The following is a 57,671-nucleotide window of genomic DNA, read 5'->3' as shown; positions in this document are numbered from 1 at the left end:
AAATTCGTTGCTTCTAATTGATGAGATCGTGCAGATTTTGCAAACTGAGGAATTGTGCCTGCAAATGTATAATTCAATTTTTTATAGAGTTCATTTGCCGATGATCCCTTTTCTGTATCAAGTACAAGTACTGTTATTCCTTTGGCAACAGCAGCTCTTTCTGCCTCCTTCAATAATTGCATTGCGTACCCGCGTCCTCGAAACTTTGGATGAACCATTACTTTTGCAATTTCCGCTCGGTGTCGACCATTCTCTTTCTCACTACAAACGAGTTGTACAGAGCCAACTAGCTTCTCTTGTTCCATTGCTACAAATACCATTAACGTATCTTTTATATCAACCGTATCCCAGTAAGCTTCTGCTTTTTCCATTGTTAGTGGCGCTAAAAAATTTATAGAAGCACCTTCGTTCACACATTCTGTTAACAACTGACTCAACTCTTTTTTATACGCTGTTAAATGATAAATTTGTTTGATCATAAGTAGGCTCCTTTTCTATGCATTCCACGTACCCGAAGCAAGCAGCACAGCCTGTCCACCAACATGTATGTCAAATGAATTGACTTTTTTCTCCCCTTTTAAATGAAGGGTGGAGGGCCTATTCATGAATACTCCTTGTTCAGATACAAGCGACAAACATGACACAGCTTCATGTTTCATTATAAAAGCTAAAATGGCACCATTTGAAGAACCTGTTGCCACGTCTTCTGGAATGCCATAGTATGGTGCAAAATCTCGAACAGAAAGATCTGATCGATCCCCTTCCATCGCAAAAACACAAATTCCTTTTGCTTCAATGCGGCTAATTAACGCTTCGTAAGCTGAATGGTTCAGTTTTGTTCGCTTCAGGACTTCTACAGATTTCACCGGTGCAACTACAACAGGAAGCCCTGTAGAAATTTCTTGAACAGGCCAAAACGGATGAAAATCAACCTCTTTTAAACCTAATACTTTAGCAGCTTCATAAGGTGGTATGACTTGGCTGAATTGAGGTGTTTGCTGAGTCATCCAATAAATCGAGGTCTGATTATCGATTAAAACAGGCACAAGACCACTTTTTGTTCGGAACACCACCTTATTTAAAGTACTCCCGTAGCGAGAATGCCATATAAAAGCAGCCCCTATTAGAGGGTGCCCTCCAAATGGAATCTCTTCTTCAGGTGTATGAATCCATGCATCAATTATGTGATTTTCCGTTAACTGAAGAAAAATCGTCTCTGAAAAATGAAGTTCTTTTGCCAGCTGTTGTCGAATAGAGACTTCAAGATTATCATCCAAAATAAAAACTGCGAGTTGATTGCCTGAAAATGCTTGATCAGTAAACACATCTACTATATAAAAGGGAATTTGCTTCATTTACTTAAACACCACATCTTTAGATAGGACCCGTTGAATGACATTTAAAAGTAGTGTTGTTCGTTCTTGTAATGAAGTGACTTGTAAATATTCTTCTTCACTGTGAAAGCCGCTACCAACTGGACCCATTCCATCTATTGTTGGAATATCGAGTGCTGATGTGTATGAAGCATCGGATCCTCCTCCTGAAGACGTTTCGCCCACTTCAATCCCTACTAAGCGGGCTTGCTCTCGCACAAGTTCATAAAGTTGAATCGTTTTATTCGATCGCATCATTGGCGGTCTCGTAATTCTTCCTTTAACAGTCGTTGATGTGCCTTTGATTCTCGTTTCATTCGCAATTGACTCGATAGCTGCTTCAAGTTCACTTGCTTGCTCCATTTTTGATAGACGAATGTCTATATCAGCTTCTGCGTAATCGGCAACCGTGTTAACCGCTGTGCCGCCTCTTATAACCCCAACGTTCACATGAATTCCTGCTGTTGCATCCGATAGCTGATGTAAAGCGATAATTTTGTAGGCTAGTTCTTCTACGGCGCTTGCTCCCTTTTCAGGATCATTCCCAGAATGGGCAGCAATCCCCTCAACACGCATCACATACCGTCCTCCACCACGGCGAAACGTTACAACCGATCCGTCTTTTCGTGCTGGCTCCATAACTAAAACAGCCTTTTTTCCTATTGCCTGTTCCTCAATAATGCTACGTCCAGATGGTGCACCAATTTCTTCATCGCTTGTGAACAATACGTCGATTTGGTTTAAAATCGTTGGATTGGTTTCATAAAGAGTTTTTAGCGCAAAGTAAGTTGTGACATGGCTTCCTTTCATATCTGCTACACCCGGCCCGTAAGCTTTGTCATCCTTCACCACAAAAGGGCGAACAGCCGACGTTCCCACTGGAAAGACAGTATCCATATGGAGCATGAGCAAGATAGAGGGTTGCTTATTTGTTTTCTTTTGCTTCAACAAGATATGGTTACCATACTCTTCTTGCTTCACTATCGTTTCGACAAACCCTAATTCATTAAAGGCATTAATTAAATAGGAACCAACGTTGTCTACCCCTGATTTGTCATAAGAACCACTATCCATCATGACTAATTCGCTTAACATATGTAGCATCTCTTCTTGTTTGCTCATTTATATCACTACTTTCATACATTCATATTTTTCTGACAGTCGTTGTAAGAGGAAGACCTACGAATACTCATAGGTCACGGTATCTACTAAAATAATAGCATGATACTAATGGCAATTGCGGCAAAAAGTAAAGCAAAAGGTAGGTTTATGATCATAATGCGATAAGGGTTTTGTTCAGTATGGCGCGCTGTCATCGTCACAATAATTCCGTACGGAGACATTGTGAATGTCGCCAAGGCACTGACAATGTACATCACCGTTAACGGTATTGGCATCGTCGGCATCAGAATGGGTCCAATGACTTCATGAACAAGCACCATAGAGGCTATAGGATGAATTCCAACCATTGCAAGTAAATAAAAGCTTAACGGAATGATTGCAAGTAATAGTACCGGCTTTTCACCTAATTGATAAAGTGGTTCTTGCACATAACCAAGCAGCTCTGTTTGATTAAGGATGCCTGTAAACCAACCGAGTGAAACGAATAATACGATGAAGGGATGGATGCCTATTTGTAGCTGTTTCCCTAAAGAAAGAAAACCTTTTCTAAGAAAAGCCCGCCCTTCTCCTAACAAGGACGTCCATCCTAAGGAGAAGAGTGGGATAAGCAAGACGACAGTTAAAATAAAGGAAAGCTCCAACCATTCTCCTAGAGCTAGAACAAGTACTAAGAAAATGATCACTGCGCTAATAAGAGACCACTTCGAGGGACCACCTTCCCCATGATACGCAATAGAGAGTCCCTCATTCTGCCCAATCGAACGTTTTCCTATCTCAACTAACGTCATTAATACCGACAAGAGAAGTAGATACGGTATAAGAGAAAAGTAACTCTCTCCTGTCAAACCAATTGCTGTTACAACCATAATTTCCATTGGCATCCAAACAAGTGCCAGTGCATACCCACGCAATGTCGTTTGGCTTATTAATACATCTCGCTCTTTTTTTTCAACGGTGGTGAGCGATTCCTTGAGCGTATGTTGTAACAAAGGCAGAACCGACAAGTTCATAAACGGAACAAATCCATATGTCGTTAAGAGGGCACGTGTATGTAATTTTCCTTTTGTTGTCGCACCTTTAAATAACCATGTCTGTACTTGCTTATCGTACTGAAGTGTTTCAATTGCAGCCTGCATAAGAGGCACAATGGCCACAAAGACAACAAGGGTTAAATTGTTTGAGAATAAAGGCGGAATGTCTTGTAAAGACACATTGCTATAAGGAAATAGCAACGCTCCACTTGTTAAAAAAGCCAATCCCATACCTTGAAATAAGCGATTGGAGTGAAAGAAAGAATAGACGAGCATCGGAAGCGTTAATAAACCGCCTATCCAAAGTAACAGGCTTGCTTGAAGGGCAAGCCCAATAAAAACAAGTATTAAAACCATTCCGTAGTAAAAGCGTTGCACAGTCATTCCTCCGATAATCAAGTAACTCTGTAATCGTACCTGAAATGATGCTGATTGACCAGAGTAAACGAATGGAGCCTTTTTTATTTTCTTATTTAACTGCACCCATATTATTTATTTGAAATTGAACGTCCACATCGATAGAAGTGAAAGGGTATTCTTCCTCCTTCCATTTCTCGCTGTCTATTCCTCGAACATGTTGCCTTACCACTTCAGTAATACCAATTGGATCGACTTTATTCTCTTGCAAAAACGAGATCATCTCTTCAAATGCTTCTTGGAAATGCTCTTTTGATTTTTCTTCAAGTTCACTCGTACTAAATTCTTCAATTCCAATTTCTTTTTTTTGTCTAAGAGTGCCTTCAATTTTTATATCCACGGAAATAGTTATTCGGTCATCTTCCATGACGTTTACTCGCCACTTTGGCTTAGACTTTAAGTAGCGGTAAACAATCCCTCTGTCTTCTCCTAAAGGAACATAGGCATTCCCTTGGGTGGTTTTTTCGAATAGCTTTCTGAAATAACTGCTTTGCTGCAAGTTTATTTCAGTATGATACTGATCCCCTTTAAAAAAAGCTAGCCCTATTACTTTTACACGATTACCAATGTGGTCAATGACAGGCAAGAAAGGATCAGTGCCTGACGCATAATAGCGGTATAAAAACTCATGCATGCTCGTTTTAGGTAGCTGTTCAATTTCATTTTTATCAATAAGATTAAGGATGTGTTGTTGAGCTGTTGATTGGAATGGAAATTCAGCATCAAAGAGTTCACTTGCATTCTTTCTACTAATGAGCAGCTTTAAGTTCTGTTCAATGGTAGGATTTCGTTGAATGGAATCCAACGTGCTAAATAGTCCTTCTTCTTTTGCAAATGTTTCGCTAAATATATGGAGTCTCGTTCGACTTGTATCAACGAGACGAGGGGTTTCAGCTTGTAAACCTTGAAACAACCCTGCTAAATGAGGATTGTTTATTTTTATTAATTCACTCTCAGGTAGCTTTTCATCTGCTGGCACAATAATTGTCGTAATTCCAGTCGTTTCCACATCCCCGTTGTCTTTCAAATCATGAGCCAGCGCTTGTAGATATTGAATATCTTCATTTAATTGCATATGGGGTGTGCACGAAGATAGAAGTAGTAAAGCTATAAAGACCGTACTAAGTACGCTTCTTTTTTTCATGACGTTTCATCCTTTTTTTAAAAATAAACGTTAGAACTGTGAGAAAGGGAACATATAAATAAAGTGTATAAAAGCCTAGAGTATTAATGATATGTTGCACCTCATCTAAACTAAAATAACGCCTTTCAAGTAAAGCACTCGTAAAAACAAGGATAACAAGTCCAATCAGCCAATGCTTTTGCTTCCATCCTACTGCTCGTTTGCCAAGATAACTTGCTGCCCATAAATACATACAAATATTTGGTAGCAAGATGAGAAGCCAAATGGAGATGCCTAGATATTCCATTCTCCAAACCGATAACGTTGGCCATATAATATTAATTAAATGATTTTCTGTAAAAACAAGGTAAGCGAGGATATACGTGAATAAATACACACATGTGCTCAGAATAACACCGACCTGTGCCCATTTAAGAGATTGCTTTGCATTTCTAATAAAAGGAAATGCTACTAACAACACTTCAAATCCCAGAAATTGGAACGTCATCTCTCTTGATGCCACCACTATATCACGTATGGAATGATTCCAAATAGGTGTAAGGTTATGCATTTGTAATAAGCCTTGAGGATAATTGGAGTACAGTAATAAAGGTACAGTCATAAAAATAGTTAATACACTTAAACCCATAATGGTTCGAAAGCCTGAGCGTGTGAACAGCAAGGCTAGTGCCAGCATAATAAAAATTAAAATGCCATGATACATGTCAGGAAATACCCAAATAATGACCATATCCACATAAATAACAACAATGGTAGAGGCAAATAAACAAAAATAGAGAATAAAGAAAACGTCGATTACCTTCCCAAGATATTTACCAAAGAAACGAGTATGAATGTCGGCAATTGTCATTCTTTCATCCAAGATGTAATAAATGAGACGAATAATCACCATAATGCTTGCCGCTGAAAACAGAATAGCGATCCATCCGTCATTTCCAACAATTTCTGCTATACTTTTTTGAAACGTAAAAATACCAACACCAATCTGCATAAAGAACACGAGAAAAAGCACAAAAAAAGAGGAAACTTGATGGTTCTTCATATTCATGGTGAATGCCCCTTTCCGATCTCACTTATCACTCTTCAATATCTTGCTTCGCTTTTACTTTTTTATGACGTGTGAATCGATCTTGTTTTTTTGTACGTAACGTCTCAGGTCGCTTTCCCTGAACCCAAATAGGCAGTCGAAAAAAAGAGTCTTTAAAATCCTTAATACGTAATGGATAAACAGGTGTTAAATAAGGATGACCAAAAGATTTCAACGTTAATAAATGATGAATACAAAGCAATAGACAGATAGCAATGCCGATAAACCCATAGATCTGCGCAAGCAAAATAAATGGAAAACGTAGAAGTCGAATCGTATTACCCATTTGATAAATCGGTGTGGTAAAAGATGCAAGGGCTGTTAACGCCACGATAATTAAAAGAACACTACTCGCTAACGATGCTTCTACAATGGCAGTCCCAATCACGATCCCCCCAACGATCCCAATTGTTTGACCGATTCTTTCAGGAAGTCTTGCTCCCGCTTCTCGTAACAATTCAATCGTCAGCTCTAAAATAAGCACTTCCACTATCGGTGGGTACGGAACCTCTATCCTCGTCGCTACCATCGTTATTAATAAATCATCTGGTATAAGTTCATGGTGAAATGTCGTTATTGCGATATAGAAAGAAGTGGCAATGACCGAAAAAATTACCGCACAAATTCTTAATAAGCGAATAAACATTCCTACTGGCCATTGATCATAGTAATCATCTGGTGACGAAAAGAACTCAATTAAATTCGTTGGGCCAATTAAAGCAAGTGGTGAGCCGTCTAATACTAGCACGACCTTTCCCTCTGTAACACTGGAAGCCACACGATCTGGTCGTTCTGTTTCTAATAACTGTGCAAAGGGAGAGTTAGGATTATCGGTTATAAACTGACTCACTTGTGTAATGTCAACGAACTCATCATAATCCATATCTGCTAATCGTTGCTTCACCGTTTGAAGAAGTTGGTCATCGACTATACCTTCTAGATAAATCATCGCCAATCTACTCTTACTTAACCTACCTACCGTCATCTCATCTACAATTAATTCAGGAACAGCAATTCGTTTCCGAATTAAGTTTAAATTTACATCAAGATCTTCAATGAAGCCTTCTTTCGGACCAGCAACTGTGTACTCATTTTCTGTAATCGTTACTTCACGACCGTCATGCTTTTTTAATGGTAGGGCGAGAAAAGAATCGTGCTTGTCTTGCTCTCCAATTAATAGAGCCCCGCGCATAATCTGAGTGATAAACTCTTCACCTGTATGCACAGACTCTACTCGCTCAATTGGCAAATGACCACTTAATTCTTTAATGGGAATATGTTTGTTCGTCTTTATGTATTCAATCACTTTGTGAAAGGAGTGTTTGTCTCTCATCAGAGAAGAGAGATAATAGTAACGCAATGACTGATGGGCATAAGTCTCGTCAACGACAAAGTCCGCTGACTTCGACAGAGTCGCTATCGTTGATTGTATATCCATTTTCCCCAAGCGAACCCCTCCCTCTTTTTTGTCCAAAATCATTTTGTCTACATTTAGGAATGCCACAAATAGGTTTTTTTATGTTTTATCAAAACAAAAAACCAAAACTGCCCATTCTTGAGGCAATCTTGGTCTTAATGTACTAGATGTGACATCTTATTTTGTTAATAAGGAGATAAAAGAAAAGACCAAGATAACCCATCCCCTGGCTATCTTGGTTTCGTGTTAAATGGACTGCAACGCTTTATGCGCAATATCTTTACGATAGAATAAACCTTCACTTGTAATTTGTTCACTTACTTGGTACGCATGTTGTTGTGCTGTTTCAATGGTTTCACCTGTACCTGCAACGAGTAAGACTCTCCCACCGCTTGTTTTCCACTTTGACGAAGATTGTTTCGTACCAGCATGGAAAACAAGCCCTTCCTTAGCGGCTTCTTCTATTCCTTCTATGACAACACCCTTTGCATAGCCCTGTGGATAGCCTACACTTGCATGCACAACCCCTACTACCGCTTCTTTTTTCCACTCTAGCTGAACCGGTTTTCCGTTTAGAACACGTAGCATCACGTCAATTAAGTCTGACTCTAACCGTGGCAGGACTACTTGTGTTTCAGGGTCACCAAAGCGTGCATTAAATTCAATCACTTTCGGACCATGAGCAGTCATCATTAAGCCAGCGTATAGAACCCCAGTAAAAGAACGTCCTTCCTTCACCATTGCGTTGGCTGTTGGTTGTAGAATCGTTCTTACAGCTTCTTCAACATCATGGTCAGAAAACTGAGGTACCGGGGAGTATGCACCCATGCCGCCTGTGTTTGGACCTTTGTCTCCATCATAGGCACGCTTGTGATCTTGCGCCGGGACCATTGGAACGACCGTTGTCCCATTAACGAATGCCATTAGTGATAGTTCTTCCCCATCAAGGTATTCTTCAATGACGACTTTGGCACCAGCTTCCCCAAACCCATGATCAACTAAAATATGATGAAGTGCACCGATAGCTTCTTCTTCTGTTAAGGCAACCGTTACACCTTTTCCCGCTGCAAGACCATCTGCTTTTATAACGATGGGTGCTCCTTCTGCTCTTACATAGCTTGCTGCAGCTTCAAACTCAGTAAATGTTTTTGATACTGCTGTGGGAATACTGTACTGATGCATTAATTCTTTTGCAAACGACTTAGACCCTTCAAGGATAGCCGCTTCTTTCCTTGGACCGAATACAGGTATCTCTTCAAGCTCAAATCGGTCTACCAACCCTTCTAATAAAGGAATTTCTGGTCCGACAATGACTAAGCCAATGTCACTTTGTATGGCAAACTGCACAAGTGCATCGTGATCGGTTGATTCAAGACCAAGGCAAACCCCAAGGCCAGCCATGCCATCATTACCTGGCGCTATATAGACCGTCTCAACAAGCGTGCTGTTTGATGCACTCCAAGCAATCGCATGCTCTCTTCCACCGTTTCCAATAATTAATACATTCATGAATCGTGTCCCCCTTAATGTTTAAAATGACGTAAGCCAGTAAACACCATCGCAATGCCATATTCATCTGCCTTTTGAATCGATTCATCATCTCGAACAGATCCTCCAGGTTGAATAATCGCTGTGACTCCTGCTTTCGCTGCTGTTTCTACTGTATCACCGTAAGGGAAAAACGCATCAGATGCAAGCACTGCCCCTTTTGCTCGTTCACCTGCTTGTTCTATCGCGATTGCCGCAGAACCAACACGATTCATTTGTCCTGCACCAACACCAACTGTCATCTCACCATTTGCTAGTACAATAGCATTTGATTTTACATGCTTGACGACTTTCCAACCTAAAGATAATGTTGTCCACTCTTCTTCAGTCGGTTCGCGCTTAGTCACAACACTGAGTTCCGCATCATCCAGTCCTAGGGAATCTTCTTCTTGCAACAGTAAGCCACCGTGAATGGACGTTAGCTTATCTTCTGTTTCGCCTTTATGGACTGCTACTTCTAGTAAGCGAATGTTCTTTTTCTTCATCAACATTTCTTTTGCTTCCGGACTAAATTGCGGAGCAAGAATAACTTCTAAGAAAATCTCGCTCATTTTTTGTGCGGTTTCTTTATCTACTTCACGGTTAAGAGCTACGATGCCACCGAATATTGATTTTGAATCGGCTTCATAGGCGCGATTAAAAGCGGTAGCGATTGTTTCGCCAGTTCCAACACCACATGGATTCATATGCTTAATGGCAACAGCAGCTGGTTCTGTGAATTCTTTAATGACTTCAAGTGCCGCATTGGCATCATTAATATTGTTGTAAGAAAGCTCTTTTCCGTGTAGCTGTTTCGCTTTTGCTATTGAAGAGGCTGATCCAGTACTTTTCTCGTAAAATGCCGCTTTTTGATGCGGGTTTTCACCATAACGTAATGCTTGCTTATGGGTATATGTAACAGTAAGTGATTCTGGATGACGCTCGTCCACCGCTTCTGTTAAATAAGAAGCAATAAGTGCATCGTAAGCAGCCGTATGACGAAATACTTTAGCAGCTAGCTTCTTACGAAGAGAACGTTGCTGCTCATCGCTTTGGTCTAAGCTAGCAAGGACTGTTTTGTAATCATCAGGATCCACAATAACTGTCACATCCGCATGGTTTTTCGCGGCAGAACGTAGCATACTTGGCCCACCAATATCAATGTTCTCAATTGCATCTTCAAAAGATGCATCCGGCTTTGCAACCGTCTCGGCAAATGGGTAGAGATTGACAATAACATAATCAATCGGTGTAATCGCTAGTTCCTTTATTTGTTCCATATGTTCTTCTTTATCACGTCTAGCGAGTAAACCACCATGAATGGACGGGTGTAATGTTTTCACTCGCCCATCTAATATTTCTGGAAATGCAGTGACGTCTGATACATTCTTTACTGGAATCCCGGCTTCTTCTAACGACCGTTTTGTTCCACCCGTTGAAAGAATTTCAATACCCTGTTCGACAAGTCCATTAACAAATGGAATTAGTCCATCTTTATTTGATACGCTTACGAGTGCACGTTTCTTCATTCGTTTTCTCCCCTAGTCTTTTCTGCCACAATCTGATTGACAACATGTGGGTAAAGTTGATGCTCGACTGCTTGAATTTTCTTTGTTAAAGATACATGGTCATCATCTAGCTCAATCGCTATTTTTTCTTGGGCGATCACCGGACCAGTATCCATGCCTGCATCGACGTAATGAATGGTCACACCTGTTTCTTTTGCTTTGGCTTCAAGTGCTTGTCCCACTGCATCAAGACCTGGAAAATGCGGTAACAATGACGGATGAATGTTTACAATTCTTCCTTCATACGCTTGCAAGAGCACAGGCCCAATGAGACGCATATAACCAGCTAGCAGGATAAATTCTACTTTAGCAGCGTTTAACCGTTCAATAAGGTATGTTTCATATGCTTGTTTATCTTCAAAGCTGCTCGGGATGACTTCCGCAGTTTCTACTCCTAGTTCACTTGCTTTTTTAAGAACAGGTGCCTGTCGTTTATCGCTAACAACGAGCACTACGTCTCCTTTAGCTAATCCTTTTTGCGTTTGTTGAATTAGATTCTCTGCATTTGTACCAGAGCCAGAAGCAAAGATTGCTAGCCTCATAGCTGAATACTCCCAATTGTAACACCTTCTTGACCAGTCACTCTGCCAATAATATAGGCTGTCTCTCCTGCGTCTTCTAGGCAACGAATGGCTTCATGGAGGCGTTCTTCTGTTACGGTTAGTACCATACCAATACCCATATTGAACGTTGAAAATAGATCCTGATCAGATAATGATCCTTGATCTTTTATAAATGTAAAAATTGCGGGAATTGGCCATGATCCGTAATCAATCTCTGCACCTAAACCTTCTGGCAACATTCTTGGGATGTTTTCGTAAAACCCACCGCCTGTAATATGTGCAGCCCCTTTTACAAGTTGCGAACGAACAGCTTCAAGTACAGGTTTAACGTAAATTTTAGTCGGCGTAAGCAGTTCTTCTACGAGGGGTTTTCCTAACTCTTTAGGAACACTTTGTAACGAAAGACCAGCTTCTTCAAGCAAGAGCTTACGGACAAGAGAAAAACCATTTGAATGAAGACCGCTCGAAGCTAAACCAATAAGTACATCTCCAGCTTCAATTGATTCTCCAGTAATCATTTGACTTTTCTCAACGGCACCGACAGAAAAACCAGCTAAATCATATTCTTCTTCACTGTACATTCCAGGCATTTCTGCTGTTTCTCCGCCTATGAGGGCACAGCCTGCTAATTCGCACCCGTCAGCAACACCCTTGACAATCGCTTCAATTTTAGCAGGATCTGCTTTTCCAAGAGCTAAGTAATCTAAAAAGAACAGTGGCTCTGCTCCTTGAACAACGATGTCATTCACACACATGGCAACGGCATCTTGACCGATCGTATCATGCTGATCCGCCATAAAGGCAAGTATTAGCTTCGTTCCCACACCGTCTGTCCCTGAGACAAGAACAGGCTCTTTCAACTCTAAATGGGATAAATCAAAATTCCCACCAAATCCGCCTAAAGCACCTAACACACCTTGACGTTTTGTCCGCTCAACATGGGCTTTCATTCGTTTTACAGCTTCGTAACCAGCTTCTATGTCAACGCCTGCTTGCTTATAAGCTTGTGACACAATTCATTCCTCCACTTCTTCTCTTAAAGTTTTGCATGTGGATGTAGCGTATCCGCATAAATTTCCGTTGGGTACTCTCCTGTAAAGCAAGCTAAACATTGTCCGCAGTTATGCATCGCTTCCGAGCGACCAATCCCTACTTTCAACCCATCCGTTGATAAAAACGCCAAGCTATCAGCACCCATCATTTCTCTCATCTCTTCAATGGAATGAGAAGAAGCAATGAGTTCTTCTGTTGTTGATGTATCAATGCCATAAAAGCATGGATTCTTTATCGGCGGTGACGAAATTCGTACATGAACCTCAACGGCACCGGCTTCTCGTAACATGTTGACAATTCGTCTACTCGTTGTCCCCCGTACAATCGAATCATCAATCATAACGACACGCTTTCCTTCTACTACACCACGAACGGGAGAGAGTTTCATTTTAACGCCTTGCTCTCTTAATTCTTGCGATGGTTGAATGAACGTCCGTCCAACATACCGATTCTTAATCATACCAAGCTCATAAGGAATGCCCGCTTGTTCTGCATAGCCAATGGCTGCGGAAATACTCGAATCTGGTACACCGGTCACCACGTCCGCTTCAATTGGGGACTCAATGGCTAGCTGCTTACCTAAACTTTTTCGAGCGGTATGAACGTTGATGTGATCCACGTTTGAATCAGGTCTTGCAAAGTACACGTATTCCATACTGCATATAGCCCGATTCCCTGGAGAAACAAAGCGCTCGCTTCGCATCCCAGTATCATCAATGATTAATAGTTCTCCCGGCAATACTTCACGCTCAAAGGTTGCACCAACAATATCAAACGCACACGTTTCAGACGCGACCACATAAGCATCACCTAACCGTCCAATTGATAGTGGACGCAAGCCATTTGGGTCTAGCGCAACCATTAATTGACGTTCATTTAATACGGCAAATGCGTAAGCACCTTTTAGAGAGGAAAGGGCATTTTTCATTTGATCTTCTAAACTGAAATAGCCGCTACGCTTTATTAAATGGGCAAGCACTTCCGTGTCAGACGTCGATTGAAAGATCGATCCTTGCGCTTCAAGCTGGTGCTTAAGATGATTCGCATTAACCAAATTTCCATTATGAGCGATAGCCAAGCCACCTTTTTGAGAGTTGAAAAACAGTGGCTGAACGTTCGCATAACCACCCCCACCTGCTGTTGCATAGCGAACATGACCAATCGCTGCTTTTCCGTGCAGACCTGCTAAAATATCTGGATTAAAGACATCATTTACGAGGCCAAGCCCTTTGTGAGCAGAGAGTTTTTCGCCGTCAGATACGACGATTCCAGCTCCCTCCTGCCCACGATGTTGTAGACTGTGCAAGCCGTAGTACGTTATTTGTGCAGCATCTTTATGACCAAAGACTGCAAACACACCACACTCTTCATTTAGTCCTTTGATTTCAGCAAACATGGGATAGCCCCTTTCCAAGCTGACTCAAGTTCTTTTACTTCCGCAGACAGTATGATCTCTCCATCTGTTGTGAATTGAAGTGTTTCCTCTGCAGTTACAGTTCCAATAGGCTTTGCATCGCGAACAATTTGTTCAAACTGCTGTTTGTTGGCTTCTTTTACCGTTACAACGAAGCGTGATTGACTTTCCGCAAACAAGTCGGCTACTTGATTCGTCCAAACCACTTGTGCGCCAAAAGATGTCCCAAAAAGCTTTTCTGCAATTGCGACAGCCATTCCACCCTCAGCCACATCGTGTGCAGAAGCAACGACGCCTGCTTGAATGGCAGCTAAAAGTTGCTGTTGGCGATTTTTTTCTACATTTAAATCAATGGCTGGTGCTTTTCCTGATAAAGTGCCTTGGCTTACTTTTTGAATCTCGCTTCCACTAAACTCTGGCTTTGTTTCTCCAATAACGTATAAAATGTCTCCAGCCTCTTTTACTGTTTGTGTCGTAATGTAAGACACATCTTCAATGAGACCAACCATTCCTATAACTGGCGTTGGGTAAACGGCTCCTCCAGAGCGTTCATTATAGAGCGAAACATTTCCCCCGATAACAGGAGTATTTAGCACTCGACACGCTTCACTCAATCCATCTGTTGATTTTTCCAGTTGCCAAAAAATCTCTGGTCTCTCTGGATTCCCATAGTTTAAGCAATCGGTTACTCCAAGTGGCGTCGCCCCTGAACAAACTAGATTTCTAGCTGCTTCAGCAATTGCAATTTTCCCACCGACTTCAGGATCTAAGTATAAGTAGCGTGAGTTACAATCGGTTGTCATGGCAAGGGCTTTCTTTGTTCCTCGTATTCTCACAACCGCAGCATCTGAACCAGGGGACACAACTGTATTCGTCTGTACCATATGATCATACTGTTGATAAACCCACTCTTTGCTTGCAATCGTTGGTTGTGCGAGTAAGTGCATAAGAGTTTCTTTCGCATCAGAAATGTCTGGTACGAATGGTGCTTCCGCTTGAAACGCTTCAAAATAAGCTGGGATCTGAGACGGTTTATGGTAAACTGGTGCATCTTCTGCAAGAGCATCTACAGGAACATCTGCCACTACTTCTCCATTATGAAGAAGTCTTAAACGACGATCATCCGTTACAATACCAACTTCAACAGCATGAAGATTCCAGCGTTCAAAAATGGCTTTGATTTCGTCTTCTCGCCCTTTCTCTACTACTAGTAGCATTCGTTCTTGTGATTCAGACAGCATCATTTCGTAAGGCGTCATTCCTGTTTCCCGTTGAGGAACAAGGTCCAAGTTCATTTCAATACCAGAGCCCGCTTTACTCGCCATTTCCGCTGACGATGATGTTAGTCCTGCTGCCCCCATATCTTGAATCCCAATTAATGCGTCACACTTTACAACTTCAAGGCATGCCTCAAGAAGCAGCTTCTCCATAAACGGATCACCTACTTGCACAGCTGGCCGCTTTTCATCAGATGAATCACTTAGTTCCTCTGAAGCAAACGTTGCGCCATGAATGCCATCTCTACCAGTACTTGCACCTACATACATAACCGTGTTGCCAATCCCTTTAGCCTGCCCTTTTTGAATATCCTTGTGATCTATTAAACCGACACACATCGCATTCACTAGGGGATTCGCTTCATAACAAGGATCAAACTGGACTTCTCCGCCAACAGTTGGCACACCAATACAGTTGCCATAACCGGCAATACCCGCTACTACTTCTTCAAACAAATACTTTACTTTTGGTGACTGTAGCTCTCCAAAACGCAGAGAATTTAACAAGGCAATTGGACGAGCCCCCATTGAAAACACATCACGTAAGATCCCACCAACGCCTGTTGCCGCACCTTGGTATGGTTCAATCGCTGATGGATGATTGTGACTTTCAATTTTGAAAACAACGGCTTGCTCGTCTTCAATATCAATAATACCAGCACCTTCACCTGGACCTTGCAGTACTTTCTCACCATCTATTGGGAATTTTTTTAATAAGACTTTTGAATTTTTATAGCTACAATGCTCCGACCACATAACGGAAAATAAACCCGTTTCCGTAAAGTTTAAAGGGCGACCAACAATGCTTTCCGCTAACGCAAATTCTTCATCCGTCAATCCCATTTCTTTATAAAGTTGTTTCTCTTTAATTGCTTCTGCACTTGGCTCAAGAAGTAGTGACATAAGATTCCCTCCAATTGGATAAAATCGATGTAAATAGCGCCAGACCTTGCTGATTTCCGAGTAGTGAGTCGACTGCCCGCTCAGGGTGTGGCATCATACCAAGCACATTCCCTCGTTCATTTACAATTCCGGCAATTTGCGCTTTTGAACCATTTACATGCTCGTTGTAACGAAAAACAATTTGCTTGTTTGCTAACATTTGCTCATATGTTTCATCATCACACTCATAATTCCCTTCACCATGAGCAACTGGAATAAGAATGGTTTCCCCCTGATTGTATGAAGATGTGAATACTGTCTCATTGTTTTCTACTAGAAGTTCAACGTTGCGACAAATAAATTTTAAATCAATGTTACGCTTCATCGCTCCTGGCAATAACCCTGATTCTAGTAGAATTTGAAAACCGTTACAAACCCCAAGCACCGGCTTTCCAGCATTCGCTGCCTCAATAACAGCTGGCATAATTGGAGCAAACCGAGCAATCGCACCAGAGCGCAAGTAGTCTCCATGAGAGAATCCACCTGGTAACAACACGGCATCATATCCATCTAATGATGTCTCTGTATGAAAAACATACTCTACCTCTTCACCTAATCCATCTTTTATGGCATGGTACATATCGGCATCACAGTTAGAACCGGGAAATACAATGACGGCAAACTTCATGATGGGACAACCTCCTCCACATCAAAGCGGTAATCTTCTATAACCGTATTCGCAAGTAACTTTTCACACATTTCTTTTACTCGCTCATCTACATTTGCCACATCTTCAAGTTGTAGCTCTAAATACTTCCCAATTCGAACATCTGCTACTTCTGCATAATCCATTGTGTGGAGTGCATCTTTTACAGCAACTCCTTGTGGATCTAGTACACTTTCACGCAATGTTACATACACCTTCACTTTATACATGTCGTTACCCCCGTTGGTCGTTTAGTTGATCATTCGCTTAGATAGAAGATCATCTCTACTTTAATTGGCAGACGCTTTCCCTAGGCACGATCTCCACCATTACGCATCATTTTCTTCCTTCATTGTTTCCAAAAGCGTGTTGTCCCTTGCAAGAGTCGTCGCCAATTTTATTAATTCTGTTTTCTAATGAAACGAGTCCAAACATACATTATGTCGTTATTAATCGATTTAAAATCTCTTGATAACCTTCTTGAAGATTACCAATATTACGTCGAAACAAATCTTTATCCAGTCGTTGGTTCGTATCTTTATCCCACAATCGACATGTATCAGGTGAGATTTCATCTGCTAAAAGGATGGTTCCTTCTTTTAAGCGTCCAAATTCAAGTTTGAAATCAATTAAACGAACGTTAATACCGTCAAATAATTCACTCAACTGTTCATTGACTGCTAATGCCATCTCTTTTAACGTTTCTACTTCATCTTGACTCGCTGCTTCTAAAAGACCGATATGGTCCTCAGTGATCAAAGGATCACCGAGGGCATCGTCTTTATAGTAAAATTCAACAATGGGTCTTGGAAGGGCTGTTCCTTCTTGTATTCCAAGACGTTTTGCCATACTGCCTGCTACCACATTACGGACAACCACTTCTAGGGGGATAATCGTTACTTGTTTGACAAGCTGTTCTGTGTCAGATAATCTCCGAATAAAGTGAGACGGAATCCCTTGCTCCGCAAGACGCATAAATAGATGCGAAGAAATCTCGTTATTCAGCTTTGCTTTGCCTAAAAGCGTATCTTTCTTTTCACCATTGAATGCAGTTGCTTCATCTTTATACTCCACCCAAAGCGTATCTGCCTCTTCTGTCCGATAAATGCGTTTAGCCTTACCTTCATAGAGCAAGTCTTGTTTTGTCACGTTGTCATCAGCCCTTCGTTAACGAATTTTACTCGCTTATTCCTAAACGATTAAAAATGGTATCCACGTGTTTCATATGGTGTTCATAATTAAAGCACTCATCTAATTCTTCATTGGAAAGCACGTCGGTGATTCTCGGCTCACTTTCAATGAGTTTGCGGAATTGTACGCCTTCTTCCCAAGCTTGAGTCGCTTTAGGCTGAACTAAATCATACGCTTCTTCACGTACCATTCCTTTATCAATTAAACTGAGTAATACACGCTGGGAATAAATTAATCCGTACGTACGTGTCATATTTCGCTTCATATTCTCAGGGAACACCGTTAAGTTCTTCACAATGTTTCCGAAACGATTTAACATGTAATTTAATGTAATCGTTGCATCTGGTAAAATAACACGCTCCGCTGACGAGTGAGAAATGTCACGCTCATGCCAGAGTACAACATTGTCATAAGCAGTATTCATATAGCCTCGAATAAGTCGAGCCAAGCCAGTCATATTTTCAGAGCCAATAGGATTTCTTTTATGTGGCATGGCTGATGAACCTTTTTGCCCTTTTGCAAAATACTCTTCTACTTCTCGAAGTTCGCTTTTTTGAAGTCCACGAATTTCAACAGCGAATTTTTCAATAGACGTAGCAATAAGAGCCAAACTTGCCATATATTCCGCGTGACGGTCACGCTGTAGTGTCTGTGTAGAAATTGGCGCTGGATTTAGTCCAAGTTTCTTACAAACGATTTCTTCTACACGTGGATCAATATTCGCATAGGTTCCGACAGCTCCAGATAGTTTTCCAAAACGAACACCCTCTGCTGCATGTTCAAAACGTTCAATATTACGCTTCATTTCTTCATACCATAAGGCAAGCTTTAGACCAAATGTCGTTGGTTCAGCATGCACACCATGAGTACGGCCCATCATAATAGTAAATTTATGTTCATTTGCTTTTTGTTTAATAATGTCTAAGAATCGATTTAAGTCAGCTGCAAGAATATCATTTGCTTGCTTCAACAAGTAGGATAACGCTGTATCAACAACATCTGTTGATGTAAGACCGTAGTGCACCCATTTGCGTTCTTCACCTAATGTTTCTGAAACGGCTCGAGTAAAGGCAACAACATCATGACGCGTTTCCTCTTCAATTTCTAAGATTCGATTTACATCGAAGCTCGCATTTTCACGAATTTTCTTCACATCTTCTTCCGGGATTTCTCCAAGCTCCGCCCACGCTTCACACGCTACAATTTCCACTTCTAGCCATGCTTGATAACGGTTTTCATCGGTCCAAATGGCACCCATTTCAGGACGAGTATAACGTTCAATCATTCTATTTCCTCCAAGACTTTCATTTTTTTCTCCCAAAATGCATCAAGGATTTGCAAACACCTGGTTGAATCTTCACCAAGCACTGTTAAATGCCCCATCTTCCGCTTCCATTTTGCTTCTTTCTTTCCATATAAATGGAGGGAAATGCGATTCAGTTCATTTAACCGTTCCATCAGTGGTGCCACATGCTCGCCGAGCAGATTTTCCATAACTGCAGGTGTGAGCAATGTTGTTTCACCAAGTGGTAATCCACAAATGGCACGGATATGCTGTTCAAATTGAGAGGTCTTACAAGCCTCTATTGTATAATGCCCAGAATTGTGCGGTCTAGGGGCAAGTTCATTAACGACTAGTTTGTTATCATCTGTCACAAACATTTCAACTGCTAATGTCCCAACTACTTCGAGTCCTTCAACAATCTGCATGGCAATTTGTTTTGCTTCTTTTTCCACTACTTCACTAACACGAGCCGGTGCAATTGTACGATGTAAAATACTGTCTTGGTGTTCGTTTTCAACTAGTGGAAAAACCGAAATCTCACCATTCCTTGATTTAGTCGCAATTACTGAAACTTCACAAGTAAAGGGAACAAAAGCCTCTATAACAAGCTCGCCATAGGTAAGGAGATGCTCAGCGGCATCTGTTAGTTCGTCCCATGTATGAACAACTTTTTGTCCTTTTCCATCGTATCCACCTCGGCACGTTTTCACTACTGCTGGAAAGTTCGTTATTGCAACGGCTTCTTCTAGATCGTGAAGGGATTGAATAGCCGCAAACGGTGCGACAGGTACGTGAAGGTGACGTAATGCTTGTTTTTCCTTTAATCGATGCTGAGTTGTCGCTAGCACTTTATATCCTTGTGGAAAATCACTAACTGCCAATAATTGTGCAGCTGCTTGTTCATCGATATTTTCAAATTCATACGTAATAACATCACTTATTGACGCCAATTCTTTACAAGCTTCATAATCATCATAAGAAGCTGTAATGACATGGTCTGCTACTTGAGCACAAGGTGCGTCAGGGGTTGGATCAAGCACTGCAATCCGATACCCCATTGCTTTTGCAGACAATGCCATCATCCTACCTAACTGACCCCCACCAATAATGCCAATCGTGCTTCCTGGTTTCACAATGGTCATTGTAATTCACCTCGATGATCCATCACCGTCTGTCTTATTCTTTCTCGTCTTGCTTGCAGACGTTCCTGTATACGTTTATCTTCTATCCCTAAGATTTGCGCTGCTAAAAGTCCTGCATTTGTTGCTCCTGCTTTACCAATTGCAACCGTAGCAACTGGAACCCCTCCAGGCATTTGTACAATCGAAAGAAGGGAGTCCAACCCATTCAATGCCTTCGATTGAACTGGCACACCTATAACAGGTACCGTCGTCTTAGCAGCTACCATTCCCGGTAAGTGAGCTGCGCCTCCTGCGCCAGCAATAATCACATTTAACCCTTTATGAAGGGCTTGCTCTGCATATTCAAACATTAAATCTGGCGTTCGATGAGCAGAAACAACTTCTTTTTCATACGCAATACCTAATTCGTCTAATACATCACATGCGTGTTTCATCGTCGGCCAATCTGACGTACTTCCCATTATGACGCCAATTCGTGGTTGGTTCATCTTCATCCCCCGATATTTTTTTCTAAAAAAAGAAAAACACAGTTCGTCCAAATCTACATAAGAGAAAAGACGACAACTGTGTCGTTAAAGCCTAAATAAGCGCTTTTGTCTTTCCCCATAGTCTAACAATTTACGGTCGTTAGGTAGAAACGTTCAGGCCATATCCCTGAGATTATATGAGGTGATATATTCGTTTTCATTCCAATTCGCACTTTCAGTTTACGCAGGAATCGAGCTAATGTCAACATATAGTCGAACATTTATACAATTGTCTTTTCACAATGTTCGCTTTTAACTCAAATGGGAAAAGACTCACTTTCTTTCTACATTTGCATAAGCTATGGTAAATGCCTATAGAAAGGAGGAAACAAGGTGCGCTCCTTTGAACAGCGAATTAAACGATCCTTTTTATTTATCGCTTTTGGCTTATCTTGGAGTATGGTTGCCTTACTATTAGCAAGACCTGATTTGCCTCCTCAGTATTTTTTATTTTTTGCATGTCTAGCACCAGCTGTATCTGCTGTCATTGTGCATGAATCGACTACAAACCACTCTTTAGCTCACTCTTTATTTTTAACAGCAAAACCAACGCCTGCATGGGTGCTGAGCCTATTTATACCATTCGTCTTTTTTGGCCTATACATCATCTCTTTTCCAAATGAATTTGGAGTGTTTCACCAATGGTGGTTTTATCTTTTCTTCATTACCGCGTTTTTAGAGATTGGTTGGCGAGGGTTTTTTCAAAAAGAATTGGAGGTTCCCTCATTTTGGCTTTCATCTATCACGATTGGCGTGCTTATGGCATGTTGGGCTACACCCATTCTAGTTGTGTTTTTTGGTTTGAGTGACTTCCATTTACTAGCCTTTGCTTTCTTTTTTCTACTTATCGCAGCTCCATCTACATTTCTAATAAGCTTAACCAAATCACTATTCCCGTCAACGATTTTAAACGGTTTTCTTCTTTATTTATTGACGTTGCTTTTTACGCATAGTGATATGCTCGTTGTTTTCTTCGCTTTGCTACTTATGTTAAACGGTATAACAATGCTTGCCCATGCCGTCTTTCCACACTATTTCACTCAAGCATTTATTGCTAAAAGAAAATAAGACAAAAAGCCCCACTGTGAATCATTCACAGTAGGGCTTTACGAGTATAGCTAGCTCTTTTCTTGTTGGCTCTCAGTGAGAATGCCCTCAAACATAATTTGTTGCTTTTTCCATACTGGATCTTTTCCTTTTACTTCTGTAAAAACAGGTTTTTCCATTCGTTTTATCGGTTGATAACCTAGCTGCTGCATTCGTTGCAAGCACTCGTCTATTGTTTCGTCGTCCTTTACTTCAAACCGCTGCTTTTTCTTCATTCTAATACCCTACCTTTTTCGCGTACTTACCTGTAGTGTATCACAATTGCTTCTCCTAACCGGTTCAAATTCTTCTAAGGTACAGTTGTTCTAAGTCTAAAAGAGGAGCGTATCTAATTGAGTTTCTGGTTAGCTCGCTTCACTGACAAAACCACCTGTTCATGCTGTTGCTACTTTACTCTCTCTTTCCATAAATGCTTAATGGCATCCAAACCCAACTTTGCTCCTTTTTGGCACGCCTCCATTCCCTCGAATTCAATTGAGACATAGCCTTCATAATTCTTTTCTTGCATATATGCAACAATCTCTCGAATCGGAATGTCACCTTGTCCCACAATAGCACCTCGCAAGTAACGACCTGAGGTTGTTTGTAGCCAACCTTCTTTGATTGGTAAGTCGTCTGCCTTTCGATAATAGAAGTCTTTAAAATGAACCATCGACGCATAAGGAAGATTGTTCGCTACTCCAACGAACGGATCTTCATCTACACAGAGAAAATTACCTACATCAAGGGTTGTTTTAAAATTATCTCGATCAACAGCTCGAACAAGTCGCAACACTCGTTCACTTGCTTGGATATAAAAGCCGTGATTTTCCACACTTGTAATGATATTATATTGCTTTGCATAGTCTGCTATTTCTCGACAAGCTTGAATAAGCAAAGGCAAATCTTCTTCAAAAAATGCATAGGTTGTTTCGTTAAGATTACGGCTTGCTACATCATGACGCATTCGCTTTGCTCCCAATCGAGCGGCTATATCCACGTGCTGCTTTACACTATTAATCGCTTCGTCGTATGCTTCTTTAGAATGTTGAATGAAATTTGCTCCTACTGCATAATTGGAAATCTCTAATCCTTTATCGTTCGCCCTGCTTTTAATCTCATCCACTAACTCAATGTTATTGAGCAAGTCAAATCCAACAGGTACAATCTCAATATGCTCTGCTCCTGTCTCGGCTACATAATCAATTACATCTAAAATTGTCATTTCCCCTGCCTGCATCGCTTGATATAAACTATATGAACTAATACCTACTTTCATTGTATTTCCTCCCCTTTTTTACTTAAATCATATACGGTTGCTTGCTTTTTTCATTTATTTCATTGTAAAAGATGCTAAAAAAAACTGTTATGCGTACATTACGTCTTAACTTATCAAAATCCCTTTAAAAAGATCGAGAGAAATAATCTTTTTTTATAAAACAAAGGAATTATGTCTTTTAATCAACGTATAGTTATAAAAGTTAGTTTACAAAGTATACGAATCTAGAAAGATTTACTTTTATGACTTTTACCCTTTAAAAAAAGAGTCCTTTTAATCATGAAGCGATGCAGAAGCAACACTTATTGATTAAAAGAAAACTCCTTCATTCTACTGCTCTATCGTTTTTTCTATGGAACCCATTTATCAGACAAACCAAAACCGCTTTTTCCGCTCAAATCGCTCCGTATAATTACCTGTCATATGATTAAGCGCTTCTTCTTCCACTTCAATGCGCACCCTTAACATCCATGCGTTCAATAATGTAAAGAGGATTGCTGTCCAGTACGCTTGAAAAATAAGCGGAACAAACGCAATCTCTGTAATAACGACTGCATAATTAGGATGACGAAGAAAGCGATACGGACCTTTTTCAACAACAGGCGCATCGGGCAAAACAATAATTTTTGTATTCCAATATCTTCCTAAAGAAGTTAACGCCCAAATACGAATACTCTGGGCTACGATAACGATTGATAGAGCCACTACACTACTATTCGTAAGGCTTGGCGTTGTAAAGGTTACTTCTAAAAGCAAAGCAACAAAGAAACTAACGTGAAGAGCAACCATCCAACGATAATGCGCTTTACCTGCTTCAATACCGCCAATGCTTTTCATCCAACGTTCGTTTCTTTTTGCTACAACAACTTCAATTAATCGTTGTACAATAATAATGGAGATTATGCCATATACCCATATCAAGCACCTTCACCTCGCCATTCTACTAAGAGCATTTCTGAACAAAAACCAGGCCCAAGTGCAGCAATTAATCCTTTTTCACCTTGTTCATGTTCCTGCTCCATGCACGCTTTTAAAACATACAAAACCGTCGGCGATGACATATTGCCATATTCACTTAACACGAAACGGGAAAGCGCCGTTTTCTCAGATGAGAATTTCAGAGCCTTTTCGTAGGCTTCCAGCACCTTTTTTCCACCAGGGTGAGCAATGAATGCGTCAATGTCTTCAAGAGCTACATCTTCTTTCTTTAAGTAATCGGTGACAACAGGTTCTAACCAATTTGAAACAATAGAGGGAATGCTCCTTGAAAAAACAACGTTTAAACCGTTATTCTGCACATCCCAACCCATTACATCCTCCGAATCTGGCATCAACGTTGATTGAGTTGACTGAATCGCTACATATTCTTCTTGTTTCCGTTCTTTTAGAAGTGGTGATTGATCACCAACTAGCAAGGCGCAAGCGACCCCATCAGCAAAGAGCGATGTCCCAATAAGATTGCTTTTAGAATGATCATCCTTTTGAAAGGTTAGTCCACAAAGCTCGACACAAACAACAAGCACCGCTGATTTAGGATAAGCCAAACAATACTCATAACCTCGACTCAACCCAGCAGCTCCTCCTGCGCAGCCAAGTCCCCATAACGGTATTCGCTTTGTATCTGTACGAAAAGGAAGCTTGTTCATAATCCGTGCATCTAATGAGGGAGTAGACATGCCTGTACTTGATACAAAAACGATTGCATCAATTTCACTAGGTTGTATACTTTTTTTTAAGAATGTCCCCATTTCTAAACATGACTCAATTGCCATTGCACTATAGGTCGTAGCATCTTCAATATAACAACGATTGCGATCCCCTAAGGGATGATCCTCTTTAAACCATTCCATCGGTTGAGAGAAATGACGTTTGCGTATTTCCCCATTTGCGAACACCTTTAATAAACGTTCAATATCCTGGAAGCTCTCCGAGAATAACTCTTTGGCAAATTCCATCGTTTGATGTTGTGGTAGCTCGTATGGTAAATCAGCAGTGGCAACAGACAATATAGCGGGCATAAGTAGTCCTCCTCAATATAGTCTTATTAGATTATCCAAAAGCTGACAATGTATGAGAGCATGACTACTTTTTCCAAATAAAAGTCGTTCTACCATTACACACTTTTCATTAATAATTGGGTTGTATTTCCAATACCATTGTTATACGATGCATGGGTTGAAAGGGTGGATACGAAATGGATAAAGAAATGATGAAAGGTAGCATCGACTTTCTTCTTCTCTCACTGATTGAAGCGAAAGACTTATATGGCTATGAAATGACGAAAAAATTAAAGACGCTTAGTGATGAAACATATAACATGAGTGAAGGTACGCTCTACCCAGCGCTAAAACGAATGGAAAAGAAAGAATGGATTTCATCGTATTGGAACGACAGTGCTGGTTCGCGTAGAAAGTATTACACGATCACGGAAGATGGTAGAAAAGAATTACAACGTAAGCAAAAAGATTGGGCAACGTTAAGCCAGCTTATCAAGCGCACGGGAGCCTCTTATGAGCGCTAAAATGAATACCTATCTGCTGCGGATTGTCAACCAAACTGATTGTCCAAAAGAAGAACGTCAAGATATGTTTGATGAAATGTACGATCATTTAACGCTTATCAAACAAACGTATGTTGAGCAAGGTTATACCGAAAAAGAAGCGGAGGAAATGGCGATGAAAGAATTCGGTCATGAAGCAACAATTGGAGATGGTCTTCAACAAGCAATGTTTCCCTACCGAAGAGAGCTTTTGCTTATATTGGCCCTCGGCTCATACTTATTTGTTTGTGTGCAGTACTTTTCTATTCTTTTCGTAGAAAATGTCGCCAATTACTGGCTATTTATGCCGGCGATCGCGCATGCGCTTATTCTCTTTTTTTCGTTAAATAAAACTTATATTGTGAATCGAAAACTGTGGCTTAACCTTTCTCTTGTCCTACATTTACTCCTGATGTTTGTTTTTGCTTTTCCACATTTCAATGACGGACTTTCCTGGCATATTGTGTTTTATTCTATTCTAGGCGGAACGATTTTCTTAATATACAGAACTGCCTTAACTTACTCTTTTGGTAACAGCAGCGTGATTAAAAAAAGAATCATTCATACTGTCAATATCACGATTGGATTTCTATTGTTAATAGGAATCGGATTTATTCTGTTTGCTTTCTTACTATTCGGTGATTTACATCCAATTTTGCTATTAAACATGTCTTTTCCGTTTATCATTTGGGGCATCGTTTACGCGATTCAAATACGGTTGGCCAATAAAAGCTCTAAATGGTTAAACATTTGCTATTTCCTGTGGATTTACGCGCTGCTCTATCTTGCTGCTCTTATATTCCCAATTTATCTTCCAGAGCTGTTAGCGAGTGATTTAAATGATCTGCTTTTTAGAGTGATCTATCCTATTCAGATTTTTGACTAATGGAGGTGCTTTCCTATGACAAATAAAAAAACGCTTCTCCTCTCTTTAATCGCACTTTTTGGTTCTTGTTTCCTTTTTATGACGGTCGGCTTTTTTGTTACGTCGTCTCAAGAAACCGAACCTGCTTTTACAGGCGTATACGATGTGAATGCAAAAGAAGATTTGTTAGTTGTAACGAAAAAAGATAACGTTGAAACATTATCTTTTCAGAAAAATAATGATCATAACGTCACTTTATTTGACTCTGATCTAGACGCTTATTTATATAGCCCCATTTTTGTCGATGACCATACGGCTGCTTTTATTGAAACAACTGGCTATGAATATAGAGACAATCAGTATGATAAGATTGCCGAGTTCGCCTATAGAACGATTTATTCGCTTGATCTGATTACAAATGAACGAAAAGTGATTGCCAAAGCCCGCGGTGTGCTCCTCGACTTAGTCTATATTCCAGCAAAAGAGCAATTTATCGCAACAGGAGAAGATATTAGTCAAAATGTAGAACCTCAAAAAGCCGAAAGTGGTAGCCATTCTGCACTTTATTTGATAGAAGACGGACAGCTTGCAGAGATTTACAATGGCTCATATATGACGCCCTCATCCATGCAAGCAACAGAAGATGGCACACTGATGCTGATTTTACCTGACGACCAAAGCAACTGGACAGTTGATACAATGTATGAAGCAGTTGAGCGCATATACGAGACTGACCCGACAGAGCAGCCATTGCAACTCGAACTTGTGTCTAACCCGGATAAAATCGAACCTATTACTGATTTTGTGCAAGTTGAAGACGGACTGCTTTATCAAACAATCCTCAATTATGAAGACTATGATGGCGTCTTCGACTATGATCTCGTCCCTTTTTCATTAGTAAATCGAGAAGAAGGCAAGCGCCTTGGTTTAAACGAAAATGGTATAGAATATCTTCGTGCTCCTGGGAATGACATTCTCTATTATGTCAATCGAACACAAGCTTATCGTGGCGGCAATGCATTCTCCTTACATCGCTATGAGCTAGAGACCGGCACAATTGATGAAATCAATGTAACGCCGTAAACTGAAGCAGAATAATTTTTTTTAAAAGGGCTCTTGACCTTCACGTAACGTCAACCATTATGATCGTTATAAGAAAGGAGGCGAACAGGTGGAATATACCATTCAGCAATTAGCGAACCTCGCTGGCGTTAGCAGCCGAACACTCCGTTATTACGATGAAATTGATTTGCTTAAACCGAAACGAATGAATTCAGCTGGATACCGGATTTATGGTCAAAAGGAAGTGGATCGCTTGCAACATATTCTATTTTACCGGGAGCTTGATGTTCGTCTAGATACAATTGTTACGCTAATGAATGAGGATACATTTCGCATAGAAAAGACTTTACTACAACATAAACATCATTTGGAACAAAAGCGAGATCGTTTAAATCAGCTTCTTCAAATACTCGAGCAAACTATTGAGTCTGCAAAGGGAGGAGAACCTATGTCGAATCAGAGTAAATTCGCTGCTTTTAAACGGCAGCAAATTAAGGAAAATGAAACGCTTTATGGAATAGAAATACGTAAGGAATATGGAGATGACACAGTTGATGCAGCCAATAACCACCTCTTACAGCTAACAGAATCGGATTATTTAAAGAGGCAAGAAATAGAAAAAGCATTAACCGAGCAATTGCGTGAGGCATCCAATTCCTCGATTATTACGAAAGAAACAGAACAGGAGATTACGCAACTTCACAAAAAGTGGATTATGTTCTCATGGTCTACGTACAGTGAACAAGAGCACATCGGCTTAGCAGATTTATATCTTGAAGATGAGCGCTTTAAACGCTATTACGATGGAATCGCATCCAATGCGGCATCCATTTTACGAACTGCAATTCGTAACACCTTAATTCCATAAGAAAAGTCGTTCATAAGCCAAGTCGCCTCCAGCATATGTTTAAGGACGTTGATCATAATGGAGGCTAGAAATCATGAATGGATACCCTCCGTCTTTACCAACTTTTCAAACGGAACGACTGTTTATTCGTCCTCCCATGAAAGGTGATGGGGATAAACTATATGAGTCTGTACAGTTCTCTAAACAAGAATTAGTGAAGTGGTTACCGTGGGTGAATCAAATGGTGTCCTCTTCTCAAGCAGAAGACGCGGTGCAATTTGCTCATCAACAATTTCTTGATTTAACAGATTTACGGTTTCACTTATTTGAAAAAGATACACTCTCTTTTGCCGGTTCTGTCGGTTTCCATGAGATTAAATGGCGCGTTCCACGTTTAGAAATTGGCTATTGGCTTGATGTACGATTTCAAGGAAAAGGCTATATGTTCGAAGCAATCCAACCTTTACTTCCTTTTGCTTTTCACCAATTAAGCGTTCATCGATTGGAACTACGCTGTGACCCTTTAAATAAAAAGAGCCGTGCTTTAGCAGAAAAGCTAGGGTTTTCGTTAGAAGCCATTTTAAAGGAAAATGAGCGTGCTACCATCACATCTGGTTATGCCGACACCTGTATTTACGTATTATTCCAATCAACGTTTACACAAAAAAAATCGACACTCTCTTGAATGTCGATTTTTTTCATTATAAAAATGGAATGACAATCCCTCCATATGCAAACGCCATTACGATTACAAGGGCTGGATGAACCTTTAGCTTTGTTAGTAACAGAAAAGCGACTGCCGCAATCACAATGGACTGAATCCACCCAATCGACTGGAGCGCATCATTAAAAATGGTAACAGTTAAAAGCAACATTAACATACAAATGACAGGCTGTACCGCTAAAGAAAGTCCCTTCACAACAGGAGATTGACGATATTTTTGCAAAACCTTCATTAATAATATGACAGCAACACTAGATGGAACAATGGTTGCGGCAAGCGCTACAGCCACCCCTCCCCAACCGGTTACACTGAAACCAACATATGCAGCAATCTTTGTCGCAATGGGACCAGGGAGTGCATTTCCTAAAGCAAGTACATTATTAAATTCTTCACTCGACAACCACCCAAAACGGTTAACGACTTCTTCAAACATAAGTGGAATAGATGCTGGTCCGCCCCCGTACCCTAATAAATTGGCAATGAAGAAGGCGAAAAATAGATAGACATAAATCATTCTGACTCTCCTTGCTGCCGCTTACGCCATTTATCAACTAGACGATAGTGAAATAAGCCATAAATAATGAAGGCAATAATAACAAACCCTGGGTGAATATTTAGTCCTTGAAGGAGCACAAATGCTAAAACAAACGTACCAATTCCCATGAGCCAGCCGAAGCCCTGCACTGCTTTTTTACCAAAGTCATACGCCATTTGCCCGAGCAGCACGGCAATCACTGGTGTCACAGCACCAATCATTCCTGCTATGACTGGTGAATCACTTATTAAATCGACTACCGAAAACAACAAGATCATGGCGATACTTGTCGGAAGAATGTGCCAAAGGGTTGCCCATATGGCTCCTAGCCAACCTTTTTGCTGATAGCCTAAATAAGCAGACATTTTTGTGGCAATTGGCCCGGGGAGCGTATTCGCAATTGCTAAGGTCTCCCCAAAGTCATCATGACTCATCCATTTATATGTCTGAACTGCTTCATGCCTAAAAAGCGGCATGACAGAAGGACCACCGCCAAATCCTAATACACCTGTTCGAAACATTGCTAATGCCAGTTGTTTATACGCCACTTTGATTCTCCCTTTTCGTTAGTTTCTAATTTTCTTTAGATCAAATGTAGGAACAAGCCCTTGCTCCATCGCTCGTCCTAGCAAGTTTTCAATTGCTTCATAACCACGCTCACCAAGGTTTCTAGTAAATTCATTTACGTATAAATCAATATGAGCTTGAGCAACTTTACTTGAAAGCTCCTGTGCATAGCTCATCACATACGCCTTCGTCTCTTCTGGTGACTGCCAGGCATATTCTACTGACGCTGTTGCCCAATGAGTAAGTTGTTCTTTATTTAATGAACGTTTTGCAATAATGGCGCCTAATGGAATTGGAAAACCAGTATCTTCTTCCCACCATTCTCCTAGATCTTGTAACAAACATAAATCATATTCCTGATAAGTAAATCGAGCTTCATGTATGACCAATCCAGCATCAACAACACCGTCTTTTACTGCTGGCATAATCTTATCAAACGGCATAACTTTTATCGTCATTGTATTGTTTGTCAGTGCTTGCGCAGTCCAAAGACGGAATAATAAGTACGCTGTTGAACGATCACTTGGCACAGCCACCGTCTTACCTTCAAGAGATTTAATGGATTGTTTTTCCTTTGTTAATACGAGTGGACCACAACCTCTTCCTAAAGCGCCACCACTTGGGATGAGTTGATAGTGATCTAATACATAAGGTAACGCAGCATACGAAATTTTCATCACGTTAGGTCCCGTTTGATCGATTGCCCAATAATTCGTCTTATCGATGTCCGCATATGTAACGTCTAAAGGTGGTGCACCTTCAATTTTTCCATGTACCCAGCCATAAAAAACAAATGTATCATTCGGACACGGAGAAAAGGCAATATTCATCTTGTTCAACCTCCTTAATCGTTTGACCAATTTTTTTAATCCCTTTAAAAGCAAGTGGGAAATTCCATTTTGATTTGTCACGAACACCTACTTCATTTGAAATGGTTCGTAATTCTGAGAAAGGTAGATTAAATGATTTGGCTGCGGCTGCGACTCCGTATCCTTCCATCGCCTCAGCAATGGCACCTAACTTTTCTCTCTCCAAATATGTTTTTTCTGTGCCTGTTGCTGTTAGCACAGATAAAATGATTCCTTCATGTACGTGATAAGAATGGCTTAATTTCCCAACAAGCTGACGATCAATTCTCGCTTGTTGTTTTTGTGTTCCAAACCCTAACTCATCAATAGAAATAAACCCCTCTGGAGATTCTGCACCTATTTCCGGAGCAATAATACTAGATGCAGCCACAATCGATCCTATAGCAGCACGCTTCGGAAAACCACCGGCAATTCCAATATTTATCACACCTCGGTAAGGCTTTGTTGAGAGTTGCTTTGCTGTATTCGCTGCTGCTGCTGCAAAACCAACCCCACAAACAATTACTTCAATCGTCGATTGTTTTCCCAACCCTTGTTCCAATGCTTCTTTTTCTTGCTCTACAGAGACAGCAAGTAAGACTGGAAGCTTATCCAACATGTAGCACCAAGCCTTTCTAACGATTCTAACAAATTAGTATAGCATATAATTCTTTGCTACGCTGAAGGAATGCAATGTAAGAAAATCAGACATTTCCCTCTTTCTAACGCATACGCTTTTAGTAATTCTTTGGAAGAGGTGAGTAAAATGATCAAAAAAATAAGTTTGATCTTTTTAACGGTTATCCTTGTTTTCTTCTTTATGCAACCGAATCTTTCTTATGGTTTTAGTAAAGGAAAACCCGATCCGTCTGCACCGCCTGGCACTTGGTACATAGGCGATGCGCCTCATGTAAAAACAGGCAGTCCTATTTTATTTGTACATGGTTTAACTGGCTCAGGAGCAACTTGGTTTGAGCCAAATGATATGTACCGACAAGCTCGGGATGCAGGTCATCCTGCCGCCTTTATTAACCTCTACCCTGATCAATCCTATTGGGATAATGGTCAAATGCTCGCCAATAAATTAGCCGAAATGTATAACCATTTTGGCGAAAAAATGATCGTTGTCGGTCATAGTAAAGGTGGCGTTGATATACAAACAGCGCTCCTCCATTACGGTGCTGAACGCTATGTTTCAAAAGTCTTTACCCTAGGCACGCCACATCATGGAAGTCAATTAGCTAACTTAGCCTATAGTAATTGGGCTGGCTGGCTCGCAGGTATTATTGGCATGCGCTCTCCTGGTACAGACTCATTGCGAACAGGCACGATGGCTGCTTTTCGAAATCAAACTGATCGACTTGTAGGTGCCCATTCTGTTCCCTTTCAGACACTATCAGGTCGCTCATGGGGCTCTTTTGGCACATCTCTTTATTTCGGCGGTGTCTATTTAAATAGTTATGGCACGAACGATGGTGCAGTTACAGTTGACAGTTCTAGACTCTCTTATGCAAATGAACTGGCATCCCTTTCCCTTGATCATTACGCCATTGCGGAAGGCCATCGAGTATTTCGCTACTTACAACCTCGTCTTGCCAATAATGAGCAAATGGTTGAAACACGGCAAGCAGACTATGGAACAATCATTCGTGGTGGTGAATTAAACGGTACTGCTACCCAACCATTTCAGCTGGAAGACGAGATCCAAACCGTTACATTTTCAGTCTTGGCCCACGAATCACTAGAAAACGTAACGTTCATCTCTCCCAATGGCGATGAACATCCTGTCGAAGCCATTGAAAAAGAACACGAGCAAAGTATCTTTGCTGGCGCTTATAGTCATTTCATTGAATTGGATCAACCAGAAAGCGGAACATGGACAATAGAAATGAACAGCACAACAGCAGGCGGTTACTTCGCTGTGGCATCCATTGAAGGAGGATTAACCAGTACGCTTCAACTTGAAGAAGACGTTGTGCATGCATTCGATGCTACCCCAGCTGATGTCACCTACTCCGTTCATATAAATGATCAGCTTCATGTTGAAGATGCAACTCTTGACGCTCTTCACACGTTCCATCTGCCAATGAAGAGCAACACATCACAAACGATAACCACGGATTACAACGGCATAACAAAGGATGGAACGCCGTTTGAGCGAACCGTTGTGGATCACCTTTTTATTGATAAAAAGGGAAATGTATTTCATTAACCTCTTCTTCTTTGAAACGACTAGCTCTATCGAAAATAAAAGTTGATGCTTTCCTTGGGCAAGATTGTGACTCTAGTTATGGTCTCGCCCCCCTTTTAAATTTCAATTGACTGCGCTTCTCCCAAAGGTTGAACAGCATTTATTGTATCTGTTATAACATCTTCGTCGTTGTGTCTTTGCCGCTCTCCACAGAACGTTTCATCTTATGATAGGCATGAACATCTTTTAAAACCATATACACGTGCTCAATGCCATCTTCTATAAAAATCTCTGACACTTGAATAAACCCATATTGTTCATACAAAGCTCGTATATAGTATTCCGCTTGTAAACGTATAGCAGTTTCTTTTTGTTCCTCTAGTAAAAACGTCATGGCTTGTTGCATCAATAAATGGCTTAATCCCTTGCCACGACTTTCTTTTCTCGTCAAGATCCGTCCAATTGATGCTTCACGGTATAGGATTCCACTTGGAATGAAACGCGCATAAGCCTGGACTGAACCATCCTCGTCAGATAAAAACAAATGCGTAGCGTGTAGATCAATACCATCTAAATCTTGATACATACTTTGCTGCTCTACAACAAAAACATCCATTCGTGCTTGAATAATAGCGTATAGTTCCGTCGTTGTTAGCTGTTGAAATGATTTTTGTTTCCACCTCATTACTATTCCACCTTTCTTCTACACTCTATCAAACAATACAAATTGATTCACTAATTAGAGGTTTTGATACATATTTTTTGTTTTCTCCTTACGTCTTATGGGTAACTAAATGAATATCCATATAATTGAAAAGAAGGTGAAAATGATCAATAAACGATTATTCTTTATTCTCTTTTTCTTTCTAGCTGGTTGTTCCAATAATGATCTCTCCCATGATGAGATTGTAGCCGACCCTCTAATGAACGAAATTCCCATTGTTTCTATTTACAATTCGAACAATGAAGAAATGGAAGCGAGATCATTTGCTATCTGTTGGAATTATTGTGATGAAGCTATCTTATCCCCGGTAAATGAAGAAGGAAGAGTTCAAAACAGCGACACCTTAAATGAAGCTGAATTAAGGGAAACAATGGAAATCGCTCTCCATTATGAATCCCCACACACCGTTTCGCACCAACTCGTCACATTTGACGGTTCCTCTTCGACTGAAGAAGAGCTAGAGGATGAGACGTTTGAGGTACATGGTCAAGGTGACATTCAGTATGCGATCGTCACACGGTTTCTAAACGAACATGAAGAAACAATTGGAAGGATTCAAACAAACTTTTCTGTGCAACTATACTAGTCCCCTTGTCCATATTCAGTGTCTTAACAGATTAAGGCACTGTTTGATCATTCATTCAGGAATCTACCCCGCCTCATTTAGTTCTCTTCATGTTTTTTCATTTTGTCCCTTTTTCCATATTTTCATAGTAAGATAGTGCTATACGATTACTAAAAAAGGAGAGAACGACGTGCAATTAACGATAAAGGCAGAGGGAGAGCATGTTAACGTTTTATCACATTTGCTTGCAAAAAACCCTTACCGCTTATATGAACGTGATGTGAATGGTCATCTCGTTCGGCTCTTTTTTTCGCATTTCTCAACGAACTTTGTTGAAGTGACCATCTTTGTTACACCTGATCCAATTGAATTGTCTCGTAATAGCGCACGATCCTTTGATATTACTTCTTATATCAATGATCGTGAATTTGCTGTGAGCAGTATCTTTTGCACGTTTCTTCGTTCAGCACTTGGTACCGCTCTAAATGGAAAGCCAAAGGATCCATACTTGCCATGGGTTGACCATCCATTTTCGTTTGAATTTTCATTCGGACCATTGGCTAGTGCAACCAGTTTATCTCTTCTCAAACGTTTATTTGAACCCATCGGCTTCTCTGTGAGTACTCATTTTGCGGAACAAAAAGCGCCATTAACTATAAAGGAAAAAAGCTCGGCTCAAATGATTACGTTAAAAGGTCGCACCACTCTACAAACAGGAATAAGACAGTTATTTGTTCTCATCCCTGTTCTTGATGACTATAAACATTATTTTATTGATGAAAAAGAAATCGATAAAATGAAGCGTTATGGAGAAGGATGGCTTGATGATCATCCTGAACGTGCTTATATTTACGAAAAAGCGTTACGATTTAAAGCCATTTATGATCATACACAACAGAAAGGCGATCAACCAATAAAAGAAACGGTTATTCGATTAAACGATAGGCGTTATGAAACGATTATTCAGAAAGTCTCCGACTTAGAAAAAAAAGCGAGTGTTGTAGACCTTGGTTCCGGTGAGGGAAAATTAACAGTGAAATTAGGCTATGTAAAAGGAATTAAAGAGTTATTAGCGGTAGAGCCATCTGAAATGGCAATGACTCGTGCGTTAAGACAATTTACGAAACGCACGCAAGAATCGGATTTCCTTCAGCCAACTCCCATAAGAAGTTCTTTATTTTATTACGATAATCGTTTACAGAATAAAGACATCATTATCCTATGTGAAGTGATTGAACATATTGAAGAATATCGCTTACCAAAAATGATGAAGATGATCTTGACAAATTACCGTCCACATACACTTTTCATTTCGACACCGAATTATGAGTACAACCAGCTCTACAATATGGGTGATGGTTACCGTCATTCAGATCATCGCTTTGAGTGGACACGAGATCAGTTTCAAACATGGTGTAAGGAGAATAATACTGGCTTTTACGACCTAACGTTTACTGGAATTGGGGAGGAACACGAGCAGTTTGGTCATCCTACTCAGCTATGTCACTTCCAAAGAAAGGAGACTGATTAAATGGATGTTTATGTACCTTATGCTGGCATTATACTCTGTGTCGGCCCATCCAACAGTGGTAAAACGACGTTGCTTCAGTCTTGGATCCAAACCCAACAAGTAAAATCATCTGAAGTTGTAAGCTCTGATGATTATCGTGAACGTGTTGGTGACTTACGCTTTCTTGATTGGAAAAATCGTCCAAGAGATGAGGCTAGTTCGTTAATGGAACAGTATCGAATCCAATCTACAGAGGCTTTCCAAACGATGGATGCCATTATTGAGTCAAGATGTCGCTTAAACAAGTTGACGATTGTGGACGCTACCCACCTTCATCCAAGTGATCGTGAGCGCTACCGAAACATAGCACGCTCACACCATCTCCCTATTCTCACACTTGTTTTTCATACAAAGGAAGCCACTCTCCTTCTTCGAGATAGTGAACGTGATGAACCTAGAGGCAAAAAACGTGTAAAGCAGCAACTTCAAACCTTTAAGCAACAGCTTCGCCTCCTAAAAAAAGAGCGTTACGCGAGATCCTATTCCATTTATGAAGACGAAACCGTTCGTCTCATTCGTCCAGTAACATCGCCAATTGAATTAGATGTTGGCAAAGGACTAGATATTGTCGGCGATATCCACGGATGTTTCGATGAATTTCTTATTCTCTTGCATAAATTAGGCTATCAACAAAATACAGCAGGTTTTTATATCCACCCAGAAGGACGAAAGATTCTCTCATTAGGAGATATCATGAGTCGTGGCCCTAAATCGCTCCAAACCCTTCAATTTTTTTATAACCATATTCAGGCTGGCTTAGCGTATATGGTTGATAGCAATCATGGTTGGAAAATTGCTCGTTGGCTAGATGGGAAACAGGTTCAACTTACGCATGGTGACGACAAGGTAGAGCAGGAATTTCTTGCCTACGAACATGCACACGGTGTTGAGAAAGCAGCAAAGCTAAAAGAACAGCTAAAAGACCTATTACTCAAAGCCCCATCTCATTATGTATTGAAAAAAAATGGGGTAGCAACAGCAGTCTGTGTTCATGCAGGCATACGAGATGAGTGGATTGGAAAGCAGTCTCATGAGATTAGTGATATCGCTAGATATGGTGAAACAGACGGTTTTGATGACGCACATAAACCTATTCGTAAAGACTGGACCGTCCATCATAAGACGAGCCCTCTTATTATTTGGGGACATGATCCGCGGAAAAAAGCAATGACGGTAAATGGTACCCTTAATATTGATCAGGGCGCTGTTTTTGGTGGTGAACTTACAGCGTTTCGTTATCCGGAAAGAGATCTCTTATCTGTAGACGTCGAAACCGACTATTCTAATGGGAATCACAACCCATTACATGAACTTGAAAAAGCACGATTTGCTGTACCGAACATCGCTAAATACATTCACGGTTACACTACGTCCACTGAGTTATTTGGTGACATCCATATAGGGGAGGAACATGTGATACCAGCTTTTGACGCCCTATCCCATGTCACTTTACCATTAGAAGATCTAGTCTACATTCCTCCAACCATGAGTCCAACACCATTGCCATCGTCGTTAGAGGGGTATTTAGAACACCCACAAGAAGCCATTGACTACTATCAGCAAAAGGGAATCACACGAATGGTTGCTGAAAAGAAGCATATGGGGAGTCGAGCTGTTTTGCTTTTGTTTAAAACAAAGGAAGCTGCCTTGTCCTATATTGACCGACCAAGCCTTGGTGTTATTTATACTAGAAAAGGTAGAGCTTTTTTTGATAAAACGACAGAACAAGCTATTCTTGAACAGCTTAACAAGGATTTACAGTCCTACTTTGAAGAGCACCATACGGATTTTGTTCTTTTAGACGCTGAAATAATGCCTTGGAATTTAAAAGCAAAAGAGCTTATTAGTAAACAGTATGCGCATGTAGCTGAAAACGCTCGGTTAGATCGAATGCAGCTCCTTTCAAAATTGCTATCAAATAGCTTGGATCATGACCTCTCTAAATGGGTAAGTGAATTTGAAAAGAAGCTGAAACATGCAAACATCTTTGAAGAAGTTTATCAAAACTATTGTTGGGAAGTAGAGAACTTAGAGGGGATACAAATTGCTCCCTTTCATGTGTTAGCTCATCGTAATCGGTCATTCTTTGATCAACCCCATACTTGGCATATGGAGCAAAATCAGCTATTTTCAGAGCTCTCCCCTTTATTTGTACAGACGGAATGGAAATTAATTGATTCGGATACTTCTGCGGCTGAAGTCATCTCTTGGTGGGAAGCTCTAACAGAAGACGGTCAAGAAGGCATCATTATTAAACCCGAATCCTTTATTTGTAAACAAAAAGGTAAACTCATTCAGCCTGCAATAAAAGTTCGTGGACAGAAATACCTTCATATCATTTATGGGATGGATTACTTAGAGCCAAAAAACCTTGAGCGATTGAAAAAACGGAACAGCGCTAAAAAGCAGAAGCTCGCCTTAAGAGAATTTTCACTCGGAATTGAAGCGGTTAATCGATTTGTTGCTGGCGAATCGGTTGAACGAGTGCACGAATGTGTTCTCGCTACATTGGCACTTGAAAGTGATCCCGTTGATCCTCGTTTGTAAATGACCAAACAGCCTCTCTTTTTCGAGAGGCTGTTCTTCTACTACTATTCAACACCTTCTAGCCATTCGCTCACTTTCTCTTGATTTTCCTCTACCCACTGCTTTGCTGCATCCTCTGGGTCCATCCCCTCTTCAGCAATTAACAGCATCACTTCATTCATATCATCTGCTGTCCAGTAAAACTGATCAAGAATACGGAAGGCATCAGGATCTTCCTCTTCTAACCCTTCTCGTACAATCGTTCGAATTTCACCCTCTTCTGCATAAATCCCTTGCGGATCATCTAGAAAGCGCAAATCAAATGAATTAAATTTCCAATGAGGCTCCCAAGCTGTAACAACAATCGGCTCTTCATTTTCGTAAGCATTTCGCAACTGTTGGGTCATAAAAGCATCTGTACTTAGCGTTTGCTCAATATCAAGATCATACGCATCAATTACTTCTTCTGTTGCAATGGCAATCCCTGCACCTGCATCAATTCCGGTTATTTCTGCCACAATATCAGCATTCAATTCTTCAATACTTGTCACTTCCATGTATGTTGGAACAGCAAGTCCTGTTCGAGCGCCTTCAAGATTCGCACCTAAATCGACAATCTCATCTTGATAACGCTCATAATCTGCTTTCATGTCATCTGGTAACCAACCGGCCACGTGTCCATCAACACTCCCATCAGCCACACTTTGCCACATAATGGCTTGCTCTACAACAGTTAATGTGACATCATAGCCTGCTTGCTCTAACGCTTCTTTTATAACGTAGTTCGATGCAAGTTCTGAATCCCACGCAACATATGTTAATTCAATTTCCTTGTCCGATGAGGACTGACTTTCACTCTCACCACACGCGGCTAACGTGAGTGGTACAATAGCAATGATTGGCCAAAATCGTCTTTTCAACTTGCATCTCTCCATTTCTTTTTGTAAAATTTGTTTAGAACGATTTAAACGAATTAAATTCAATCGTAACATAGCTACTTGATCTGTCAAACAAAAACGCTTACACTTTTTCCTAAGATCTAGCTATTGATAAGGAGACGTCAAACATGGATAAAGAACAAGCTCGAGAAGAACTTGATCGTATACACGCAATTATAAAAGACGGCATTGCTGATACAATGGATATTTACGGCGTAAATCGTTCCATTGGACAATTATATGCTACCCTATACTTGAGTGACGACCCTATGAATTTAAATGAACTTCGGGATGAACTTGGTATGAGTAAAGGTAGTATGAGTATTGGGGTTCGCAAGTTATTAGATGAAAATATCATTCATCGAGTTTATCGCAAAGGAGAACGAAAAGATCTATACGAAGCGGAACAGGACTTCTTCCAGTTCTTCACTTCTTTTTTCACTCGCCGCTGGGAACGAGAGCGCGATGTCAATATGGCAGCCATAAAAGAAGCTATTCCCTATTACAAAGAACTCATTGAGAATGAAGAAGTGCCTGAAGAGATTCGCGCTGAAGCTTCATTTACCTTAGATAAAATCCATTCCTCTCTTGCCTATTATGAGTTTCTTGATATGCTTGTCACCCAATTTCGAACAGGTAATCTAGCGAAAGAACTTGTTGAAAAATATAAAGACGCGAATAAATGAGTTCTGCAAATAGTGTACGTAAAGATGAATTTCCTAGCTTGAGGATATTCATCTTTTTTATCTTGCTGAAAAAAAGATCCGATACAGCAGCAGGCTCTTTTCCTTTGACATTAAAAAAAGACAATGATAGAGTTATTTTGTATTAATCGTTTAAAATATATTAAACAAAATGAAAGGTGGTTATTTGCTATGCACGTCCAGCTGTTCATTAATGGAAAATGGGTAGATGCAGAAAACCAACAGACTCGCTCAATCATTAATCCATTCAATCAAGAATCGATTGCCACTGCTGCAGAAGGAACGAAAAACGATGCAGTACGGGCTATTCATGCAGCAAGAACGGCATTTGATGAAGGGAATTGGCCACATATACCAGCAAGTGAACGAGGAGAAATGGTTCGTCTTGTTGGTCAAAAAATTAAAGATCAGCGTGAGGAACTCGCTCATTTAGAAACGTTAGATACTGGCAAGACGCTAGAAGAAAGTCTAGGCGATATGGATGATATTGCAAACGTATTTTTCTACTTTTCCGGACTCGCCGATAAAGATGGCGGTGAAATCATTGAAAGCCCTATCCCTGACTCGACTAGTAAAGTTGTTCGTGAACCGATCGGTGTTTGCTCGCAAATTACACCATGGAACTATCCATTACTTCAAGCGGCATGGAAGTTAGCACCTGCTTTAGTAGCAGGAAATACACTTGTTATGAAGCCAAGTGAACTAACGCCTCTCACTACAGCAAAAGTGTTTGAGTTCTTTGAAGAAGTAGGATTCCCAGATGGTGTTGTTAACCTTGTACTAGGAACAGGTACAGAAGTCGGTTCCGTTTTATCCGAAAGCCATAATGTTGACCTTGTTTCGTTTACAGGAGGAATTGAGACAGGTAAGAAAATCATGCAAGCAGCAAGTGGCAATGTAAAAAAGATTGCCCTTGAACTAGGCGGTAAAAACCCAAACATAGTGTTCGCTGATGCAGACTTCGCTACAGCGGTTGACCAAGCTTTAAATGCCGTTTTCTTCCATGCTGGGCAAGTATGTTCTGCTGGCTCTAGACTGCTAGTTGAGGAGTCGATTCATGATGAATTTGTTCATGCATTAATTGAGCGTACTAAGCGCATTAAACTAGGAAACGGTTTTGATGAAAGTACCGAATCTGGTCCCTTAATTTCTGCTGAACATCGATCGAAAGTAGAGCGTTACATTCAGATTGGATTAGATGAAGGCGCTACCCTTGCTGTCGGCGGCAAACGACCAGATGCCGATGAACTGAAAAACGGATTCTTTTTAGAGCCAACAATCTTTACAAACTGTAAGCATGATATGCGCATTGTGCAAGAGGAAGTTTTCGGTCCGGTATTAACCGTCGAAACGTTTACGTCAAAAGAAGAAGCGATCGCTAAAGCAAACGATACGATCTACGGATTAGCAGGAGCTGTCTTTACAGCCGATATTGATAAAGCTGAACACGTTGCCAGCAAATTGCGCATGGGTACTGTTTGGATTAACGACTTCCACCCTTATTTTGCACAAGCACCTTGGGGCGGCTACAAACAATCTGGCTTCGGGCGTGAATTAGGCAAAATCGGATTAGAAGAATATACCGAAGTGAAACACATTTTCCGTAATAAACAGCCACAACCAGTCAATTGGTTTCAATCTTAAAAGACTAATACTAAAAGGAGCGATCTAATTTATGAGTATGCACATGAAAGTTGAATCCATGTTAAGTTACCACACGTTTGAAGTACCAACTGCTATAAAGCATGGCATTGGCGCTATTAAACACTTAGGAGAAGAGATAAAAGCATTCGGTTCAAAGAAAGTACTTCTTGTTACAGATCCAGGAATCTACCAAGCTGGTGTAACAAAGCCAGTTGAAGACAGTTTAAAAGAAGCAGGTGTCAAGGTGGTCCTCTTTAATGAAGTAGAACCAAACCCTCCGACAAAACTAATTGCTCGTGGTTCTGCCTTTTATTTAGAAAATGATTGCGATGGGCTTGTCGCTGTTGGTGGAGGATCTTCCATGGATACAGCAAAAGCGATCGGGGTTGAAGTGTCGCACGAAGGCTCTGTTCTTGATTATGAAGCTGCTGATGGCAAAAAACCGTTAGAGAACCGAATCCCTACACTAGCAACCATTCCAACCACGGCTGGGACTGGTTCAGAAGTGACTCAGTGGGCGGTCATTACGGATGAAAAAAGAGAGTATAAGTTTAATACGGGCGGTCCATTAATCGCTGCTCATCTAACCATTATCGATCCAGAACTTCACACATCAATGCCTCCACACGTTACGGCAATGACTGGCATTGATGCCATTGCTCATGCAGTGGAGTGCTATACCATGAAATATGCACAACCTGTAACCGATGCTGTTGCCCTTCTTGCCATTGAATATGCGGCTACGTACATTCGTCGCGCATTTTCAGACGGTGATGACCTAGAGGCACGTTATGGTATGGCTCAAGCAGCCATGTTAGCAGGCTTATCTTATGGCAGTGAATCAGCCGGAGCCGCTCACGCAATGAGTCAGTCGTTAGGTGGTATTGTACCAGTTGCCCATGGTCAATGTGTAGCAGCGATGATGGGACCAGTAATGGAGTTTAACTGGAAAGGTGCGCCAGGACGTTTTGCAAGGATTGCTCAAGCGTTTGGTATAAACACAGCTGACATGACAACAGAAGAAGCTGCAAAAGCCGCTGTTCAGTACATGTATGATCTTGTAGAAGAATTAGAAGTGCCGACACTTGAAGAACAAGGTGTTGATCCTAAGCAAGTGGATCGATGGGCTGAAGAAGCTTTAAAAGACCCACAAACCATTGGGAATCCTCGTGATTTAACGAAAAAAGATTATGTATGGATTTACGAGCGTTGTTTTAATAACGTTCCAAGTACAGTGCGCTAGTCAAATGTACATCGTCTATAACCAACACCCCTCTCATTCGTCTGAGAGGGTTTTTTTGATCAATTGACTCTTTCTTAAAACTACTATACCGTATAAGAAAGCGCATACATTTCGCTTAAATAAGAAAGGTGGTTTTGCTGTGTTTGGTGTTGTGATTCGTTTTTTTGACCGCATTGTTCAGCGTTATTTACCTGATGCCTTTATTTTTGCTCTTTTGTTAACCATTGTTGTTTTTGTACTTGGATTAGGATTAACAAGTAGTGGTCCTATGGACATGATTCAGTACTGGGGAGGTGGATTTTGGGATTTACTTGCCTTCACCATGCAGATGACGCTAATCGTTGTGACTGGGTATATTCTTGCTAGCACTAACGTTATGTCTACATTAATGAAACGCTTAGCGCTCCTTGCACACACGCCTGGACAAGCGGTTGTTCTCGTCACCGTTGTTGCCTCTCTCGCCTGTTTACTAAACTATGGCTTCGGTCTTGTTGTTGGTGCCTTATTTGCTAAACATGTGGTTAGACGTGTACCAACTGTCGATTACCGATTACTTATAGCAGCAGCTTATAGCGGATTTCTCGTATGGCATGGTGGTTTGTCCGCCTCTATCCCACTAACGATTGCCAGTGAAGATCATTTTCTAGTAGAGTCCTTAGGAATTATTCCTGTTACACAAACGTTATTAAGCCCTTATAACATTTTTATCGTTGCTACGTTAATAGCGACTTTGCCCATTATTAACTATTTTTCATTAAAATCGATTAAGCACAAAACCTACATAGACCCTTTGTTCTTAGAAACAGAGTTAAAGAACGAGCTTGCTGTAACGAAAGATAAAGCAGCAACTCCTGCTGAACGCTTAGAAAATAGCCACATTTTATCCTTCGTTATCGGAGGCGCTGGGATGCTATTTGTCGTGTTTCATTTTGCCACCAACGGCCTTGACTTAAACATTAACATCGTGAACTTCACGATTTTGTTTCTTGGCATTCTGTTTCATCGTACACCTAAACGCTTACTTCAATCAGTTAATGAAGGTGTAAAGAATGCAGGCGGTATTATTATTCAATTCCCTTTTTATGCAGGAATTATGGGCATGATGGTCGCTTCTGGACTATCTGATACGATTGCGCTCTGGTTTGTCCAGATTTCAACTGAAACAACACTCCCTTTTTTGACCTTTATCAGTGCAGGGTTAATTAATATGTTTATTCCTTCTGGAGGTGGACAGTGGGCAGTACAAGGACCCATCATGATACCAGCCGCCATCGAACTCGGGGCTGATACGGCTCGGGTGGCAATGGCCGTTGCATGGGGAGACGCATGGACCAATATGATTCAACCATTCTGGGCATTACCTGTTCTTGCCATTGCCGGTTTAAAAGTACGTGACATTATGGGGTTTTGTTTGATTTTATTAATTTGGTCGTTTGTCCCCATTTCAATTGGATTACTATTTTTTTAATTGTTGTTCCAACTTCTTTGAGCCCAAGTGTCAAAACACTTGGGCTTTTATGGATGGAGCGTGCTCCTCAACCATTAATTCAATTTCACCGGCAGTTCTTTTAAGCCGCGAATGACGAAGCTTTGTCGCCACTCCAAATTAGCGAGTGCTGTATTTATTTGAATCTCTGGGAAGGTGTTAAGCAATGTTTGAATCGCTATTTTCCCTTCTAATCGTGCGAGTGGCGCACCTAGGCAATAGTGAATTCCTTTTCCAAACGCAAGGTGCGGACTTTTTTCACGAGTGATAACAAGTTTGTCCGGCTCTGAAAAAACTGCCGGGTCATGATCTGCTGACGCAAGAGAAACGAGAACATGATCTCCTTTTTGCAGCTGTTTGCCCATGAACGTAAACGATTCTTTTGCGTAGCGATCAGTACTAAACTCAACTGGACCATTAAATCGTAAAATCTCTTCAATGGCTCCATCAATTAAACTTGGTGATTCTTTTAATTTTTTTAACTGCTCAGGATGTGTAAACAAGGCGAGCATTCCATTGGCAATTAAATTAACTGTCGTTTCATGTCCGGCAACGATCATGAGCATAATGGCACCATATAATTCTTGAACCGATAGCTTATCCCCATCTTCTTCTGCACGGATCAGCTCTGAAAGCAAATCGTCTTGAGGATGGATTCGCTTCTCGGCCAGCAATTGTTCAATATAAAGCTGAAATTCTTTCATATGCGCTTCAACTTGCTCATAAAAACTTGGATCGTCGTTTATTTCTACCATACTGTTAGACCATCTTTGAAAGTCTAAGCGGTCCTCAGGAGGGACACCAAGTAATTCACAGATAACAATAATAGGAATAGGAAATGCATAGTCTGCAATTAAATCAACGGTTTCCTTCCCTTTCATTTGTTCGACTTGTATCTTTGCAATTTCTTCAATTCGACCTTGAAGGCGTTGAATCATTTTCGGTGTAAAACCTCGCTGAACAAGACTTCGCAACCGTCGATGATCTGGTGGATCAGCAAACAACATGCTGTGGGTAATTGGCATCAATTCATGTTCACTGACGTCTGGGAAAACCGCTCTTGGATTTTTTACAAATCGTTCATCTTTTAAGACTGCTTCAGCCGCTTCATATGTAAACGCAACCCATGAATCCTGAATACCACTCACTAATTTCACCTTTGCAAAGGCATCATGAGGACGGATCTCCTTATAAAATTCGTAAGGTTCTTGATGAAACTCTTTTTTATTCAGCACAATTGACATACTCGTCACCCCTCTCTCCATTTAGTTCGGAACCATTCTCTACTTTTCCTGCAAAAAAAGAGGATCACCTAAATGATCCTCCACTTATTCTTCACACCATGACTTTACACATGTCTTTTGTAAACTCAACTGGATCTTCTAGTGGTAACCCTTCAATTAACAACGCTTGGCTATAAAGAAGATTCGTGTAGAGTGCAAACTTCTCATCATCTTGTCCGTACGCTTGTTTTAATGAAGCAAACACATCATGATTGCCATTTAACTCTAATACTTTTTCAGCCTTCACGTGCTGATTGTCTGGCATCGCTTGAAGCACTTTTTCCATTTCAATCGTGATGTCCCCATCAGCCGCTAAGAAAACAGGATGCGTTTTAAGTCGTTTGGACGTTCGTACGTCTTTTACTTTTCCAGTTAAGATTTCTTTCATTTTGCTAAACATCGCTGTATCTTCTTCGCTTGTTTCTTGTTCTGCTTTTTCATCGTCGTCAATTTTCAAGTCAGCACTTGAAACCGAAATGAATTCTTTTCCATCGTATTCGCGTAACATCTTAATCGCAAACTCATCCACATCTTCTGTAAGGTAAAGAATCTCATATCCTTTATCTGCAACCATTTCTGTTTGAGGTAGTTTTGCAATTCTCTCAACAGAATCGCCCGTTGCATAGTAAATTTGGGTTTGATCTTCTTTCATACGAGACACATAGTCTGCTAACGAAACAAGCTTATTCTCTGTAGAAGAATGGAATAACAATAAGTCTTGAAGGTCGTCTTTATTGGCACCAAAATCGTTGTAAACGCCGAATTTTAATTGACGGCCAAATGCTTGATAGAACTTGTCGTACTTCTCTCGATCTTTCTTTAGCATGGTTTTTAGCTGACTCTTAATTTTCGATTTAATATTTTTTGCAATTAACTGTAGCTGACGATCATGCTGCAGCATTTCTCGCGAGATATTGAGGGATAAATCCTCTGAGTCAACCATTCCTTTTACGAAACTAAAGTAATCTGGTACTAGTTCAGCGCTCTTCTCCATAATTAAGACGCCATTTGCGTATAATTCCAGACCCTTTTCAAATTCCTTCGAATAATAATCATAAGGCGTGTTTTCAGGAATAAATAGAATGGCATTATACCGAACGGCTCCATCAACCGCCACATGGATATGCTCTAACGGTTTATCAAAACCATAGCGCTTGTCTTGATAAAATTGAACATAGTCTTCGTCCGTTAGTTCACTTTTATTTTTGCGCCATATTGGGATCATACTATTAAGAGTTTGTTCTTCTTCAAACTCTGTATACTCTTCTTCACTATCTTCTTTTGGCTTACTCACCGTCACATTCATTTTAATTGGGTAACGGATAAAATCAGAATACTTTTTAATGATTTGTTTAAGTCGATATTCCTCTAAATACTCATCAAATGATTCTTCCTCACCATTCTCTTTTAAATAAAGTGTTATAGTTGTTCCAACTTCGTCTTTTTCGGCTGGCTCGATTGTATAGCCGTCTGTACCATCTGATTGCCACAAATAGGCTTGATCACTATCAACGGAACGACTCACCACAGCGACTTGATCTGCCACCATAAATGCCGCATAAAATCCAACGCCGAATTGTCCAATAATATCATGGCCATCTTTAATTTCATTTTCTTTCTTAAATGCCAGAGAACCACTTTTTGCAATCGTTCCAAGGTTCGCTTCAAGCTCCTCTTTCGTCATACCAATCCCAGTATCACGAAGGGTCAACGTTCTTGCTTCTTTGTCTGCTTGTACGTAAATCGCATACTTATCTTGTTCAAACTGAAGATTTTCGTCTGTCAGTGAGCGGTAGTACATTTTATCAATCGCATCGCTGGCGTTTGAAATTAGCTCACGAAGGAAAATTTCTTTTTGCGAGTAAATCGAGTTAACCATCATCTCTAGCAAGCGTTTTGACTCTGCTTGAAATTGTTTCTTTTCCATTTTTGTACACCCCTTATCATCTAACACCTTTTTAGCACTCGATCGCTCCGAGTGCTAACTCATTTCTTATTTTACCGAATTCACGACATACGTCAATAGGTAGCGTCAACTTCAATTAAAAAAGAGTTCGGGTTACTTTATATATCGATTCACAAACGACCATACATGCTTATAATAAACAGAGGGCTCAGTTAACTTTGCGCCAACATGGCCTGCACCATTCGCAATCCAAATCTCTTTTTCCTTCGTAGTTGCGGTATTATATAACTCTCTAGACATGTATGTTGGTACTAAATCATCTGAACTGCCATGAATAAAGAGCAGCGGTGGCGTCTCGTTTTTTACTTGCTCAAGGGCAGAAGCTTCTTTAAACGTATACCCAACTATTCGCTTCGATAGTGCACTGCCCATCTGTAAGAATGGGAAGCTCGGAATTTGAAACAAGTTTTTCATCTGGTGCGACAATTCCTCATCTACTGCTGTATATGGACTGTCTGCAATAATAACCTTTACTTCCTTTGGTAAGTCCTTTTCACCAGCCACCATTAAAGCTGTTGAAGCACCCATGGATTCTCCATGAATCACGATTTGCTTTAGCTCTTTTTCTGCGATTAATTGGTTTAACCAGTTTAGTTGATCCTGTCGCTCAAGCCAGCCAAAGCCTATATAATTACCTTCACTTTCACCATGTGCACGTGCATCTGGTAAAAAAAGATCATAACCCTCTTCTTCATACATTTTTCCAGCTAGTCCCATTTCACTACTGTCGCCTCGGTAGCCGTGAAGAAGGAAAGCCAGTTTTCCTGTTTGGTCTTTATTTGCGATATAGCGACCATAAAGTGTTAATCCATCATACGTTTGTTGTTCCAGTCGTTCCACCTCTTTTTGGGCTAACCATTGTTCTCCACGCTCCATTAATTCAGCAATGTTCTCTAGCTCTTCTTTTGCTTCTCCCTCTCCCGCATAAAGATCGACATTGCGTGTACTCCTTGCAATTGCCATCGTAAATAAGTAATAACTAGCCGCAACAAGTGTCCCACCTAAAACAACTGATACACCACCAATACTCCAAAGCATCCTTTTGGTTTTTTTCTTCACGCTTGTTTCCTCCTGCTTCCCAACCGTTTTTCTTAATCCTTTCTCTTCCCGCTTTCATTCGCTTCTAGACCTACAATTCGATTATGAATCGTTGCCATAGGCTTTTGTGTTTTCATATAATCACCAAAACAATCTTGTATAGAACCATACTTGTTCAGAAATCGCCCAGGTTGATTTGGATAACCATCGCCTCCACTATAAATAAAATCACTTGTAGCGATTGTGTACCGTGACGATGAACTAAACATACCATTATCTAGCGTGACTGCTTCAACAACCGGCGTTCCTTCTTTCCACTTGACTGCTACTTTCATTCCACTGACATGTGGAAATTTGCCATTTTCTAATGGGTAATCACGTATACCGTGTTCAATCATCTCCACTAACACTTGACCACTAACATCTACCGTTACAATGGAACCCTCAAAAGGAAAAGTAGACTGGAGATTTGCTTTCGTCACAGTGCCTTTTGGAATTGAAGAACGGATGGCTCCACCATTTAAAAGAGCAATATCTGCATTAGTCTTTTTACGAATGGCGTCTGTTAGAAATTGAGTAAGGTTCGTTTCGCCCACGCGAACATGTTGACGATCGCCTATTAAGGCAACGGGAGTGAATCCAACAACTTTTCTGCCTTCCTTAGTTAAACGGTCGGATAACATGTGAAGCTTCTCCTTTGTAACGAGATGCTCCCTTGTTGTGGAAGATGGTTTAATTAGCTGAGCCTTCTTAATAAGCAGATCATCATCATACTCAATTGTCACAAGGCCAAGGGCTTGAAGATGCGCTCCTGTACTTGCAAGCAATGTGTTGTTTTCCGCGACTTGACCCTCTGGTAACAACGTATGACTATGCCCATCAATAATGACGTCAATATCTGGAACTAGCTCTGCTAGTTGTTTACTTGTTTCAGGACTTCCTTCCACACCAAGATGCACAACTGCAACAATAAGATCCACTTGCGCCTGTTTTAATTGATCAACGATGTTTGCTGCTTGGTTAATTGGATTCGTTAGTTCAATTTCCTTTACATTGTTTGGATTTGTTTTGTTTAGCGCTTCCGTTGTTGTTAAGCCAAAAAGACCAATTTTTTTAGTTGCGACGGTTTTTATTATAAATGGGGAAAAGGGCTGTTCTTTCCTCCCTTTATAAAAAAGGTTCCCATCCAAAAAGACAAACTTTGCTTGCTTACGTAAATGAAGAAGGTGCCTAAAGCCATAGTTAAAATCATGATTACCTGGCACAAAAGCGTCGTAATGCAAATCATTCATTAAAGAAACTGCTACTTCTCCTTTAGAAGCTTGAACAAATGGTGTTCCATGAAAGGTATCGCCTGCATCAACTAGAAGACAGTCTCCTTCACAGTTAAAATCGATCAGCGTCTTTAATTTTGCAAACCCAAAACCTTCACCTTCTACCACCCTGCCATGAATATCATTTGTATGTAGTATGCGTACTACTTCTTTTTCCGCTCCGTAGGCAGGGTTTGATCCTATCAGAAAAAACAAGAAAAAAACGACCTGCGTCAAAAAGAAAATCTTCATTCCTTCCACCCTTTCTTTTTAGAATAGGATGTACAGAATGTAGCATTGTATCACACGTTTTACCGATACCAATCAGCAGGGTCATCCATATGTAAAAAAGGCACATTTGTATCAATCGTTCCTGTTATTTGGCCCAACGCAATGGGCACTCCCTCTACCCACTTTTTAAAATCAATTCTTGTCGGCTCTTGGTTAGGTCCGAGAGTAAACCACGCCTGTAGTGAAGAAGGAAAATAAACTGATGTGTGGATCGTTCCTGCCCAACTATCGTATAAATCCGAGAATAAGCCGTTATTTGCAGCATTAAATAAGTGGTATGCTTCTTTCGCTGACATAGCTGTTTGTTGATTCTTTTTTAAAACATCCAGTCTCCTTGTTGAGTCCACGAGATGGTGACGGTTTTCAGAAACAAGTGTTTCAAAATGATTCGTGCACCGTGTGCTTGAACGGATGGCTACCTCCCTAGGTGTTGCCTCAATAATAACGGTTCTTCCACTTTGATCATAAACAATATAGCTAAACGAATGGCGATGTGGGATATTTTTTAATAGCGTAACAGCTTGATCCACAGTCTCACATGTCTCTAATATAAACCGCCCAATCATACAGCAAATAAATCCAGCACCAGGCTTCTTCCGATTCATAAAATTGTAGCCCATTGCTAATCCTGCTTCGTTCATTCCATCCATTCGACCGGTAATACGTTGACTGGGAGCTGCAACCGCTAATCCACCATCTGTCGGTTTAAATAAGGTATATCGACCTTCATACGTTTTAGGATGGTAATCATAGTTGCGAATTAAATAATGATCACCTGTAGCAATGGAACACCCCGACTTTAAATAAGGCACTCTGTAGCCACCAAACTCTTTTAACACCTCTTCCATCGTCCATTCAAGTGCTTGTTGCATTCCGAGAAGCTCTTGCCAAATTCCTTTTGAAACAGCGCTTATTTCCCGCTTTGCTTCGTGTACATCAATTGAAAAACGCTGCTTGCGCACATTCCATTGATTTGAACGATTTTTTGTAATGAGTGACGCTTTGATTTCCATGCCTTGTTCGTATCCAAATGTTTCATGATCCCCTCTAAACTGAATGATGTTGCTATAAATTTCTTTCATTTGTATCTTTCCTTTCCTGTAAATCAGCTACTATCTGTTTTGCAAAATGCCCTAAATCATTGCGTACATAAGCACTCATAACGCCTGCGCATACATTGTCAATTAAGACTTCTTTTATAAAAGGGGGAAGTTTTTCTCTTTCTACCTCTTGTTCTAATGTAACAGCTGCTCGAATGCCAATCTGTGTTGCAATTTGATTTACCTTTTCAACTACTGCAGGATGTTCAAACAGAACGGTTGCAAACGGACAAAAAAGGGATGAAACACCTTCTTGCACGCTTTTGCTCGTCGCATCTGCAACTATAGCAGCCTGTTTCCCTGCTTCAATTGATGTCGCATGGCCAATAATTTTTGCTTCTACAAAATGCAACTTACTGTAAGCTTGTTTAATCTCCTTATCAATCCATGCTTTTGTGGAACAATTCATAATAATGGTGTTAGGGCTAGCATGTTGCGCAATGCTATTCAGCACAGACGCTGTTGCATCTTGAGGCACGCAACACAGAATAAGATTCATTGCGTTTAAACAACGAAAGTCTGTTGAATAGGCTACATTCAAGTAAGCGGCTAATTCCTGACCTTGTTTAGAGCCTCTATTTAACAATGTTAATTGAAAATGGGAATGAACCTGTGTTGCGATTGCTTTTCCCATACGACCTGCTCCAATGATAGCTATTCGCTGCTTTTCCATTGCTAAACCTCCTACTCTTATTAAGAAAAGTATACCTTTTTTATACGTTCTCCTACAATTTCAAAAGACTTGGCATGCTTCTTGCATTAGATATAAATGAAACTGATTATTGAGGAGGATTACGATGTTATTACCTTACACACATGAACCATTCACTGATTTTACAATTGAAGAAAATAAGAAAGACCTATTAGATGCGATTAAACAAGTTGAAGCTCAGCTTGGTGGTCACTACCCACTTGTTATTAATGGTGAGCGTGTTGATACTACCGACAAATTAACGTCTTATAACCCTTCCAATAAAACTGAAATTATTGGAACAACAGGAAAAGCGACTAAAGAACATGCAGAGCAAGCAATTGAAGCTGCAAGTGTTGCATTTGAATCATGGAGAAAAGTAACACCACAAGAGCGCGCCAACATCTTAGTTCGTGCTGCAGCGATTGTCCGTCGTCGTAAGCACGAATTTACTGCTATGCTTGTAAAAGAAGGCGGTAAACCTTGGAAAGAAGCTGATGGAGACACAGCAGAAGGCATTGATTTCCTTGAGTACTATGCGCGTCAAATGATTGAACTTGCAAACGGCAAACCAGTTAATAGCCGCGTTGGTGAACAAAATAACTATATCTATACGCCAACAGGAGTGACAGTTGTCATTTCACCTTGGAATTTCGCTTTTGCCATTATGGCAGGTACCACGGTAGCACCACTCGTTACAGGAAATACTGTACTCTTAAAGCCGGCAAGTACAACACCTGTTATTGCGGCTAAATTTGTTGAAGTTCTTGAAGAAGCTGGCGTTCCTAAAGGCGTCATTAATTTCGTTCCTGGTAGCGGTAGCGAAATCGGTGATTACTTAATTGAACACCCGAAAACAGCTCTTATTTCCTTTACTGGCTCACGCGATGTAGGTGTTCGTCTTTATGAGAAAGCAGCAATCGTTCAAAAAGAGCAAAATCATTTAAAACGTGTCATCGTAGAGATGGGCGGTAAGGATACTGTTGTTGTCGACAGTGAAGCAGATATTGAGACAGCTGTAGACGCTATTGTCGTTTCCGCTTTCGGCTTCTCAGGTCAAAAGTGTTCAGCAGGTTCTCGTGCAGTAATTCATAAAGATGTGTACGATGAAGTTGTTGAAAAAGTAGTGGCACGCACAAAAGAATTAACTGTTGGAAACCCTGCAGAACCAACAAATCTTTATATGGGACCTGTAATTGATCAAGCTGCATTTGATAAAATTACTAGTTATATTGAGATAGGCAAAGAAGAAGGAAAGCTTGCAGCAGGTGGACAAAGCGATGATTCAACAGGTTACTTTATTCATCCAACTGTGTTCGTTGACGTTGATCCTAAAGCTCGAATCATGCAAGAAGAGATCTTCGGTCCTGTTCTCGCGATTAGTAAGGCGACAAGCTATGATGAGGCTTTAGACATTGCCAACAATACGGAATATGGCCTGACTGGAGCTGTTATTACAAATAACCGCGAAAAAATCGAGCAAGCCAAATATGATTTCCACGTTGGAAACCTTTATTTCAACCGTAACTGCACAGGTGCCATCGTTGGTTATCACCCATTTGGTGGGTTCAAAATGTCCGGTACCGATTCAAAAGCAGGCGGCCCAGATTATTTAGTCCTTCATATGCAAGCAAAAACAATCTCGGAAATGTACTAAAATGAAAAAGACACGCTCCTGCGCGTGTCTTTTTTTGTCTATACATAACTGTCTAATTAGACAATTCGTTTTACAGATTATAGTGCTTGAGCTTATTGTATAAGGTCGCTCTCGAAACACCAAGCAATTTTGCAGCAGCGGATTTGTTGCCAAACGTTTTTTCCAAAGCGGCAAGTATCTCGCTTCTTTCATCGTTTCTTGAATAATTTGCAGAGGAGACATGATTCATCTGCTTTTGAAAAGAATCGGGTAAATGATACCAATGCACACGATCCTCTGTATCATTTGTTAAAATGATCACCCGCTCAACTAGATTACGTAATTGACGAATATTCCCTTCCCACCGATGATTCATAAGCATATACATGACTTCTGGATCAAACGTTGGGACAACTTTATCATAGCGAATGGCAAACTCGTGAGCGAATCGTTGCATTAACTCCGGTAAATCATCGAGTCGTTCACGTAAAGGTGGCACGTGAATTTGAATAACATGCAGGCGATAATAAAGATCCTCTCGAAAGGTACCTTCTTGAATCATCTCTTCTAAATGACGATTCGTTGCTGCAATAATACGTACATCAAGGGGAATTGGTTTATGATCGCCTACGCGATAAAATACTCGTTCCTGTAGAACACGTAACAGCTTCACCTGTAATTCGAGGGGCATTTCTGCTACTTCATCTAAGAAAAGAGTACCCCCTTTTGCAACATCTAGCTTTCCTTTTTTTCCACCTTTAACTGCGCCTGTAAAAGCTCCCGGGACATAGCCGAATAATTCACTTTCAAACAGCGCTGATGGGATTGCGCCGCAGTTAATTGCAACAAAAGGCTCTTTGTTCCGGTTACTAGCTTGATGAACCCCCTCTGCGAAAAGTTCCTTTCCTACACCACTTTCCCCGGTTAGCAATAAATTGGCTTCTGTTTTAGCTACTTTACGAGCCATATCAATTGCTTGAGTTATCGGTTTACTTCGACCAATGATCTTCTGAAAAGGTTCGTCAGCTACTTGTCCGTTTAAATCATGTAAGCTTGCTGTTGTTGATGATAGTTTTTCGTTTAACTTAACAACGTCGGTTATGTCTCGTTCAATTGAAATTCCACCAATACACTCTACACCTAAGAATACCGGAACAGTATTCACAATAACGTGTAAACCTTGTTTTGGCTGATTATATTGATTCATGACCGGCTGCTTATCTCGAAGCACTGACCATAGTACGAGAGCATCTTCTTCAAAAAACTGTTGTAACGGTTTCTTTTTAACATTTTCATTATTTAGATGATAAAGTTCCTCAGAACGATGATTAATGGCTAGTATCTCACTTTCATGATTCACAATTGTAACTGCGTCATTCATTGCCGTCACTAACGTTTCGTGAAAAGAATGATACCGCTTTAATTCATAAAGAAGAAGTGAGGGGATAAGTTCTTTTTTCACTCTGCCTACAACATCGTTTGATTCATTTACTGTATAGATCGTCGCTATTTGATCGCTAAAAGCAGGTAAATTCATGAGTAACGTTGACTCTGGTAATGTCCAGCTACCTTCTTCGACTTTACCAGTGTAAGGTTCCGCTACATCTTTTAATGAGGTTTGCAAAGGCGACCCTCCTTATTCATTATACACATTAGACACTTTTGTCACTTAATGTCTATATTTTAGACGATTTACCGAAAAAACACTACTGTTAACCCTTTTTAAGTTGGCACACTTTTTGCATTAAGAAGTGTATAGCGTTTACATCATTTGTAGGAGGAATGAATTATGGTCCTAGAACAACCACTTCGTTCAGTATTTATGCAGCTAGCTAAAAATAAATCGTTAAATAAGGCCGCAAAAAAATGGGGACTGAAGTTTGGCGCTTCTCAAGTTGTAGCAGGGGCTACCTTAGAGGATGCCATTAAAAATGTTCAATTATTAAATGAAAAAGGAGTCGCTTGCACCCTTGACCATTTAGGAGAATTTGTTACAGAAAGAGAAGAAGCCATTGAATCCACAGAGGCTTGCTTAGCCGTTTTACGTGCCATCCACGAAACCGGCGTTGAATGTAATTTATCATTAAAAATGACACAACTTGGGCTAGATATCGATGAAAGTTTTTGTTTATATAATATGAAACGAATTTGCGAAGTCGCCCAAGCGTTTACTATTTTTATCCGTATTGATATGGAAGATTACTCACATTGCGAGCAGACGTTACGTATTTTGTCCATTTTACGAAATGAACATCAGTTTGATAACGTTGGAACCGTAATTCAAGCTTATTTACATCGTGCGGAAGACGATGTAAATAGCCTAAAAGGAGTACCACTTCGTTTAGTAAAAGGGGCTTACAAAGAATCAGAGACTGTTGCCTATCAAGATAAGGCGACAATTGACAAAAATTATCTGAACATTATTAAGATCCACCTAAATAACGGAAGCTACACGGCCATAGCTTCTCACGATCATACAATTATTGAAAAGGTAAAAGCATTCGCTATCGAACAGAACATTTCAAAGGATCAATTTGAATTTCAAATGCTGTATGGTTTTAGAGAGCAGCTGCAAAAGGAATTGATTGATGAAGGGTATAAAGTCCGTTCGTACGTACCGTTCGGCACAGATTGGTTCGGGTATTTCATGAGGCGCTTAGCAGAAAGACCACAAAACATTGCATTTGCCGTTAGAGGTTTTTTTGGAAAATAAATAGCTACCCATCTAAACACCTTCTTAAGTAGAAGGTGTTTTGCGTTTTCTACGCAAAAAGAGGCTGGGACATAACGAAAAGTAGTATTTGAAAAGACGAATAGTCTAAAATATGCTGAGTAGCACCGCTACAGGAGAATCCTTCGCTAATTTTCATATAAAACAAACGACGAACGTTCCTATTTTCAGGAATGTTCGTCACTTTGGTCTGTCTATCTACTTTTGTCCCAGCCTCTTCTCATTGCCTGGCAACGTCCTACTGCTCCAGGGTGGTTTTCTTCGAGGACGTTCCTCTCGTTGATGGGTCCCCGATGCTTCCCATGAAGCTTTTACGAAAACAACCCTTTCGTCTCACTGGGGGCACGCTGCTTTCCCTTCGATGTTTTTTCATGGTGTTCTCGTTGATGGTGCTCATTACATACTGTTGCTTTTTTGTTTGCCTCGCTTCTGCCGAAGCGCAGCTCTTTTGCGCCTTTCTTTCTACACAAAAAAAGACACCTTTTCAGGTGTCTTTCTCATTGCCTGGCAACGTCCTACTCTCACAGGGGGAAGCCCCCAACTACCATCGGCGCAAAAGAGCTTAACGACCGTGTTCGGCATGGGAACGGGTGTGACCTCTTTGCTATTGCCACCAGACTTTGGTTTACTTCAGATAAGCGTCGGGCTTTTTTGTCAGTTTCCTCTTTCCTTTTCAGTCACGTACGTGAGTACGCTCCTTCAAGTCCATCGTCACTTCCGCAAATCCCTTGCTTCTCTTTGTAAAACTCATTCTAAAAGGGAATAGTCCCTTCTTGTATTAAAAAGAATCGGTGATTCTTTCAAAACTAAATCAAATCATCATACTCAAACTCAAGAAATTTAGGATAAGCCCTCGACCGATTAGTATCAGTCCGCTCCATGTGTCGCCACACTTCCACTTCTGACCTATCAACCTCATCATCTCTAAGGGGTCTTACTGGCTTACGCCATGG

General features: G+C 40.6%; 52 protein-coding genes, 1 rRNA gene and 1 riboswitch (1 of these 54 running past the window's edge). Of the genes, 16 read left to right on the top strand and 37 right to left on the bottom strand.

Annotated elements, in window-relative coordinates; all coding sequences use genetic code 11:
* The 19 genes from E2L03_RS11055 to purE all read right to left on the bottom strand — a co-directional run.
* Positions 1-479, bottom strand: partial view of a GNAT family N-acetyltransferase gene (locus E2L03_RS11055; RefSeq protein ID WP_038477906.1) — the 5' portion only. It extends 28 nt beyond the left edge of the window; the window shows 479 of its 507 coding nt (coding positions 1-479); the start codon lies at positions 477-479; its stop codon lies off the left edge, out of view.
* A gap of 15 nt (positions 480-494) precedes the next feature.
* Positions 495-1,355 carry a PhzF family protein gene (locus E2L03_RS11050; RefSeq protein WP_134259193.1) on the bottom strand — a complete coding sequence of 287 codons (861 nt, stop codon included), beginning with the start codon at positions 1,353-1,355 and terminating at the stop codon, positions 495-497.
* Positions 1,356-2,495 (bottom strand): M20 family metallopeptidase, encoded by a 1,140-nt coding sequence (locus E2L03_RS11045; protein ID WP_241741798.1) that lies wholly within the window; start codon positions 2,493-2,495, stop codon positions 1,356-1,358.
* Between the two features lie 86 nt (positions 2,496-2,581).
* Positions 2,582-3,904, bottom strand: coding sequence for a hypothetical protein (locus E2L03_RS11040; protein ID WP_095149821.1), 1,323 nt, complete (start codon positions 3,902-3,904; stop codon positions 2,582-2,584).
* Between the two features lie 91 nt (positions 3,905-3,995).
* A complete protein-coding gene (locus E2L03_RS11035; RefSeq protein ID WP_038477894.1) occupies positions 3,996-5,087 on the bottom strand; it encodes a Ger(x)C family spore germination protein in 1,092 nt (363 codons plus the stop codon).
* Positions 5,065-6,129, bottom strand: a complete 1,065-nt coding sequence (locus E2L03_RS11030) for a GerAB/ArcD/ProY family transporter (RefSeq protein WP_166740281.1) — start codon at positions 6,127-6,129, stop codon at positions 5,065-5,067. Before E2L03_RS11030 ends, E2L03_RS11035 begins: the two co-directional genes overlap by 23 nt.
* Before the next feature lie 34 nt (positions 6,130-6,163).
* Positions 6,164-7,612: a spore germination protein gene (locus tag E2L03_RS11025; protein ID WP_166740280.1), complete on the bottom strand. Its 1,449-nt coding sequence runs from the start codon at positions 7,610-7,612 to the stop codon at positions 6,164-6,166.
* A gap of 225 nt (positions 7,613-7,837) precedes the next feature.
* On the bottom strand, positions 7,838-9,100 hold the full coding sequence (gene purD / locus E2L03_RS11020) for a phosphoribosylamine--glycine ligase (RefSeq protein ID WP_134259191.1): 1,263 nt from the start codon (positions 9,098-9,100) through the stop codon (positions 7,838-7,840).
* Positions 9,101-9,114: 14 nt separating this feature from the next.
* Positions 9,115-10,647, bottom strand: a complete 1,533-nt coding sequence (gene purH, locus E2L03_RS11015) for a bifunctional phosphoribosylaminoimidazolecarboxamide formyltransferase/IMP cyclohydrolase (RefSeq protein ID WP_134259190.1) — start codon at positions 10,645-10,647, stop codon at positions 9,115-9,117.
* Positions 10,644-11,228, bottom strand: a complete 585-nt coding sequence (purN, locus tag E2L03_RS11010) for a phosphoribosylglycinamide formyltransferase (protein ID WP_055736971.1) — start codon at positions 11,226-11,228, stop codon at positions 10,644-10,646. The genes purH and purN overlap by 4 nt, the downstream gene beginning before the upstream one ends.
* Entirely contained in the window at positions 11,225-12,262 is a 1,038-nt protein-coding gene (gene purM, locus E2L03_RS11005) for a phosphoribosylformylglycinamidine cyclo-ligase (RefSeq protein WP_134259189.1), read from the bottom strand. Before purM ends, purN begins: the two co-directional genes overlap by 4 nt.
* 23 nt (positions 12,263-12,285) lie before the next feature.
* The gene (gene purF, locus E2L03_RS11000; protein WP_055736969.1) at positions 12,286-13,698 is read right to left on the bottom strand and encodes an amidophosphoribosyltransferase; all 1,413 of its coding nucleotides are present in this window, start codon (positions 13,696-13,698) and stop codon (positions 12,286-12,288) included.
* Positions 13,674-15,896 carry a phosphoribosylformylglycinamidine synthase subunit PurL gene (gene purL / locus E2L03_RS10995; protein WP_124741619.1) on the bottom strand — a complete coding sequence of 741 codons (2,223 nt, stop codon included), beginning with the start codon at positions 15,894-15,896 and terminating at the stop codon, positions 13,674-13,676. The genes purF and purL overlap by 25 nt, the downstream gene beginning before the upstream one ends.
* Positions 15,880-16,563 (bottom strand): phosphoribosylformylglycinamidine synthase subunit PurQ, encoded by a 684-nt coding sequence (purQ, locus tag E2L03_RS10990; protein WP_038477872.1) that lies wholly within the window; start codon positions 16,561-16,563, stop codon positions 15,880-15,882. The genes purL and purQ overlap by 17 nt, the downstream gene beginning before the upstream one ends.
* Positions 16,560-16,811: a phosphoribosylformylglycinamidine synthase subunit PurS gene (gene purS / locus E2L03_RS10985; protein ID WP_055736967.1), complete on the bottom strand. Its 252-nt coding sequence runs from the start codon at positions 16,809-16,811 to the stop codon at positions 16,560-16,562. The genes purQ and purS overlap by 4 nt, the downstream gene beginning before the upstream one ends.
* 208 nt (positions 16,812-17,019) lie before the next feature.
* Complete coding sequence (gene purC, locus E2L03_RS10980) at positions 17,020-17,730, bottom strand: phosphoribosylaminoimidazolesuccinocarboxamide synthase (protein ID WP_038477866.1); 711 nt, start codon at positions 17,728-17,730, stop codon at positions 17,020-17,022.
* A gap of 28 nt (positions 17,731-17,758) precedes the next feature.
* A complete protein-coding gene (purB, locus tag E2L03_RS10975) occupies positions 17,759-19,057 on the bottom strand; it encodes an adenylosuccinate lyase (RefSeq protein WP_134259188.1) in 1,299 nt (432 codons plus the stop codon).
* Positions 19,054-20,199, bottom strand: a complete 1,146-nt coding sequence (gene purK / locus E2L03_RS10970; protein WP_055736965.1) for a 5-(carboxyamino)imidazole ribonucleotide synthase — start codon at positions 20,197-20,199, stop codon at positions 19,054-19,056. Before purK ends, purB begins: the two co-directional genes overlap by 4 nt.
* The gene (purE, locus tag E2L03_RS10965; RefSeq protein WP_038477857.1) at positions 20,196-20,687 is read right to left on the bottom strand and encodes a 5-(carboxyamino)imidazole ribonucleotide mutase; all 492 of its coding nucleotides are present in this window, start codon (positions 20,685-20,687) and stop codon (positions 20,196-20,198) included. The genes purK and purE overlap by 4 nt, the downstream gene beginning before the upstream one ends.
* Before the next feature lie 98 nt (positions 20,688-20,785).
* Positions 20,786-20,887: riboswitch (purine riboswitch) on the bottom strand.
* Between the two features lie 172 nt (positions 20,888-21,059).
* Between purE and E2L03_RS10960 the strand changes: the two genes are divergently transcribed.
* Entirely contained in the window at positions 21,060-21,794 is a 735-nt protein-coding gene (locus E2L03_RS10960; protein ID WP_055736964.1) for a hypothetical protein, read from the top strand.
* 50 nt (positions 21,795-21,844) lie between these two features.
* Here E2L03_RS10960 and E2L03_RS10955 read toward each other — a convergent pair whose 3' ends face one another.
* The 4 genes from E2L03_RS10955 to E2L03_RS10940 all read right to left on the bottom strand — a co-directional run bounded on the left by E2L03_RS10955 (position 21,845) and on the right by E2L03_RS10940 (position 25,109).
* A complete protein-coding gene (locus E2L03_RS10955) occupies positions 21,845-22,048 on the bottom strand; it encodes an NETI motif-containing protein (protein ID WP_055736963.1) in 204 nt (67 codons plus the stop codon).
* 170 nt (positions 22,049-22,218) lie between these two features.
* On the bottom strand, positions 22,219-23,091 hold the full coding sequence (locus E2L03_RS10950) for a sugar phosphate isomerase/epimerase family protein (RefSeq protein ID WP_055736962.1): 873 nt from the start codon (positions 23,089-23,091) through the stop codon (positions 22,219-22,221).
* Positions 23,092-23,457: 366 nt separating this feature from the next.
* Positions 23,458-24,012, bottom strand: coding sequence for an isoprenylcysteine carboxyl methyltransferase family protein (locus E2L03_RS10945; protein WP_236702439.1), 555 nt, complete (start codon positions 24,010-24,012; stop codon positions 23,458-23,460).
* A complete protein-coding gene (locus E2L03_RS10940; protein ID WP_055736961.1) occupies positions 24,009-25,109 on the bottom strand; it encodes a type III polyketide synthase in 1,101 nt (366 codons plus the stop codon). The genes E2L03_RS10945 and E2L03_RS10940 overlap by 4 nt, the downstream gene beginning before the upstream one ends.
* Before the next feature lie 176 nt (positions 25,110-25,285).
* Between E2L03_RS10940 and E2L03_RS10935 the strand changes: the two genes are divergently transcribed.
* From E2L03_RS10935 to E2L03_RS10915, 5 genes are all read left to right on the top strand, one after another.
* Complete coding sequence (locus E2L03_RS10935) at positions 25,286-25,612, top strand: PadR family transcriptional regulator (protein WP_038477833.1); 327 nt, start codon at positions 25,286-25,288, stop codon at positions 25,610-25,612.
* A complete protein-coding gene (locus E2L03_RS10930) occupies positions 25,602-26,516 on the top strand; it encodes a permease prefix domain 1-containing protein (RefSeq protein ID WP_055736960.1) in 915 nt (304 codons plus the stop codon). The genes E2L03_RS10935 and E2L03_RS10930 overlap by 11 nt, the downstream gene beginning before the upstream one ends.
* 15 nt (positions 26,517-26,531) lie before the next feature.
* Positions 26,532-27,578: a hypothetical protein gene (locus E2L03_RS10925; protein WP_055736959.1), complete on the top strand. Its 1,047-nt coding sequence runs from the start codon at positions 26,532-26,534 to the stop codon at positions 27,576-27,578.
* Between the two features lie 88 nt (positions 27,579-27,666).
* Positions 27,667-28,425 (top strand): MerR family transcriptional regulator, encoded by a 759-nt coding sequence (locus E2L03_RS10920; RefSeq protein ID WP_078440212.1) that lies wholly within the window; start codon positions 27,667-27,669, stop codon positions 28,423-28,425.
* A 73-nt stretch (positions 28,426-28,498) separates the two neighbouring features.
* Positions 28,499-29,089, top strand: a complete 591-nt coding sequence (locus E2L03_RS10915; RefSeq protein WP_124741611.1) for a GNAT family N-acetyltransferase — start codon at positions 28,499-28,501, stop codon at positions 29,087-29,089.
* A gap of 16 nt (positions 29,090-29,105) precedes the next feature.
* Here E2L03_RS10915 and chrA read toward each other — a convergent pair whose 3' ends face one another.
* The 4 genes from chrA to E2L03_RS10895 are packed head-to-tail and all read right to left on the bottom strand — an operon-like array spanning position 29,106 to position 31,697.
* On the bottom strand, positions 29,106-29,642 hold the full coding sequence (gene chrA, locus E2L03_RS10910) for a chromate efflux transporter ChrA (protein WP_038477824.1): 537 nt from the start codon (positions 29,640-29,642) through the stop codon (positions 29,106-29,108).
* On the bottom strand, positions 29,639-30,211 hold the full coding sequence (chrB, locus tag E2L03_RS10905; RefSeq protein ID WP_274272165.1) for a chromate efflux transporter ChrB: 573 nt from the start codon (positions 30,209-30,211) through the stop codon (positions 29,639-29,641). Before chrB ends, chrA begins: the two co-directional genes overlap by 4 nt.
* An 18-nt stretch (positions 30,212-30,229) precedes the next feature.
* Entirely contained in the window at positions 30,230-31,060 is an 831-nt protein-coding gene (locus tag E2L03_RS10900; protein ID WP_055736957.1) for a 1,4-dihydroxy-6-naphtoate synthase, read from the bottom strand.
* On the bottom strand, positions 31,029-31,697 hold the full coding sequence (locus E2L03_RS10895) for a futalosine hydrolase (RefSeq protein WP_078440213.1): 669 nt from the start codon (positions 31,695-31,697) through the stop codon (positions 31,029-31,031). The genes E2L03_RS10900 and E2L03_RS10895 overlap by 32 nt, the downstream gene beginning before the upstream one ends.
* 147 nt (positions 31,698-31,844) lie before the next feature.
* Between E2L03_RS10895 and E2L03_RS10890 the strand changes: the two genes are divergently transcribed.
* On the top strand, positions 31,845-33,290 hold the full coding sequence (locus tag E2L03_RS10890; protein WP_206698855.1) for an esterase/lipase family protein: 1,446 nt from the start codon (positions 31,845-31,847) through the stop codon (positions 33,288-33,290).
* 151 nt (positions 33,291-33,441) lie between these two features.
* Here E2L03_RS10890 and E2L03_RS10885 read toward each other — a convergent pair whose 3' ends face one another.
* Positions 33,442-33,954, bottom strand: a complete 513-nt coding sequence (locus tag E2L03_RS10885) for a GNAT family N-acetyltransferase (protein ID WP_078440214.1) — start codon at positions 33,952-33,954, stop codon at positions 33,442-33,444.
* A gap of 109 nt (positions 33,955-34,063) precedes the next feature.
* On the opposite strand from E2L03_RS10885, the gene E2L03_RS10880 reads away from it, so the two are divergent.
* The 3 genes from E2L03_RS10880 to E2L03_RS10870 all read left to right on the top strand — a co-directional run bounded on the left by E2L03_RS10880 (position 34,064) and on the right by E2L03_RS10870 (position 38,675).
* Positions 34,064-34,579, top strand: coding sequence for a hypothetical protein (locus E2L03_RS10880; protein WP_134259187.1), 516 nt, complete (start codon positions 34,064-34,066; stop codon positions 34,577-34,579).
* A 169-nt stretch (positions 34,580-34,748) separates the two neighbouring features.
* Positions 34,749-36,089: a methyltransferase domain-containing protein gene (locus E2L03_RS10875; protein WP_055736954.1), complete on the top strand. Its 1,341-nt coding sequence runs from the start codon at positions 34,749-34,751 to the stop codon at positions 36,087-36,089.
* Positions 36,090-38,675 (top strand): AAA family ATPase, encoded by a 2,586-nt coding sequence (locus tag E2L03_RS10870; protein WP_055736953.1) that lies wholly within the window; start codon positions 36,090-36,092, stop codon positions 38,673-38,675.
* A gap of 44 nt (positions 38,676-38,719) precedes the next feature.
* On the opposite strand, the gene E2L03_RS10865 is transcribed toward E2L03_RS10870, so the two are convergent.
* The gene (locus E2L03_RS10865) at positions 38,720-39,664 is read right to left on the bottom strand and encodes a glycine betaine ABC transporter substrate-binding protein (protein ID WP_236702438.1); all 945 of its coding nucleotides are present in this window, start codon (positions 39,662-39,664) and stop codon (positions 38,720-38,722) included.
* A gap of 56 nt (positions 39,665-39,720) precedes the next feature.
* Between E2L03_RS10865 and E2L03_RS10860 the strand changes: the two genes are divergently transcribed.
* The 4 genes from E2L03_RS10860 to E2L03_RS10845 all read left to right on the top strand — a co-directional run bounded on the left by E2L03_RS10860 (position 39,721) and on the right by E2L03_RS10845 (position 44,651).
* Entirely contained in the window at positions 39,721-40,278 is a 558-nt protein-coding gene (locus E2L03_RS10860) for a GbsR/MarR family transcriptional regulator (protein ID WP_124741606.1), read from the top strand.
* A 189-nt stretch (positions 40,279-40,467) separates the two neighbouring features.
* Positions 40,468-41,940 (top strand): betaine-aldehyde dehydrogenase, encoded by a 1,473-nt coding sequence (betB, locus tag E2L03_RS10855; protein ID WP_055736951.1) that lies wholly within the window; start codon positions 40,468-40,470, stop codon positions 41,938-41,940.
* A 31-nt stretch (positions 41,941-41,971) separates the two neighbouring features.
* Positions 41,972-43,183, top strand: a complete 1,212-nt coding sequence (gbsB, locus tag E2L03_RS10850; protein WP_038477810.1) for a choline dehydrogenase — start codon at positions 41,972-41,974, stop codon at positions 43,181-43,183.
* Positions 43,184-43,322: 139 nt separating this feature from the next.
* Positions 43,323-44,651: a short-chain fatty acid transporter gene (locus E2L03_RS10845; RefSeq protein WP_055736950.1), complete on the top strand. Its 1,329-nt coding sequence runs from the start codon at positions 43,323-43,325 to the stop codon at positions 44,649-44,651.
* Between the two features lie 74 nt (positions 44,652-44,725).
* Here the strand turns inward: E2L03_RS10845 and E2L03_RS10840 are convergent, their stop codons facing one another.
* The 6 genes from E2L03_RS10840 to E2L03_RS10815 all read right to left on the bottom strand — a co-directional run bounded on the left by E2L03_RS10840 (position 44,726) and on the right by E2L03_RS10815 (position 52,333).
* Positions 44,726-45,913 (bottom strand): cytochrome P450 family protein, encoded by a 1,188-nt coding sequence (locus E2L03_RS10840; protein WP_124741604.1) that lies wholly within the window; start codon positions 45,911-45,913, stop codon positions 44,726-44,728.
* 91 nt (positions 45,914-46,004) lie between these two features.
* Positions 46,005-47,879 carry a molecular chaperone HtpG gene (gene htpG / locus E2L03_RS10835; protein WP_055736948.1) on the bottom strand — a complete coding sequence of 625 codons (1,875 nt, stop codon included), beginning with the start codon at positions 47,877-47,879 and terminating at the stop codon, positions 46,005-46,007.
* A gap of 132 nt (positions 47,880-48,011) precedes the next feature.
* A complete protein-coding gene (locus E2L03_RS10830) occupies positions 48,012-48,977 on the bottom strand; it encodes an alpha/beta hydrolase (RefSeq protein WP_055736947.1) in 966 nt (321 codons plus the stop codon).
* A gap of 32 nt (positions 48,978-49,009) precedes the next feature.
* Positions 49,010-50,485, bottom strand: a complete 1,476-nt coding sequence (locus E2L03_RS10825) for a bifunctional metallophosphatase/5'-nucleotidase (protein WP_208394353.1) — start codon at positions 50,483-50,485, stop codon at positions 49,010-49,012.
* Positions 50,486-50,580: 95 nt separating this feature from the next.
* Positions 50,581-51,642 (bottom strand): C45 family autoproteolytic acyltransferase/hydrolase, encoded by a 1,062-nt coding sequence (locus E2L03_RS10820; protein ID WP_055736945.1) that lies wholly within the window; start codon positions 51,640-51,642, stop codon positions 50,581-50,583.
* Positions 51,626-52,333 carry an NAD(P)-binding domain-containing protein gene (locus E2L03_RS10815; protein WP_055736944.1) on the bottom strand — a complete coding sequence of 236 codons (708 nt, stop codon included), beginning with the start codon at positions 52,331-52,333 and terminating at the stop codon, positions 51,626-51,628. Before E2L03_RS10815 ends, E2L03_RS10820 begins: the two co-directional genes overlap by 17 nt.
* A gap of 124 nt (positions 52,334-52,457) precedes the next feature.
* On the opposite strand from E2L03_RS10815, the gene pruA reads away from it, so the two are divergent.
* The gene (pruA, locus tag E2L03_RS10810; protein WP_134259186.1) at positions 52,458-54,008 is read left to right on the top strand and encodes an L-glutamate gamma-semialdehyde dehydrogenase; all 1,551 of its coding nucleotides are present in this window, start codon (positions 52,458-52,460) and stop codon (positions 54,006-54,008) included.
* 70 nt (positions 54,009-54,078) lie between these two features.
* On the opposite strand, the gene E2L03_RS10805 is transcribed toward pruA, so the two are convergent.
* Entirely contained in the window at positions 54,079-55,611 is a 1,533-nt protein-coding gene (locus E2L03_RS10805) for a sigma-54 interaction domain-containing protein (protein ID WP_055736942.1), read from the bottom strand.
* Between the two features lie 165 nt (positions 55,612-55,776).
* Between E2L03_RS10805 and E2L03_RS10800 the strand changes: the two genes are divergently transcribed.
* Entirely contained in the window at positions 55,777-56,700 is a 924-nt protein-coding gene (locus E2L03_RS10800) for a proline dehydrogenase family protein (protein ID WP_038477790.1), read from the top strand.
* Positions 56,701-57,220: 520 nt separating this feature from the next.
* Here the strand turns inward: E2L03_RS10800 and rrf are convergent.
* Positions 57,221-57,336, bottom strand: a 5S ribosomal RNA gene (rrf, locus tag E2L03_RS10795).
* Positions 57,337-57,671 lie beyond the last annotated feature (335 nt).

The sequence above is a fragment of the Shouchella oshimensis genome (assembly GCF_004375095.1).
In the GTDB taxonomy this organism is placed as follows: domain Bacteria; phylum Bacillota; class Bacilli; order Bacillales; family Bacillaceae_D; genus Shouchella; species Shouchella oshimensis.
The sequence above is the reverse complement of the archived record's forward strand: the minus strand, read 5'-3'. Positions and strand labels throughout refer to the sequence as shown.

Coding starts and splice junctions, on each gene's coding strand:
- purD (WP_134259191.1), bottom strand. CDS start 9,100: ATGAATGTATTAATTATTGGAAACGGTGGAAGAGAGCATGCGATTGCT.
- purL (WP_124741619.1), bottom strand. CDS start 15,896: ATGTCACTACTTCTTGAGCCAAGTGCAGAAGCAATTAAAGAGAAACAA.
- purQ (WP_038477872.1), bottom strand. CDS start 16,563: ATGAAGTTTGCCGTCATTGTATTTCCCGGTTCTAACTGTGATGCCGAT.
- E2L03_RS10915 (WP_124741611.1), top strand. CDS start 28,499: ATGAATGGATACCCTCCGTCTTTACCAACTTTTCAAACGGAACGACTG.
- E2L03_RS10840 (WP_124741604.1), bottom strand. CDS start 45,913: ATGTCAATTGTGCTGAATAAAAAAGAGTTTCATCAAGAACCTTACGAA.
- E2L03_RS10895 (WP_078440213.1), bottom strand. CDS start 31,697: ATGTTGGATAAGCTTCCAGTCTTACTTGCTGTCTCTGTAGAGCAAGAA.
- E2L03_RS10950 (WP_055736962.1), bottom strand. CDS start 23,091: ATGAAAGTAGGTATTAGTTCATATAGTTTATATCAAGCGATGCAGGCA.
- E2L03_RS10880 (WP_134259187.1), top strand. CDS start 34,064: ATGAATATCCATATAATTGAAAAGAAGGTGAAAATGATCAATAAACGA.
- E2L03_RS11045 (WP_241741798.1), bottom strand. CDS start 2,495: ATGAGCAAACAAGAAGAGATGCTACATATGTTAAGCGAATTAGTCATG.
- pruA (WP_134259186.1), top strand. CDS start 52,458: ATGTTATTACCTTACACACATGAACCATTCACTGATTTTACAATTGAA.
- E2L03_RS10860 (WP_124741606.1), top strand. CDS start 39,721: ATGGATAAAGAACAAGCTCGAGAAGAACTTGATCGTATACACGCAATT.
- purN (WP_055736971.1), bottom strand. CDS start 11,228: ATGAGGCTAGCAATCTTTGCTTCTGGCTCTGGTACAAATGCAGAGAAT.
- E2L03_RS10815 (WP_055736944.1), bottom strand. CDS start 52,333: ATGGAAAAGCAGCGAATAGCTATCATTGGAGCAGGTCGTATGGGAAAA.
- purF (WP_055736969.1), bottom strand. CDS start 13,698: ATGTTTGCTGAAATCAAAGGACTAAATGAAGAGTGTGGTGTGTTTGCA.
- purB (WP_134259188.1), bottom strand. CDS start 19,057: ATGATTGAACGTTATACTCGTCCTGAAATGGGTGCCATTTGGACCGAT.
- betB (WP_055736951.1), top strand. CDS start 40,468: ATGCACGTCCAGCTGTTCATTAATGGAAAATGGGTAGATGCAGAAAAC.
- E2L03_RS10800 (WP_038477790.1), top strand. CDS start 55,777: ATGGTCCTAGAACAACCACTTCGTTCAGTATTTATGCAGCTAGCTAAA.
- E2L03_RS10935 (WP_038477833.1), top strand. CDS start 25,286: ATGGATAAAGAAATGATGAAAGGTAGCATCGACTTTCTTCTTCTCTCA.
- E2L03_RS10930 (WP_055736960.1), top strand. CDS start 25,602: ATGAGCGCTAAAATGAATACCTATCTGCTGCGGATTGTCAACCAAACT.
- E2L03_RS10940 (WP_055736961.1), bottom strand. CDS start 25,109: ATGCCCGCTATATTGTCTGTTGCCACTGCTGATTTACCATACGAGCTA.
- E2L03_RS11025 (WP_166740280.1), bottom strand. CDS start 7,612: ATGGATATACAATCAACGATAGCGACTCTGTCGAAGTCAGCGGACTTT.
- htpG (WP_055736948.1), bottom strand. CDS start 47,879: ATGGAAAAGAAACAATTTCAAGCAGAGTCAAAACGCTTGCTAGAGATG.
- purH (WP_134259190.1), bottom strand. CDS start 10,647: ATGAAGAAACGTGCACTCGTAAGCGTATCAAATAAAGATGGACTAATT.
- E2L03_RS11030 (WP_166740281.1), bottom strand. CDS start 6,129: ATGAAGAACCATCAAGTTTCCTCTTTTTTTGTGCTTTTTCTCGTGTTC.
- purE (WP_038477857.1), bottom strand. CDS start 20,687: ATGAACCAACCACGAATTGGCGTCATAATGGGAAGTACGTCAGATTGG.
- E2L03_RS10925 (WP_055736959.1), top strand. CDS start 26,532: ATGACAAATAAAAAAACGCTTCTCCTCTCTTTAATCGCACTTTTTGGT.
- E2L03_RS10885 (WP_078440214.1), bottom strand. CDS start 33,954: ATGAGGTGGAAACAAAAATCATTTCAACAGCTAACAACGACGGAACTA.
- E2L03_RS10820 (WP_055736945.1), bottom strand. CDS start 51,642: ATGAAAGAAATTTATAGCAACATCATTCAGTTTAGAGGGGATCATGAA.
- E2L03_RS11050 (WP_134259193.1), bottom strand. CDS start 1,355: ATGAAGCAAATTCCCTTTTATATAGTAGATGTGTTTACTGATCAAGCA.
- E2L03_RS10870 (WP_055736953.1), top strand. CDS start 36,090: ATGGATGTTTATGTACCTTATGCTGGCATTATACTCTGTGTCGGCCCA.
- purS (WP_055736967.1), bottom strand. CDS start 16,811: ATGTATAAAGTGAAGGTGTATGTAACATTGCGTGAAAGTGTACTAGAT.
- E2L03_RS10890 (WP_206698855.1), top strand. CDS start 31,845: ATGATCAAAAAAATAAGTTTGATCTTTTTAACGGTTATCCTTGTTTTC.
- E2L03_RS11035 (WP_038477894.1), bottom strand. CDS start 5,087: ATGAAAAAAAGAAGCGTACTTAGTACGGTCTTTATAGCTTTACTACTT.
- purK (WP_055736965.1), bottom strand. CDS start 20,199: ATGACCATTGTGAAACCAGGAAGCACGATTGGCATTATTGGTGGGGGT.
- gbsB (WP_038477810.1), top strand. CDS start 41,972: ATGAGTATGCACATGAAAGTTGAATCCATGTTAAGTTACCACACGTTT.
- E2L03_RS10900 (WP_055736957.1), bottom strand. CDS start 31,060: ATGAATATTGCCTTTTCTCCGTGTCCGAATGATACATTTGTTTTTTAT.
- E2L03_RS10955 (WP_055736963.1), bottom strand. CDS start 22,048: ATGAAGAAAAAGCAGCGGTTTGAAGTAAAGGACGACGAAACAATAGAC.
- chrA (WP_038477824.1), bottom strand. CDS start 29,642: ATGATTTATGTCTATCTATTTTTCGCCTTCTTCATTGCCAATTTATTA.